The 55,452-nt window shown below is 72.5% G+C and carries 57 protein-coding genes, 1 tRNA gene and 1 riboswitch (1 of these 59 cut by a window edge); of the genes, 30 read left to right on the top strand and 28 right to left on the bottom strand.

Translation table 11 applies throughout. From position 1 onward, the window contains the following. Positions 1-111, top strand: partial view of a small hydrophobic protein gene (locus AB0J57_RS19100; RefSeq protein WP_366129375.1) — the 3' portion only. It extends 198 nt beyond the left edge of the window; 111 of the gene's 309 nt are visible here — the last part of the coding sequence; the start codon falls outside the window, past its left edge; the stop codon is at positions 109-111. 19 nt (positions 112-130) lie between these two features. Here the strand turns inward: AB0J57_RS19100 and AB0J57_RS19095 are convergent, their stop codons facing one another. Beyond that, on the bottom strand, positions 131-946 hold the full coding sequence (locus tag AB0J57_RS19095) for a potassium channel family protein (RefSeq protein WP_366129374.1): 816 nt from the start codon (positions 944-946) through the stop codon (positions 131-133). 91 nt (positions 947-1,037) lie between these two features. Then, positions 1,038-3,785 carry a pyruvate dehydrogenase (acetyl-transferring), homodimeric type gene (gene aceE / locus AB0J57_RS19090; RefSeq protein ID WP_366129373.1) on the bottom strand — a complete coding sequence of 916 codons (2,748 nt, stop codon included), beginning with the start codon at positions 3,783-3,785 and terminating at the stop codon, positions 1,038-1,040. Between the two features lie 440 nt (positions 3,786-4,225). Here aceE and AB0J57_RS19085 point away from each other — a divergent pair, with 440 nt between their 5' ends. The 6 genes from AB0J57_RS19085 (at position 4,226) to AB0J57_RS19060 (ending at position 9,136) form a co-directional block, all read left to right on the top strand. Continuing rightward, a complete protein-coding gene (locus tag AB0J57_RS19085; protein WP_366129372.1) occupies positions 4,226-4,666 on the top strand; it encodes a DUF3052 domain-containing protein in 441 nt (146 codons plus the stop codon). Between the two features lie 147 nt (positions 4,667-4,813). Next, positions 4,814-5,299, top strand: a complete 486-nt coding sequence (locus AB0J57_RS19080; protein ID WP_366129370.1) for a peroxiredoxin — start codon at positions 4,814-4,816, stop codon at positions 5,297-5,299. Positions 5,300-5,412: 113 nt separating this feature from the next. Continuing rightward, complete coding sequence (locus tag AB0J57_RS19075; RefSeq protein WP_366129369.1) at positions 5,413-5,988, top strand: TerD family protein; 576 nt, start codon at positions 5,413-5,415, stop codon at positions 5,986-5,988. 483 nt (positions 5,989-6,471) lie between these two features. Further along, positions 6,472-7,047: a TerD family protein gene (locus AB0J57_RS19070; RefSeq protein WP_366129368.1), complete on the top strand. Its 576-nt coding sequence runs from the start codon at positions 6,472-6,474 to the stop codon at positions 7,045-7,047. 83 nt (positions 7,048-7,130) lie between these two features. Further along, the gene (locus AB0J57_RS19065; RefSeq protein WP_366129367.1) at positions 7,131-8,255 is read left to right on the top strand and encodes a DUF475 domain-containing protein; all 1,125 of its coding nucleotides are present in this window, start codon (positions 7,131-7,133) and stop codon (positions 8,253-8,255) included. Positions 8,256-8,392: 137 nt separating this feature from the next. Further along, positions 8,393-9,136, top strand: coding sequence for a Tellurium resistance (locus AB0J57_RS19060; RefSeq protein WP_366129366.1), 744 nt, complete (start codon positions 8,393-8,395; stop codon positions 9,134-9,136). Positions 9,137-9,148: 12 nt separating this feature from the next. On the opposite strand, the gene AB0J57_RS19055 is transcribed toward AB0J57_RS19060, so the two are convergent. Next, entirely contained in the window at positions 9,149-10,129 is a 981-nt protein-coding gene (locus AB0J57_RS19055) for a TerD family protein (RefSeq protein ID WP_366129365.1), read from the bottom strand. Between the two features lie 166 nt (positions 10,130-10,295). On the opposite strand from AB0J57_RS19055, the gene AB0J57_RS19050 reads away from it, so the two are divergent. From AB0J57_RS19050 to AB0J57_RS19040, 3 genes are read left to right on the top strand one after another with little or no spacing between them, the layout of a single operon-like run. Beyond that, positions 10,296-11,459, top strand: a complete 1,164-nt coding sequence (locus AB0J57_RS19050; RefSeq protein ID WP_366129364.1) for an HpcH/HpaI aldolase/citrate lyase family protein — start codon at positions 10,296-10,298, stop codon at positions 11,457-11,459. Between the two features lie 5 nt (positions 11,460-11,464). Beyond that, positions 11,465-13,978, top strand: a complete 2,514-nt coding sequence (locus AB0J57_RS19045) for a phosphoribosyltransferase (protein WP_366129363.1) — start codon at positions 11,465-11,467, stop codon at positions 13,976-13,978. Continuing rightward, positions 13,975-14,802: an HAD family hydrolase gene (locus AB0J57_RS19040; protein WP_366129362.1), complete on the top strand. Its 828-nt coding sequence runs from the start codon at positions 13,975-13,977 to the stop codon at positions 14,800-14,802. Before AB0J57_RS19045 ends, AB0J57_RS19040 begins: the two co-directional genes overlap by 4 nt. Here the strand turns inward: AB0J57_RS19040 and AB0J57_RS19035 are convergent. From AB0J57_RS19035 to AB0J57_RS19020, 4 genes are all read right to left on the bottom strand, one after another. Beyond that, positions 14,771-15,382 carry a DedA family protein gene (locus AB0J57_RS19035; RefSeq protein ID WP_366129361.1) on the bottom strand — a complete coding sequence of 204 codons (612 nt, stop codon included), beginning with the start codon at positions 15,380-15,382 and terminating at the stop codon, positions 14,771-14,773. The genes AB0J57_RS19040 and AB0J57_RS19035 overlap by 32 nt on opposite strands. Positions 15,383-15,621: 239 nt before the next feature. After that, on the bottom strand, positions 15,622-15,843 hold the full coding sequence (locus AB0J57_RS19030) for a zinc ribbon domain-containing protein (RefSeq protein WP_366129360.1): 222 nt from the start codon (positions 15,841-15,843) through the stop codon (positions 15,622-15,624). A gap of 21 nt (positions 15,844-15,864) precedes the next feature. Beyond that, the gene (locus AB0J57_RS19025) at positions 15,865-17,160 is read right to left on the bottom strand and encodes a hypothetical protein (RefSeq protein ID WP_366129594.1); all 1,296 of its coding nucleotides are present in this window, start codon (positions 17,158-17,160) and stop codon (positions 15,865-15,867) included. 122 nt (positions 17,161-17,282) lie between these two features. Continuing rightward, complete coding sequence (locus AB0J57_RS19020; protein WP_366129359.1) at positions 17,283-18,086, bottom strand: DUF4097 family beta strand repeat-containing protein; 804 nt, start codon at positions 18,084-18,086, stop codon at positions 17,283-17,285. 138 nt (positions 18,087-18,224) lie between these two features. On the opposite strand from AB0J57_RS19020, the gene AB0J57_RS19015 reads away from it, so the two are divergent. Then, positions 18,225-18,299, top strand: a tRNA-Val gene (locus tag AB0J57_RS19015). Between the two features lie 300 nt (positions 18,300-18,599). Here the strand turns inward: AB0J57_RS19015 and AB0J57_RS19010 are convergent. Next, positions 18,600-19,421 carry an SAM-dependent methyltransferase gene (locus AB0J57_RS19010; RefSeq protein WP_366129593.1) on the bottom strand — a complete coding sequence of 274 codons (822 nt, stop codon included), beginning with the start codon at positions 19,419-19,421 and terminating at the stop codon, positions 18,600-18,602. Positions 19,422-19,575: 154 nt separating this feature from the next. Here AB0J57_RS19010 and AB0J57_RS19005 point away from each other — a divergent pair, with 154 nt between their 5' ends. From AB0J57_RS19005 to AB0J57_RS18985, 5 genes are all read left to right on the top strand, one after another. Beyond that, positions 19,576-20,046, top strand: a complete 471-nt coding sequence (locus AB0J57_RS19005; RefSeq protein WP_366129358.1) for an SUKH-4 family immunity protein — start codon at positions 19,576-19,578, stop codon at positions 20,044-20,046. Between the two features lie 48 nt (positions 20,047-20,094). Then, positions 20,095-20,730 carry an SUKH-4 family immunity protein gene (locus AB0J57_RS19000; protein WP_366129357.1) on the top strand — a complete coding sequence of 212 codons (636 nt, stop codon included), beginning with the start codon at positions 20,095-20,097 and terminating at the stop codon, positions 20,728-20,730. Positions 20,731-20,759: 29 nt separating this feature from the next. Continuing rightward, the gene (locus AB0J57_RS18995; protein WP_366129356.1) at positions 20,760-21,455 is read left to right on the top strand and encodes a hypothetical protein; all 696 of its coding nucleotides are present in this window, start codon (positions 20,760-20,762) and stop codon (positions 21,453-21,455) included. 254 nt (positions 21,456-21,709) lie between these two features. Further along, positions 21,710-21,886, top strand: coding sequence for a hypothetical protein (locus AB0J57_RS18990; protein WP_366129355.1), 177 nt, complete (start codon positions 21,710-21,712; stop codon positions 21,884-21,886). A gap of 38 nt (positions 21,887-21,924) precedes the next feature. Beyond that, a complete protein-coding gene (locus AB0J57_RS18985; protein ID WP_366129354.1) occupies positions 21,925-22,218 on the top strand; it encodes a DUF2277 domain-containing protein in 294 nt (97 codons plus the stop codon). Here AB0J57_RS18985 and AB0J57_RS18980 read toward each other — a convergent pair. The 5 genes from AB0J57_RS18980 to AB0J57_RS18960 form a co-directional block, all read right to left on the bottom strand. Beyond that, positions 22,139-22,807: a VTT domain-containing protein gene (locus AB0J57_RS18980; RefSeq protein WP_366129353.1), complete on the bottom strand. Its 669-nt coding sequence runs from the start codon at positions 22,805-22,807 to the stop codon at positions 22,139-22,141. The genes AB0J57_RS18985 and AB0J57_RS18980 overlap by 80 nt on opposite strands. A 202-nt stretch (positions 22,808-23,009) precedes the next feature. Then, the gene (locus tag AB0J57_RS18975) at positions 23,010-23,456 is read right to left on the bottom strand and encodes a DoxX family protein (RefSeq protein WP_366129352.1); all 447 of its coding nucleotides are present in this window, start codon (positions 23,454-23,456) and stop codon (positions 23,010-23,012) included. A 52-nt stretch (positions 23,457-23,508) separates the two neighbouring features. After that, positions 23,509-25,365, bottom strand: coding sequence for an FAD/NAD(P)-binding protein (locus tag AB0J57_RS18970; protein ID WP_366129351.1), 1,857 nt, complete (start codon positions 25,363-25,365; stop codon positions 23,509-23,511). A gap of 236 nt (positions 25,366-25,601) precedes the next feature. Continuing rightward, positions 25,602-27,266, bottom strand: coding sequence for an alkaline phosphatase D family protein (locus tag AB0J57_RS18965; protein WP_366129350.1), 1,665 nt, complete (start codon positions 27,264-27,266; stop codon positions 25,602-25,604). A 122-nt stretch (positions 27,267-27,388) separates the two neighbouring features. Further along, positions 27,389-28,033, bottom strand: a complete 645-nt coding sequence (locus tag AB0J57_RS18960) for an HNH endonuclease family protein (protein ID WP_366129349.1) — start codon at positions 28,031-28,033, stop codon at positions 27,389-27,391. 222 nt (positions 28,034-28,255) lie between these two features. Here AB0J57_RS18960 and AB0J57_RS18955 point away from each other — a divergent pair, with 222 nt between their 5' ends. Together AB0J57_RS18955 and AB0J57_RS18950 are read left to right on the top strand one after the other, a co-directional pair. Beyond that, complete coding sequence (locus AB0J57_RS18955; protein ID WP_366129348.1) at positions 28,256-28,999, top strand: ABC transporter permease; 744 nt, start codon at positions 28,256-28,258, stop codon at positions 28,997-28,999. Positions 29,000-29,414: 415 nt separating this feature from the next. Then, on the top strand, positions 29,415-29,999 hold the full coding sequence (locus tag AB0J57_RS18950) for a TMEM165/GDT1 family protein (protein WP_366129347.1): 585 nt from the start codon (positions 29,415-29,417) through the stop codon (positions 29,997-29,999). Positions 30,000-30,002: 3 nt separating this feature from the next. Here the strand turns inward: AB0J57_RS18950 and AB0J57_RS18945 are convergent, their stop codons facing one another. Together AB0J57_RS18945 and AB0J57_RS18940 are read right to left on the bottom strand one after the other, a co-directional pair. Continuing rightward, positions 30,003-30,689: an HAD-IA family hydrolase gene (locus AB0J57_RS18945; RefSeq protein ID WP_366129346.1), complete on the bottom strand. Its 687-nt coding sequence runs from the start codon at positions 30,687-30,689 to the stop codon at positions 30,003-30,005. A 149-nt stretch (positions 30,690-30,838) separates the two neighbouring features. Further along, complete coding sequence (locus tag AB0J57_RS18940; RefSeq protein WP_366129345.1) at positions 30,839-31,060, bottom strand: peptidoglycan-binding domain-containing protein; 222 nt, start codon at positions 31,058-31,060, stop codon at positions 30,839-30,841. Between AB0J57_RS18940 and AB0J57_RS18935 the strand changes: the two genes are divergently transcribed. Next, positions 31,023-31,820, top strand: coding sequence for a hypothetical protein (locus AB0J57_RS18935; RefSeq protein WP_366129344.1), 798 nt, complete (start codon positions 31,023-31,025; stop codon positions 31,818-31,820). The two genes, AB0J57_RS18940 and AB0J57_RS18935, sit on opposite strands and share 38 nt — an antisense overlap. A 221-nt stretch (positions 31,821-32,041) precedes the next feature. Beyond that, complete coding sequence (locus AB0J57_RS18930; protein ID WP_366129343.1) at positions 32,042-34,090, top strand: MFS transporter; 2,049 nt, start codon at positions 32,042-32,044, stop codon at positions 34,088-34,090. Here AB0J57_RS18930 and AB0J57_RS18925 read toward each other — a convergent pair. Then, on the bottom strand, positions 34,087-34,584 hold the full coding sequence (locus AB0J57_RS18925; RefSeq protein ID WP_366129342.1) for a GNAT family N-acetyltransferase: 498 nt from the start codon (positions 34,582-34,584) through the stop codon (positions 34,087-34,089). The two genes, AB0J57_RS18930 and AB0J57_RS18925, sit on opposite strands and share 4 nt — an antisense overlap. 108 nt (positions 34,585-34,692) lie before the next feature. Here AB0J57_RS18925 and AB0J57_RS18920 point away from each other — a divergent pair, with 108 nt between their 5' ends. Both AB0J57_RS18920 and AB0J57_RS18915 read left to right on the top strand, forming a co-directional pair. Continuing rightward, positions 34,693-35,346 (top strand): hypothetical protein, encoded by a 654-nt coding sequence (locus AB0J57_RS18920; RefSeq protein ID WP_366129341.1) that lies wholly within the window; start codon positions 34,693-34,695, stop codon positions 35,344-35,346. 86 nt (positions 35,347-35,432) lie between these two features. Then, positions 35,433-35,717, top strand: a complete 285-nt coding sequence (locus AB0J57_RS18915) for a hypothetical protein (protein ID WP_366129340.1) — start codon at positions 35,433-35,435, stop codon at positions 35,715-35,717. A gap of 7 nt (positions 35,718-35,724) precedes the next feature. On the opposite strand, the gene AB0J57_RS18910 is transcribed toward AB0J57_RS18915, so the two are convergent. From AB0J57_RS18910 to AB0J57_RS18900, 3 genes are all read right to left on the bottom strand, one after another. After that, the gene (locus AB0J57_RS18910; protein WP_366129339.1) at positions 35,725-36,393 is read right to left on the bottom strand and encodes an O-methyltransferase; all 669 of its coding nucleotides are present in this window, start codon (positions 36,391-36,393) and stop codon (positions 35,725-35,727) included. A gap of 37 nt (positions 36,394-36,430) precedes the next feature. After that, a complete protein-coding gene (locus AB0J57_RS18905; protein ID WP_366129592.1) occupies positions 36,431-37,111 on the bottom strand; it encodes a pyridoxamine 5'-phosphate oxidase family protein in 681 nt (226 codons plus the stop codon). Between the two features lie 64 nt (positions 37,112-37,175). After that, a complete protein-coding gene (locus tag AB0J57_RS18900) occupies positions 37,176-38,441 on the bottom strand; it encodes a cytochrome P450 (RefSeq protein ID WP_366129338.1) in 1,266 nt (421 codons plus the stop codon). Between the two features lie 238 nt (positions 38,442-38,679). Between AB0J57_RS18900 and AB0J57_RS18895 the strand changes: the two genes are divergently transcribed. After that, on the top strand, positions 38,680-39,849 hold the full coding sequence (locus AB0J57_RS18895; protein ID WP_366129337.1) for a steroid 3-ketoacyl-CoA thiolase: 1,170 nt from the start codon (positions 38,680-38,682) through the stop codon (positions 39,847-39,849). A 64-nt stretch (positions 39,850-39,913) separates the two neighbouring features. Here the strand turns inward: AB0J57_RS18895 and AB0J57_RS18890 are convergent, their stop codons facing one another. The 7 genes from AB0J57_RS18890 to AB0J57_RS18860 form a co-directional block, all read right to left on the bottom strand. Then, on the bottom strand, positions 39,914-40,315 hold the full coding sequence (locus tag AB0J57_RS18890) for a transglycosylase SLT domain-containing protein (RefSeq protein WP_366129336.1): 402 nt from the start codon (positions 40,313-40,315) through the stop codon (positions 39,914-39,916). A gap of 323 nt (positions 40,316-40,638) precedes the next feature. Then, entirely contained in the window at positions 40,639-41,475 is an 837-nt protein-coding gene (locus AB0J57_RS18885) for an ECF transporter S component (RefSeq protein WP_366129335.1), read from the bottom strand. Continuing rightward, on the bottom strand, positions 41,472-43,340 hold the full coding sequence (locus tag AB0J57_RS18880) for an ATP-binding cassette domain-containing protein (RefSeq protein WP_366129334.1): 1,869 nt from the start codon (positions 43,338-43,340) through the stop codon (positions 41,472-41,474). The genes AB0J57_RS18885 and AB0J57_RS18880 overlap by 4 nt, the downstream gene beginning before the upstream one ends. After that, entirely contained in the window at positions 43,337-44,434 is a 1,098-nt protein-coding gene (locus AB0J57_RS18875; RefSeq protein WP_366129333.1) for an energy-coupling factor transporter transmembrane component T, read from the bottom strand. Before AB0J57_RS18875 ends, AB0J57_RS18880 begins: the two co-directional genes overlap by 4 nt. Further along, on the bottom strand, positions 44,431-45,099 hold the full coding sequence (locus AB0J57_RS18870) for an SCO2322 family protein (RefSeq protein WP_366129332.1): 669 nt from the start codon (positions 45,097-45,099) through the stop codon (positions 44,431-44,433). Before AB0J57_RS18870 ends, AB0J57_RS18875 begins: the two co-directional genes overlap by 4 nt. Next, a complete protein-coding gene (locus AB0J57_RS18865) occupies positions 45,096-46,385 on the bottom strand; it encodes a prenyltransferase/squalene oxidase repeat-containing protein (RefSeq protein ID WP_366129331.1) in 1,290 nt (429 codons plus the stop codon). Before AB0J57_RS18865 ends, AB0J57_RS18870 begins: the two co-directional genes overlap by 4 nt. A gap of 133 nt (positions 46,386-46,518) precedes the next feature. Further along, positions 46,519-46,592: riboswitch (cobalamin riboswitch) on the bottom strand. A gap of 41 nt (positions 46,593-46,633) precedes the next feature. Then, positions 46,634-47,668, bottom strand: a complete 1,035-nt coding sequence (locus AB0J57_RS18860) for an MBL fold metallo-hydrolase (RefSeq protein ID WP_366129330.1) — start codon at positions 47,666-47,668, stop codon at positions 46,634-46,636. A 99-nt stretch (positions 47,669-47,767) separates the two neighbouring features. Between AB0J57_RS18860 and AB0J57_RS18855 the strand changes: the two genes are divergently transcribed. The 3 genes from AB0J57_RS18855 (at position 47,768) to AB0J57_RS18845 (ending at position 50,121) form a co-directional block, all read left to right on the top strand. Beyond that, positions 47,768-49,228: an aldehyde dehydrogenase gene (locus tag AB0J57_RS18855; protein ID WP_366129329.1), complete on the top strand. Its 1,461-nt coding sequence runs from the start codon at positions 47,768-47,770 to the stop codon at positions 49,226-49,228. Beyond that, positions 49,228-49,464 carry a ferredoxin gene (locus tag AB0J57_RS18850; RefSeq protein WP_366129328.1) on the top strand — a complete coding sequence of 79 codons (237 nt, stop codon included), beginning with the start codon at positions 49,228-49,230 and terminating at the stop codon, positions 49,462-49,464. The genes AB0J57_RS18855 and AB0J57_RS18850 overlap by 1 nt, the downstream gene beginning before the upstream one ends. A 129-nt stretch (positions 49,465-49,593) precedes the next feature. Next, positions 49,594-50,121: a hypothetical protein gene (locus AB0J57_RS18845; RefSeq protein WP_366129327.1), complete on the top strand. Its 528-nt coding sequence runs from the start codon at positions 49,594-49,596 to the stop codon at positions 50,119-50,121. Positions 50,122-50,358: 237 nt separating this feature from the next. Here AB0J57_RS18845 and AB0J57_RS18840 read toward each other — a convergent pair whose 3' ends face one another. Next, entirely contained in the window at positions 50,359-50,976 is a 618-nt protein-coding gene (locus AB0J57_RS18840; protein ID WP_366129326.1) for a TetR family transcriptional regulator, read from the bottom strand. 191 nt (positions 50,977-51,167) lie between these two features. Here AB0J57_RS18840 and AB0J57_RS18835 point away from each other — a divergent pair, with 191 nt between their 5' ends. The 4 genes from AB0J57_RS18835 (at position 51,168) to AB0J57_RS18820 (ending at position 55,108) form a co-directional block, all read left to right on the top strand. Further along, positions 51,168-52,514: a glycosyltransferase family 4 protein gene (locus tag AB0J57_RS18835; protein ID WP_366129325.1), complete on the top strand. Its 1,347-nt coding sequence runs from the start codon at positions 51,168-51,170 to the stop codon at positions 52,512-52,514. Between the two features lie 49 nt (positions 52,515-52,563). Beyond that, on the top strand, positions 52,564-53,298 hold the full coding sequence (locus AB0J57_RS18830) for a class I SAM-dependent methyltransferase (RefSeq protein ID WP_366129324.1): 735 nt from the start codon (positions 52,564-52,566) through the stop codon (positions 53,296-53,298). Continuing rightward, on the top strand, positions 53,295-54,368 hold the full coding sequence (locus AB0J57_RS18825; protein WP_366129323.1) for a prenyltransferase: 1,074 nt from the start codon (positions 53,295-53,297) through the stop codon (positions 54,366-54,368). The genes AB0J57_RS18830 and AB0J57_RS18825 overlap by 4 nt, the downstream gene beginning before the upstream one ends. Before the next feature lie 212 nt (positions 54,369-54,580). Beyond that, a complete protein-coding gene (locus AB0J57_RS18820) occupies positions 54,581-55,108 on the top strand; it encodes a hypothetical protein (protein ID WP_366129591.1) in 528 nt (175 codons plus the stop codon). A gap of 69 nt (positions 55,109-55,177) precedes the next feature. On the opposite strand, the gene AB0J57_RS18815 is transcribed toward AB0J57_RS18820, so the two are convergent. After that, positions 55,178-55,303 carry a hypothetical protein gene (locus AB0J57_RS18815; RefSeq protein ID WP_366129606.1) on the bottom strand — a complete coding sequence of 42 codons (126 nt, stop codon included), beginning with the start codon at positions 55,301-55,303 and terminating at the stop codon, positions 55,178-55,180. Positions 55,304-55,452 lie beyond the last annotated feature (149 nt).

The following is a 55,452-nucleotide window of genomic DNA, read 5'->3' as shown; positions in this document are numbered from 1 at the left end:
GCGAACGATCACATCCCGGCGCTGGTCGCGTTCGTTCTCGGGGCGATCGACACCGTGCTGGCCCTCGTCTGGCTGGCCGGTGCCGGCACCCCGGGCAACGGCACGTTCTAGGGCGGCCCCCGACCGGTGGCTAGCCGGCCCCCTCCTTGGTGGTCTGCGCCGGAACAGCGGGGCCGGCGGGCCCGGCAGGCATGGTGGTCGCGCCAGGCGCGGCGGGCCCGGTGGCTGCCGTCCCGGTGTTGCCCGACAGCCGGGCGACCTCCGCCCGGAGGTCCTGGACCTCTCGCGTGAGGGCCTCCAGGAGCGCCGTCTGGCGCCGCTCCACCGCGTCGTCCCGCTCGAAGCGGGAGATGAACCACGCCGCGATGTTGGCGGTGACGACACCCAGCAGGGCGATGCCGGAGAGCATCAGCCCGACCGCCAGGACCCGCCCGAGCCCCGTCGTCGGCGCGTGGTCGCCGTACCCGACGGTCGTCATCGTGGTGAACGACCACCACACCGCGTCGCCCAGCGTCTTGATGTTCCCGTCCGGCGCGTCGCGCTCCACGTGCAGCACGGCCAGCGAGCCGAACATGAGCAGGCCCAGCACGGACCCGGCGACATAGGTGGTGAGCGTTATCTGCGGTGCCATCCGGGCCCGCCGGCCCATCAGGAGCAGGGTGGAGACGACCCGCAGCAGTCGCAGCGGCTGGATCAGCGGCAGCACCACCGCCGCCAGGTCCAGCGGGTGGCGGCGCACGAAGGCCCAGCGCTCCGGCGCCAGCACCAACCGTACGGCGTAGTCCACGGCGAAGGCGCCCCACACCACCCACTCCACCGCCAGACAGGCGCGGTGGACCCACGGGGCGGCGTCGGGCGCCACTATCGGTATCGCGTAGGCCACGCCGAACGCGATGGCGAGCCCCAGCAGCGGCGCCTGGGTACGCGCCTCCCAACGTTCGTTCATGCCCGGAATGTTATGGGGCGGTGGGAGACCCGAGTCCCCCACCGCCCTATGCGCTACGCGCCCGGCGCTGCACGCCGCGCCGCGTCGTGCGTTACGCGTCGCCGCCCGCCGCGCCCGGGTCGGCCGCCGACACGTCCAGCAACTGGTAACGGTCCACGGCCTGCTTCAGCACCGAGCGGTCCACCTTGCCGTCCTTGGCCAGCTCGGTCAGCACGGCCAGCACGATCGACTGGGCGTCGATGTGGAAGTACCGCCGCGCCGCGCCGCGCGTGTCCGCGAACCCGAAGCCGTCGGCGCCCAGCGAGGTGTACGTCCCCGGCACCCAGCGCGCGATCTGGTCCGGAACGGACCGCATCCAGTCGGAGACGGCCACGAACGGCCCCTCCGCGCCGGACAGCTTCCGGGTGACGTACGGGACCTGCTGCTCCTCCTCCGGGTGGAGCAGGTTGTGCTCCTCCACCGCCACGGCCTCGCGGCGCAGCTCGTTCCAGGACGTCGCCGACCACACGTCGGCGCGCACGTTCCACTCCTCGGCGAGGATCCGCTGCGCCTCCAGTGCCCACGGCACGGCCACGCCGGACGCCATGATCTGCGCGGGGACAGCTCCGGCCTGGGCGGTGCTGAAGCGGTACAGGCCCTTGAGGATGCCGTCCACGTCGACGTCCGCCGGCTCGGCCGGGTGCTGGATCGGCTCGTTGTAGACGGTCAGGTAGTAGAAGACGTCCTCGCCGGGCTTGCCGTCGGCGGTCTCGCCGTACATCCGGCGCAGACCGTCCTTGACGATGTGCGCGATCTCGAAGCCGAACGCCGGGTCGTACGCGACGCACGCCGGGTTCGTGGAGGCGAGGAGCTGCGAGTGGCCGTCCGCGTGCTGAAGGCCCTCACCGGTCAGCGTCGTACGACCGGCGGTCGCACCCAGTACGAAGCCGCGCGACAGTTGGTCGGCCATCTGCCAGAACTGGTCGCCGGTCCGCTGGAAACCGAACATCGAGTAGAAGACGTACACCGGGATCAGCGGCTCGCCGTGCGTCGCGTACGCCGAACCGGCCGCGATCAGCGACGCCGTGCAGCCCGCCTCCGAGATGCCGTCGTGCAGCATCTGACCGGTGGGCGACTCCTTGTAGGCGAGCAGCAGCTCACGGTCCACGGCCTCGTACTGCTGGCCGAGCGGGTTGTAGATCTTGGCGCTCGGGAAGAACGAGTCCATACCGAAGGTGCGGTACTCGTCCGGCGCGATCAGCACGAACCGCTTGCCGATCTCCTTGTCCCGCATCAGGTCCTTCAGCAGCCGCACGAACGCCATCGTCGTGGCGATCGACTGCTGCCCCGAGCCCTTCTTGACCGCCGCGTACGTCTTGTCCTCCGGCAGCGCGAGGGGCTTGGCCCGCACGACCCGGGTCGGGACGTACCCGCCCAGCGCCTTGCGGCGGTCGTGCATGTACTGGATCTCCTCCGAGTCGCGGCCCGGGTGGTAGTACGGCGGCAGGCCGTCCTCGAGCTGCTTGTCGGAGATCGGCAGGTGCAGCCGGTCGCGGAAGCGCTTCAGGTCGTCGACCGTCAGCTTCTTCATCTGGTGCGTCGCGTTGCGGCCCTCGAAGTTCGGGCCGAGCGTCCAGCCCTTGACCGTCTGGGCCAGGATCACGGTCGGCTGGCCCTTGTGCTCGACCGCCGCCTTGTACGCCGCGAAGATCTTCTTGTGGTCGTGACCGCCACGGCCCAGGTGCAGGATCTGGTCGTCGGTCATGTTCTCGACCATGGTGCGCAGCCGGTGGTCGTCGCCGAAGAAGTGCTGCCGGATGTAGGCGCCGGTCTCCGTCGCGTAGGTCTGGAACTGCCCGTCGGGCGTGGTGTTCAGCTTGTTGACCAGGATGCCGTCGCGGTCCTGGGCCAGCAGCGGGTCCCAGGAGCGGTCCCACACCAGCTTGATCACGTTCCAGCCGGCGCCGCGGAACTGCGACTCCAGCTCCTGGATGACCTTGCCGTTGCCGCGCACCGGGCCGTCGAGCCGCTGAAGGTTGCAGTTGACGACGAACGTCAGGTTGTCGAGGCCTTCTCGCGCCGCGATCGAGAGCTGGCCGAGCGACTCCGGCTCGTCCATCTCGCCGTCGCCGAGGAACGCCCACACGTGCGACTTGGAGGTGTCCGCGATGCCGCGTGCCTCCATGTAACGGTTCATGCGCGCCTGGTAGATAGCGCCGATCGGGCCGAGGCCCATCGAGACCGTCGGGAACTCCCAGAAGTCCGGCATCAGCCGCGGGTGCGGGTACGACGACAGACCGTCGGGGAACTTCGACTTCTCCTGGCGGAAGGCGTCGAGCTGCGCCTCGGTCAGCCGGTCGAGGAGGAACGCGCGCGCGTAGACACCGGGCGAGGCGTGGCCCTGGAAGAAGATCTGGTCGCCGCCATCGCCCTCGTCCTTGCCCCGGAAGAAGTGGTTGAAGCCCACGTCGTAGAGAGAAGCGGAGGAGGCGAACGTGGCGATGTGGCCGCCGACACCGATACCGGGACGCTGCGCACGCGACACCATCACGGCCGCGTTCCAGCGCGTGGCGTTGAGGACCTTGCGCTCGATCTCCTCGTTGCCGGGGAAGAACGGCTCGTCCTTGGTGGCGATGGTGTTCACGTAGTCCGTGCTGCGCATCTCGGGCACGGCCACGCGCTTCTCGCGGGCCCGCTCGATCAGGCGGAGCATCAGGTAACGAGCCCGCTCCCGGCCGCGCTCGTCCACGGCGGCGTCGAGGGAGTCGAGCCATTCCTGGGTCTCTTCGGGATCGAAATCCGGGACCTGGCTGGGAAGGCCGCCAATGATGATCGGGTTGCGATCGGATCCGGAAGCCACGCTGTTCCTTCTGGTCGGTGGAGCCTACGGGGAGTGGAGCGTCAGCAGTACGGTCGCGCCGCCACCATCGTGTACCCCGGGCAAGGTAAACGTCATCTTTACCGAGGGGTAACCCCCACGGGTCGTCGTATCGGCGCTGGGAGCCCGCCAAATCGCAACCTTACGCCCAACCCGGCCATGTGTTCCGTTCGGCCGTTCGCCCCCCACGGGCGCACGGAAGGAGTAGAAGCGAATAAAGTGGGTCAAGAGCCGTGGTGCGTATCACGGGCGCGGGCGGGAAGGTGCCTGGAGTTGCGGCGAGACGGCCCCAAAAGTCACCGTTTCGGCGGTCTCGATCGCCGGGTACTTGCGCGATCCGCCCCGCACGTGTGGACTACGCCCAATGCCACGCGTACGCGCGCGGCCGAAGCACTTTCCAAAACACGATCAGGAGGCAAGCCGTGAGCGCGACCGCGGACCACGCGGAGGAGCGGACCAACCCGGCGGCGAAGCTGGGGTTCGAGCCCGGACAGGTGGTCCAGGAGATCGGCTACGACGACGACGTCGAGCAGGAGCTCCGTGAGGCAATCGAGGCCGTCACCGGCCAGGAGCTCTTCGACGAGGACTACGACGACGTCGCCGACGTCGTGCTGCTGTGGTTCCGCGATGACGACGGCGACCTCACGGACGCGCTGGTGGATGCCATCGGTCTGGTCGACGAGGGCGGGGAGATCTTGCTCCTGACGCCCAAGACCGGCCGTGACGGTTACATCGAGCCCAGCGACATCAACGAGGCCGCCCAGACCGCGGGCCTCTCGCAGACCCGGAGCATCAACGCGGGCAAGGACTGGACCGGCAGCCGCCTGGTCACGCCGAAGGCGGCCAAGACCGGCAAGCGCTGAGCCGCGGTTCCCCAGCCGGCCACAGCCGGCCCCCCAGCCCCCAGGGCCCCCACCGACATCTGTCGGCGGGGGCCCTGTGCGTAGGGTGGGATCCCACGACACTCAGTGGACACCCCGGTGGACACCAGCGAAGGGACGCTTTCTGTCATGGCGATCGAGGCGATCGAGACGGCCACGCCTGTCCAGGTCGGCACCAAGGCCCCGGACTTCGAGCTGAAGGACAACCACGGACGCACCGTGTCGCTCGCCGACTTCCGGGGCGAGAAGAACGTCGTGCTCCTCTTCTACCCCTTCGCCTTCACCGGCGTGTGCACCGGCGAGCTGTGCGCGCTCCGCGACGAGCTGCCGAAGTTCGTCAACGACGACACCCAGCTCCTCGCCGTCTCCAACGACTCGATCCACACCCTGCGCGTCTTCGCCGAGCAGGAGGGCCTGGAGTACCCGCTGCTGTCGGACTTCTGGCCGCACGGCGAGGTCTCGCGCGCGTACGGCGTCTTCGACGAGGAGAAGGGCTGCGCGGTGCGCGGCACCTTCATCATCGACAAGGAGGGCGTCGTCCGCTGGACGGTCGTCAACGGCCTGCCGGACGCCCGCGACCTCAACGACTACGTGGCCGCGCTCGACACCCTCTGACATCTTCGGCGCAAGTGCCTGCTCGCGACGGGAACCGGTCACTAGGATCCAGTCGTTGATCCGATGCCAACGCACGACGGGGGCGCTGCCCCTGGAAACCAATGGAGGGACTCGTGGGAGTCAGCCTCAGCAAGGGCGGCAACGTCTCGCTGACCAAGGAGGCCCCGGGCCTGACGGCAGTCACCGTCGGTCTGGGCTGGGACGTCCGCACCACCACCGGTACGGACTTCGACCTCGACGCCAGCGCCATTCTGGTCAACGCCGAGGGCAAGGTCCGCAACGACCAGGACTTCGTGTTCTTCAACAATCTGAAGAGCGCGGACGGCTCGGTCGAGCACACCGGTGACAACCTCACCGGCGAGGGCGAGGGCGACGACGAGCAGGTCAAGGTCGACCTGGCCAACGTCCCGGCCGACGTCGCCAAGATCGTCTTCCCGGTGTCGATCTACGACGCCGAGACCCGTCAGCAGTCCTTCGGCCAGGTCCGCAACGCGTTCATCCGCGTCGTGAACCAGGCCGGCGGCGCCGAGATCGCCCGCTACGACCTGAGCGAGGACGCCTCGACGGAGACCGCCATGGTCTTCGGCGAGCTGTACCGCCACGGCGCGGAGTGGAAGTTCCGCGCGGTGGGCCAGGGCTACGCCTCGGGCCTGCGCGGCATCGCGCAGGACTTCGGCGTCAACGTCTGACCCACCGCCCGACAGCGGTAACGGCCGCGGTGGCGGTAACGGCCCGGGTCGGCCGCGCGTGGGGTACGGCCCGGCACGCGGTGCGTGACGGCGCCGTCCGGGGCGGCTCGGCTCGCACGTTGCGTCGCGGTGCGGTGCCGCGCCCGGCGCGGGGTTTGGCGTCGTGCCGCGATGCGCCCGGCGCGTGGCGTGCCGCGTCGCCGAGCCGGACCGGGCCGGGCCGGGCCGGGGTGGGCCGGGTTGGGCGTACGTACCGCGGGGCGGGCGCACCGGGACGCCGGGGGTACCGCCCCGGGCTTGGGGACGCCGTGCAGTTTCGTCCGGCGCCGCACGTTCTCGTGCGGCGCCGGACGTGCCTTACCGACGTGCCTCACCGCCCGCCCGCGGGCACGCGGGCACACCGACCGGCCCGTGCGCGGGCCGGGGATCCGGGGGTCGTCCCCGGGACAACGCAGCAGCAGATCTCAGGGGAGGATCCACGTCATGGGCGTCACGCTCGCCAAGGGAGGCAACGTCTCCCTCTCCAAGGCCGCACCCAACCTCACCCAGGTGCTCATCGGACTCGGCTGGGACGCGCGCTCCACCACCGGAGCACCCTTCGACCTCGACGCCAGCGCACTGCTGTGCCAGAACGGCAGGGTGCTCGGCGATGAATGGTTCGTCTTCTACAACAACCTCACCAGCCCCGACGGCTCCGTCGAGCACACCGGCGACAACCTCACCGGTGAGGGCGACGGCGACGACGAGTCGCTGATCGTCGACCTCCCCCGGGTCCCGGCCCACTGCGACAAGATCGTCTTCCCGGTCTCCATCCACGAGGCGGACAACCGGGGCCAGACCTTCGGCCAGGTCAGCAACGCGTTCATCCGCGTCGTGAACCAGGCGGACGGCCAGGAACTGGCGCGCTACGACCTCAGCGAGGACGCCTCCACCGAGACGGCGATGATCTTCGGCGAGCTCTACCGGTACGGCGGCGAGTGGAAGTTCCGGGCGGTAGGGCAGGGGTACGCATCGGGCCTGAGGGGCATCGCTCTAGACTTCGGGGTCAATGTTTCCTAAAGCACGTCTCCGGGTTCGTTCAAAGCCCGGCGCGCACGGCGCGGGGGAGACCCGTACCCGTACTTAACACGATTGGGTAGCCAGTGGTTCTGAAAACCTTCGGCTGGTCGTTCGCCGTCACGGCGCTCGGCCTCGCTTTCGCCGCCTGGCAGTGGGGCTGGGAGGCGTTCGGGATCGTACTGATCCTGTCGATCCTCGAGATCTCGCTGTCGTTCGACAACGCGGTCGTCAACGCCGGAATCCTCAAGAAGATGAACGCCTTCTGGCAGAAGATCTTCCTGACGATCGGCATTCTGATCGCGGTCTTCGGCATGCGGCTGGTCTTCCCCGTCGTGATCGTCGCCATCAGCGCCAAGGTCGGCCCCATCGAGGCCGTCCAGCTCGCCCTGGACAACCCCGGGCGGTACGAGGACCTCGTCACCGACGCGCACGCGGCCATCGCCGCCTTCGGCGGCATGTTCCTGCTCATGATCTTCCTGGACTTCATGTTCGAGGAGCGCGAGCATAAGTGGCTGAAGTGGCTGGAGCGCCCGGCGGCCAAGCTCGGCAAGGTCGACATGCTGTCGGTCTGCATCGCCCTGATCGTCCTGATGATCACCGCCATGACCTTCGCCGTCCAGGCACACACCAGCACCGGCCACGCCGACAAGTCGGCCACCGTGCTGCTGTCCGGTGTGGCGGGCCTGATCACGTACCTGGTGGTCGGCGGCCTGTCCGGGTACTTCGAGGACAAGCTGGAGGAAGAAGAGGAACGCGAGCACGAGGAGGAGGAGAAGGCCAAGAAGGAAGGCAAGCCGGTCTCCGCGGTCGGCCTCGCCGGCAAGGCGGCGTTCTTCCTCTTCCTGTACCTCGAGGTCCTCGACGCCTCCTTCTCCTTCGACGGCGTCATCGGCGCCTTCGCCATCACCAACCACATCTTCTGGATGGCGCTGGGCCTCGGCATCGGCGCGATGTACGTCCGGTCGCTCACCGTCTACCTGGTTCGCCAGGGCACGCTGGACGACTACGTCTACCTGGAGCACGGCGCGCACTACGCGATCGGCGCGCTCGCGGTCATCCTGCTCATCACCATCCAGCACGAGATCAGCGAGCTCATCACCGGCACCATCGGTGTCTTCCTGATCGCCGCGTCCTTCCTGTCCTCCGTGCGCCGCAACAAGGCGCTGGCGGCGGCAGGCGAGGAGGACAAGACGCACGTCGCCGTGTGACATTCGCCGGGGCCCGCGGTGGTGTGGCGGCCCCGGCATTGAGGAACGCTTCCGTTGCGGGGCGGCCGGGTGCTCCCGGCCGCCCCGCCGCGTATCCGCGCGTATCCATGGGGAACCGGACGACTGGGGGTGGGTGCATGGCCTTCTGGGACAACCTGTTGCGCAACAACAACGCGGCGCAGTTCGACTCGGGCAGCGCCTCGACGAACGCCATCGACCTGACCAAGCGCCGCCCGTCCGTCTCGCTCACCAAACAGGGCGCGGCGACCGGCAACCTGCGCGTCAACCTCTCCTGGCGGATGCGTACCTCCGACATCGAGGGCCGGTCCAGGCACAGCGGCCGGCTGCTGCGGCACCCCCTCAAGCTCTTCAAGCCCGATGTGGTCCAGGCACACACCCAGGGTGTGGTCAATGTGGACCTGGACATCGGCTGTCTCTACGAGCTGAAGGACGGCACCAAGGGCGTGGTCCAGCCGCTCGGCAGCTTCTTCGGGGACCTCAACTCACCGCCGTACGTGAAGCTCAGCGGCGACGACCGGTTCGGCGCGCCCTCCGGCGAGACGATCTTCGTCAACCTCGACCACCGGGACGCGATCAAGCGCCTGCTGTTCTTCGTCTACATCTACGACCAGACACCGGCGTTCGACCGTACGCACGCCACCATGACCCTCTACCCGAGCAACGGCCCGCGCATCGAGATAGAGCTCGACGAACGCGCGCCACAAGCCCGTTCCTGCGCGGTCTTCATGCTGGAGAACGTCAAGGACGAGCTGGTGGTACGGCGGGAGGTGCGGTTCGTGTACGGCTTCCAGGCCGAGCTGGACCGCCTGTACGGGTGGGGCCTGCAATGGGGGCGGGGCTTCAAGGCCGGCAAGGTCTGACCCCGCCCGCCGTCAGTTCCGTACGAACTGCGGGCCCATCGGCGGCAGCCGGAAGTTCGGGTCCGGAGCGGGCGCGGCCGCCGCGGCGGGCTGCGGATACCCGTACGCGGGCTGGGCCGAGCCGGGCTGCGGGTAACCGTACGCGGGCTGCGGCGAACCGGCCTGCGGGTAGCCGTACGCCGGCGCCGGCGCCGGGGGAGCCGCCGGTACCGGGGGCGCCGGGGGCGCGGACGGAGCCGGGGGCGCGGGCACCGCGGTGGTGGGCGCTTCCGCAGCCGTGGCCGACGTCGCAGCCGTGGGCGACGCCGTGGCGTCCGGCGCCGACTGCCGGTCCGCGGACCCGGCCGTACCGTGCCCAACGGCCTGCTCCGCCCCCTCGGGCCCCTGCGTCTCCTGCGTCCCCTCCGGCCCCTGCGTCTCCTCGGTCCCCTGCGTCTCCTCCGCCTCGTCCACCGAGATGCCGAACGCCGTGGCCAGGCCGATCAGCCCCGTCGGATACCCCTGCCCCACCGCGCGGAACTTCCAGCCCTCCCCGCGCCGGTACAGCTCGCCGCAGATGATGGCCGTCTCCTCGCCCGTCTCGGGCTTCACCTCGAAGACGGCGAGCGGCTCCGTGGCGCCCGAGCCGGCGTCGTACAGCAGGATCCGCAGATCCCGTACGCGATCGAAGGTGTCCCCGTCCGACGACGCCGCCACCACCACCTGGTCCACCGACGCGTCCAGCGCCGCGAGGTCCGCCTCGACCGTGTCGGTCAGCCCCTCCGGCACCCGCTTCTTCGGCAGCCGCCGCACCAGACCCGACGGGTGGCGCGGCTGGTTGTAGAAGACGAAGTCCTCGTCCGAACGCACCCGCCCGTCGCCGCCGAGCAGCAGGGCGGAAGCGTCCACGTCCGGCACCCCGGGGCCGGGGGTCCAGCACAGTACGGCCCGTACGGCCGCGGCGTCGAGCGGGACGTTCGAGCCCTTCAGCATGGCGTGCGTCATGTCCGACATCCTGCCTGGCCGCCCACGCGGCGGACAACGCGGGGGCCGCACGGCAGGGGCGAGAAGCGGACGAGTTACCTGAAGTTCATGCCCGCGGGGAACCCCCGACACCGGTCCCTACGTACTATTACCGGCCACATGTCATCGGGCCATCACGGCAGTACGGGGGATACTCATGCGTCATTTCGGGCACATCCCGGCCACTGCCCGGGCGGGCCTCTTCCACCGGGAGCCGTGCGAGTTCAGCGCCGACTCCCCGGCCCGGGTCCTCGCCGCCGCCCTCGGCGCCACGCTCTACAGCCCCGCCACGCGGCCCCGGCTCGCCGACGACGTCATGAAGCAGGTGGGGCGCGGCGTCGTGTCGATGGTGCTGTGCCTGGAGGACTCCATCGACGACGGCGAGGTCACCGGGGCGGAGGAGAACCTCGTACGGCAGTTCGCCGACCTCCACGAGCGGGACGGCGAGCCGCCCCTGCTCTTCATCCGCGTCCGGGAAGCGGGACAGCTGGCCGACCTGGTCCGGCGCCTCGGCCCGGCCGCACGGCTGCTGTCCGGATTCGTCGTGCCCAAGTTCACCGAGGAGCGCGGCGGGCCCTTCATGGAGGCCCTCACCATGGCCGAGAACATGTGCGGACGGCGGCTGTTCGCCATGCCCGTGCTGGAGTCGCCCGAGCTGCTCCACCTGGAGACCAGGCGCGAGACGCTCGCCGGCATCGGCCGGATCGTCGACAAGTACCGGGACCGGGTCCTGGCCCTGCGGCTGGGCGTCACCGACTTCTGCTCCGCGTACGGGCTGCGCCGCTCGCCCGACATGACGGCGTACGACGTCCAGATCGTCGCCGGTGTCATCGCGGACGTCGTCAACGTACTGGGCAGGTCCGACGGCACCGGCTTCACCATCACCGGCCCGGTGTGGGAGTACTTCCGCCTCCAGGAGCGCATTTTCAAGCCACAGCTACGCCGCAGCCCCTTCATGGAGCAGCGCGCCGACGAGCTGCGCACCGCGCTGATCGAACACGACCTGGACGGGCTGCTGCGCGAGATCGAGCTGGACCGGGCCAACGGTCTGCTCGGCAAGACGTGCATCCACCCCTCCCACGTGCTGCCGGTGCACGCGCTGTCCGTCGTCAGTCACGAGGAGTTCAGCGACGCCCAGGACATCCTGCGGCCGGAACGGGGCGGCGGCGGGGTGCTGCGCAGCGCGTACACGAACAAGATGAATGAAGTGAAGCCCCACCGCGCGTGGGCCGAGCGGACCCTCCAGCGGGCGGAGGTCTTCGGCGTCGCGAAGGAGGACGTCGGTTTCGTGGAGCTGCTGGCCGCGGGGCTGGTCAAGTGAGGCCCATGTCCATGAAGCCAGTGTCCATGAAGCCCATGTCCATGAAGGAGAACGAGAACGTGGCGGTCTGGTCGGGTACGTGGGTGTCGGAGCGGCTCGGAATCGAGCTGACTGGCGACAAGCGGCTGCCTGAGCTGCTGGGCCTGGCGCTGCGGCGCAACCCGAAGCGGGCGCACCTGCTCGTCTCCAACGTGCTCGGCAAGCACGTCCCGCAGAGCCCGGGTGTGGTGTGGCGGTCGGGTTACGAGCTGGGCGTACGGGTACGGGAGCTGCTCGGCCCCGCCGATGCGGGCCGGGCGGTCGTGCTCGGGTACGCGGAGACGGCGACCGGACTCGGCCACTCGGTCGCCGACGGCCTGGGCACGGCCCCCTACCTGCACTCCACGCGCCGCCCGGTGCCCGGCGTCGAGCGGGCGGGCGGCTTCGAGGAGGCCCACTCGCACGCCACCTCGCACCTCCTGCTCCCCGAGGACCCGGCGCTCCTGGCGGGACCGGGGCCGCTGGTACTGGTCGACGACGAGTTCTCCACCGGCAACACGGTGCTCAACACGGTCCGGGCCCTCCACGCCCGCTACCCGCGCGAGCGGTATGTGATCGTCGCGCTCGTCGACATGCGCTCGGCCGCCGACCGCGACCGGCTCGCGGCCTTCGCCACGGAGATCGGCGCCCAGGTGGACCTGGTCACCCTGGCCGCCGGGACGGTCCGTCTCCCGGCGGACGTCCTGGAACGCGGCCAGGGCCTGGTGGCCCAGCACGAGGCGCTTGCCCCGGCCGCCGCGCCCTCCCCGCACGGTGCCGCGTCTGTGCGGCGCGTCGACCTCGGCTGGCCCGACGGCGTACCGGACGGCGGCCGCCACGGCTTCACGCCCGACCACCGGGCCCACCTGGACGCCGCGCTCCCGGCCATGGCCGCCCGCCTCGCCACCGCCCTGGGACTCGCACCCGCGCCCGGGCAGGACGAGGGCGGCGTGGGCGCCCCGGGCCGCGCCGGCACACCGCCCCGGGTGCTCGTGCTCGGGTGCGAGGAGCTGATGTACGCGCCGCTCGCGCTGGGCGTCGCGCTGGAGGAGCGCGGCGGCGCCGAGGTGCGGTTCTCGACCACCACCCGCTCGCCCGTCCTCGCCGTCGACGACCCCGGCTACGCGATCCGCACCCGGCTCGTCTTCCCCGCCCACGACGCGCCCGCCGACGGCCCCGGCGACCGGTACGCCTACAACGTCGCGGGCGCCGGCTTCGACGCGGTCGTCGCCGTCGTCGACTCGGCCGCCGACACCCCCGCCCTGCACGCCCCGGACGGCCTCCTGGCCCAGCTCGCCGCGCACATACCGCACGTGCTGCTCGCCGTCATACCGTCCTACGTCCCCGAAAGGGCCACCATGCTGCCCGAGCCCCTCCGCGGCCCGGCCTTCTCCTCCTACGCCCCCGACGAGGTCGGCTGGCTCCTCCAGGACCTCTCGGACGTCGAGCTGGAGGCCCCGACCGAGGAGCGCGAGGAGGCCATCCAGAGCGGCGGCGCCCACTACGCCGAGTCGCTGCCCGTCGAGTACCAGCCCAGCGACCGCTACCAGGCCCTGTTCCACGCCGCCCTGGACGCCTCCGCCGCCCGCATCGCCCGCGCCGTCGGCACCGTCACCGAGACGGTCCTCGCCGAGCGGTCCCCGCGCCCCGTCCTCGTGTCGCTGGCCCGCGCCGGCACCCCCGTCGGCGTACTCATGCGCCGCTGGGCGCTCCACCGCCACGGCCTCGACCTCCCGCACTACGCCGTGTCCATCGTGCGCGGCCGGGGCATCGACGCCAACGCGCTGCGCTGGCTCGCCGCCCACCACGACCCCGCTGACGTCGTGTTCGTCGATGGCTGGACCGGCAAGGGCGCCATCACCCGTGAACTGGCCGCCGCCCTGGCCGACTTCCCCGGCTTCGACCCCGAGATCGCCGTCCTCGCCGACCCCGGCTCGTGCGTCCGCACCTACGGCACCCGCGAAGACTTCCTCATCCCCTCCGCCTGCCTCAACTCCACCGTCTCCGGCCTCATATCCCGCACCGTGCTGCGCGCCGACCTCGTCGGGCCCAACGACTTCCACGGCGCGAAGTTCTACCGTGAACTCGCCGGCGCCGACGTGTCCAACGCCTTCCTGACCACCATCACCTCCCACTTCGACGAGGTCGCGACCGCCGTCGACGCCGACGTCAAGGAACTCCTCGCCGCCGACCGCACCCCCACCTGGGAGGGCTGGGCCGCCGTCGAGCGGATCAGCGAGGAGTACGGCATCCACGACGTCAACCTGGTCAAGCCCGGCGTCGGCGAGACCACCCGCGTCCTGCTGCGCCGCGTCCCGTGGAAGATCCTCGCCCAGCGCGGCGCGGGCGCCGACCTCGACCACGTACGGCTGCTGGCCGAGCAGCGCGGCGTTCCGGTCGAGGAGGCCGACGACCTGCACTACACCTGCGTCGGGCTGATCCACCCCAAGTACACCCGGGGCGCCACGGGCGCCGACGGCAAGGCGGTGACCGGCCGATGACCGCGACCGTCACCTCACTCGTCGCCAGCGACCTGGACCGCACCCTCATCTACTCCTCCGCCGCCCTCGGCCTGACCATGCCGGACGCCGAAGCGCCGCGCCTGCTGTGCGTCGAGACGTACGACCACAAGCCGCTGTCGTACGTGACCGAGACCGCCGCCGGCCTCCTGACCGAACTGCCGCGCCACTGCGTCTTCGTACCCACCACCACCCGCACCCGCGAGCAGTACCACCGCATCCGGCTCCCCGGACCGCCGCCGAAGTTCGCGATCTGCGCCAACGGCGGACACCTGCTGGTCGACGGCGTCTCCGACCCCGGCTGGCGGCGTGACGTCGCCGCCCGCCTCGCCGACGAGTGCGCCACGCTCGACGAGGTCCGCGCCCACCTGCTCGCCGTCGCCGACCCGGCCTGGCTGCTGAAGGAACGGGTCGCCGAGGACCTCTTCGCGTACCTGGTCGTCGAGCGCGCCCTGCTGCCCGACGGCTGGATGAAGGAGCTCGCCGCGTGGGCCGCGCCGCGCGGCTGGGCGGTGTCCCTCCAGGGGCGCAAGGTGTACGCCGTTCCCCAGCCGCTCACCAAGAGCGCCGCCGTCCGGGAGGTCGCCCGCCGCGCCGGGGCGGACCGTGTCCTGGCCGCCGGAGACTCGCTGCTCGACGCCGATCTGCTGCTCGCCGCCGACCAGGGCTGGCGGCCCGGCCACGGAGAGCTCGCCGAGACCGGCTGGAACGCCGACCACATCGACGCGCTGGAGGAGCGTGGCGTGCTGGCGGGCGAGGAGATCCTGCGCCGGTTCAGCTCCGCCGTACGCCCGTCCCCGGCCTGAGTATCCGGACGCCGACGAACGCCATCACCGCGCCGGCCGCCACCACCAGCACCACCTTCGAGTACAGCGACACGTACTGGGTGACCTGCTCCCAGTTGTCGCCCAGCGCGTAACCGGCGAGGACGAACACGGTGTTCCATATGGCGCTGCCGAGCGTCGTCAGCCCGAGGAACACCGGCAGCGGCATGCGCTCGACACCGGCCGGCACGGATATGAGGCTGCGGAAGACCGGGACCATCCGCCCGAAGAACACGGCCTTGGTGCCGTGCCGCCCGAACCACGCCTCCGTACGCTCGATGTCGGCGACCTTGACCAGCGGCAGCCTGCTCGCGACGGCGATCGTCCGCTCCCGGCCGAGCAGCGCCCCGACCCCGTACAGCGCGAGCGCGCCCATGACGGAGCCGGCAGTCGTCCACAGCAGCGCGGCGATCAGGTCGATCCGGCCGCTCGCCGAGGCGAACCCCGCCAGCGGAAGGATCACCTCGCTCGGCAGCGGGGGGAAGAGGTTCTCAAGGGCTATCGCGAGCCCGGCCCCGGGCGCACCGAGCGTGTCCATGAGGCTGTTGATCCAGCGTTCCATGACTCCACGCTAGGGAAAGCGAGCTGAAGGCACACTGAAGGCCGCCCCCGTCTTTGTACTGCGGTTTTCCCCCGTGTGCGGGGCAGGCGCGTTCGCGGCCGCGCCCCGGCGCCACCGTGACCCCGAGCGCGCCGCCGAACCCCTGCTGAAGGCCCACGAGGAGAGCGGGCGGGCACTGGACGAGCTGCGGGAGGTGGCGTGGCAGCCAGGGCCTGTCCGGCCGGGGACCCGGACGCGGGTCAGCCGCAGCACCCGCCCCCGCAGCATCCGCCGCCCCCGCCCTGGGACGGCGCGGGCGCACCGCCCTTCGCCGCCGTACCGCCCACCGCGACGGCGGACAGCAGCTTGACGGTGTCGTCGTGCCCGTCGGGGCAGGCCGCTGGGGCGGACGACTCGGCCATGGGACGGTTCAGTTCGAAGGTGTCTCCGCAGGTGCGGCAGCGGTACTCGTAGCGAGGCATGGCCCCAGATTAACCGCGCGGTCAGTGCCCGCCGCCTCGCTCTTCCCGAATCATCTCGACCACCCGCGCCACCGCGGCCCGCACGCCCTCCGTCTCGGTCAGGAAGTGCCAGTAGTCGGGGTGGCGGCCCTCCAGCCCCGCGATCGCCCGCTCCAGCCGGGCCACCGAATCGTCCAGCGGCCGGGCGTGACGGGGATCGGGGGTGTGGCGGCCGGCCATGGCGAGCCGCTGGGCGTCACGGATCGCGAAACGGGTGCGCTCGATCTCGGCCTGCGGGTCCTTGGAGACGGCGTTCAACCGGTTGAGCCGGTCACCGGCGGCCGACACCGCCTCGTCCGCGCTGTTCAGCAGCGCCCGCACCGTCGACAGCAACGCCGTCGCGTCCGCCCAGCTCTGCTCCTCGCGGGCCTTGGCCGCCTCGTGGAGCTTCTGCTCGGCCTGGCGGACATTCTTGGCCGCCTGCTCGGGAACGGGCTGGAGGTCCTGCCAGCAGGCGGCACTGAAGCGTCGGCGCAGCTCACTGAGGACCGGCTCGACGGAGGCGGCACGGTTGGCGAGCGCCTGTGCGCGCGTCCGTAGCGACACCAGCCGCTTGTCGATCTCGGCAGCCCGCTCGGGCAGCCGCTCCGCCTCCGTGCGCACGGCCTCCGCGTCCCGGAGGACCCGGTCCGCCCGCTGCAACGTCTCGGTGACGCCGTGCTGCCCCGCGCCCTGGTTGAGCTTGGTCAGCTCGGGGCCGAGGGCGGCCAGCCGCGCCGCGAGATCGTCGGCCCGCAGACCGGAGCCGCGCACCGTATCGAGGGCGTTGCTCGCCGAAAGAAGCGCCGCTCTCGCCCGCTCGACGGCGGGCGCCAGCCGCGCGAGCTGCGTCTCTGCCGTGGCCAGCAGCGGCCCCAACCCCTGCTCGAACCTGTCCAGCTCCCCCTTCACACGGACGAGGTCGTCCTTGGCCCGGTTCAGCTCGCCGCGCGCCCGGGAGGCGACGGAGGCGTCCAGATCGTCCCGGTCCAGGTCGTACGCATCGACCGCCGTGATGTACGCATGGCTCACCTCGTCGATCCGACGCCCCAGCGCGGCGAAGTCGTCCACCGCCCGGCGAGCCCCCGGCGACGCGTCCACCGCCGTGATCGTCTCGATCGAGATCCGCAGATCCCGCTGAGCGGTGTCCAACTCATAGAACGCCGCCGCGGCCGCGTCCCTCGCCGCCTGCGCCTCCGCACGCTGACTCTCCCCGCGCCCCCCGAACCAGCGCCGCGTCCCGCCCCCGGCGAACGCCCCGGGCAGCACAGCGACCACCAACGGCACCGGCAACAACATCAGCGCGAGCACATCTTTCACGTACCGCCGCGCGTGTGTCGCCGTCACATTCGCTCCCGTGCCGTCTGTCCGCCCCTGACCGGTTCATTCTCCCACCAGGTAAGGACGAACACACGAGCCCATCAGTTCGCGCTTCGCACAGCGACTTCGCCGTTCTCGCTCCTTGCCCTCACTCCGTGGCCGCTGCCCGCGTCGGTAGGCACGTCCACCCTCACCTCCCCGTTGGCACTCCCCGCCTCCACCGCGTACCGGGTGTCCCCGCCCGGCAGTTCGACGGCGACGTCGCCGTTGGCGTTCACCGCCTCGACCCGGTCCGGCACCGCCCTGAGTGCCAGCCGTATCTCCCCGTTCTCCGACCGCGCCACCACGTTCTTCGAGGTCGCGCCCTCCACCTGAACGTCCCCGTTCTCACTCCGCAACTCCAGCGGCCCACCCGCGTCCCGCACGGTCACCGTCCCGTTGCCCGAGGTCACCTTGAGCGCCGTCTCGAACCCCTCGGCGGTCACGTCCCCGTTGTCGTCCTCCACCGTCACCGCCACCCCTCGCGGCACCCGCACCTCATGCCGCGCCCGGCAATCACTCACCAGCGCGTCACACTCCACCCGCAACGTGAGCCGGCCGCCCTCCAGCTTCCACACCGGCGCGGGCCCGTCCCCCATCACCACCCACCCGTCGACCTGCCGGGTCACCTCCACGTCCTTCACATCCGCCGGCACCAGGACGAGCTCCGAATCGTCCGCGTCCACGACCAGCGTCTCGCCCCGGAACCCGAACGCCTTCCGCTCCACCGGCGCCCCCTCCACATCGGCACCCCCACACCCGGCGAGCCCCAGCGCTCCCAGCACCACTCCACCAACCACCACCGACGTCCGGATCCGGCGTGCACCCACGATGATTCCCCCTAGGTCTCTATGTCCGCCCCTCACGCTACGTGTCCACCCCACCCCGCCACGATCCGGCAACCCACCCTGCCGCAGGTAGGGCTACCCCCCGCCCCGCCCACCCGGCAGCCCCGGGTTTGCAGGATCCACCGGGGGGCCATGTACGCTGTTCACTCAATCCACGGGTGCGTAGCTCAGGGGTAGAGCGCTGCTCTTACAAAGCAGATGTCGGCGGTTCGAAACCGTCCGCGCCCACCAGTAACGAAGACCCCCAGCCGACCACGGCTGGGGGTCTTCGACGTACGGACCTGACATCAACGGCCGTGGTCACTCACGGCCAGGAAGGCGGCGCCTGGACGGGACGGCCCTAGCGTCCGAAGTCATGAAGGACCCCACCCGCTTCCAGCGCGGTAGAACCTTCCCTACTTCATCAAGGCCCGCGCACGGCGCGCTGCGTGGCGGGCAAGGACGAGAAACGATCTACCGCATGCCCAACGGCGACGTGACGGGCTCCCCATGGACGAGGAGCCCTGGGCCAGCCCGTTTCCCGCCTGATGATTACGGCTTCCGGCCGATGCCGCCGTAGGCGTCGACCGGGGTGGAGGGCTTGGGGGTGGTGGGGTCGGGGCGCCAGTCGGTGACGGGGACGATGCCGGGGGCGACCAGGTCGAGGCCGTCGAAGAAGCCGGTGATGTCGTCGACGCTGCGTACGTAGTAGGGGATGGCGTCGCTCTTGTTGTAGGCCTCGGAGGCGGCGATCATGCCTTCGCTGGTGGACGTGCCGTCGCAGATGGTGAGGTAGCTGCCGGACGGGAGGCCTGCCATGAGGCGGGTGATCAGGGAGCGGGCGGTGTCGTAGTCGGCGACGTGGCCCAGGGTGTTGAGGATCATCAGGGCGACGGGCCGGGACAGGTCCAGGGTGGCCGAGGCGGCTTCGAGGATCGTGTCGGGGTCGTACATGTCGGCGTCCACGTACGCGGTGCGGCCCTCGGGGGTGCTGGTGAGGAGCGCGCGGGCGTGGGCCAGGACCAGGGGGTCGTTGTCGACGTAGACGATCCGGGTGTCGGGGGCGACCTGCTGGGCGACCTCGTGGGTGTTGTCGCCGGTCGGGAGGCCGGTGCCGATGTCGAGGAACTGGCGGACACCCTGCTCGCCGGCCAGGTGCCGGACCGCGCGGCCGAGGAAGCGCCGGCTCGTGCGGGCCACGTCGACCAGGCCGGGGAAGATCGCCTTGATCTGGTCGCCGAGCTCGCGGTCCACCTCGTAGTAGTCCTTGCCGCCCACGAAGTAGTTCCAGAAGCGGGCCGAGTGCGGCTTGCTGGTGTCGATCCTGGAGTGGATCTCCGCGGCAGAGACGGGCGCGGGGTCGCGGTCCGGCACAGGGGCCTCCTGGGGCACAGTGGTCGTCAACGGGCCTCCAAACTAATCGAACGGCGGGGTGGGCGTGCGGGTTTGGGGCCTGCGGGCCGTTGTCAGTGGTCGCTCCTATGGTGGTGTCTGGGAGATCACTCTCAGAGTGCTACGGGGGCACACCATGAACGTCATCCATCCGAATATCACGCACGAGCCGACGCGGCGATGGCTCGCCGGGGGCAGGCTGCCGGAATCGCCCGAGCCGGTGCGGTTCACGCGGCTGGCGGAGGGGAGGGCGGTGACGGCGTCGCATCTCGTCGACGAGGAGTACGACCCTGCCGAACTCGACCCGTACATCGCGGGCTTGGTCGCCGTGGGGCACCTGCCGGTCGACGGGCTCGACGCGCAGGACGTCGTTGTCGACGGTGAGACGGGGCGGGTCTTCAGCCTGGAGATGTACTCGCCGCGATACGCCCGGATCCTTCCGCTCGCCCCGTCGCTGGAGGTGCTCGCCCGCCTCCTGGCGGCCGTTGATGAACTCGCCACGCTGAGCGGGCGGTTCGCCGGATTGGCCGGGCGGAGTGGGGCCGAGGTGGTCGAGGCGGCGACGGAGCGGCTGCTGGCCGTGTTCGTGGACGAGGGGGCGGGCTGAGAGGGGAAGATCCCGGCGTTCTGGCGGATCGCCGCGCTGATACGGCCCATGGCCCTGATCGCCCGCCCCGGCAGGGGACTGCGGCTCGATCTGCCGGTGGGGATCATGGAGGAGGAGTTCGGGGCGGAGGAGATCGTGCGGGTGGATCCGGCGGACATGCCCGCCGGGCTGGAGCACGGGCCGACCCGGCGGTTCCTCGCCGAGGTGGGGCTGCCCAAGGACGGATTGATGTTCTGGCTGGGCGACGAGGACACGTTGCTGGAGACCGTGACCGAGGAGCGTGAACGGCTCCGCCGGGACCCACGGCTGCGCCACTTGCCCGCCGGTGACACGCTGCCCGCCGACATCGGCCGGCTGCTCGTCCTGGGCGGGCTGATGCACGACTTCGACATCGTGATCGACGGCCGTACCGGCGCGGTCCACTACCTCGAATGCGGTGCCGATACGGCGGTGCCGGTGAACGCCGACATCTCGACCCTCGCCTTCACGGTGTGGATGCACAGCCGTGAGCAGAAGCTCGACAAGGAGCACGGCCTGACCGACGACTTCTACCACCAGCTCGCCGACACCATGGTCGCCGTCCTCGCCTCGGTGGACCCGGTCGCCTGCCTCCCCGCGACCGGTCCGGACGACTACCGCTACTGGCCCGAGGTGTTCCACGACCAGGCGGGGGCGGTGTTGTGACCGGCCGACCGGGGAGGACGGTGCGGATCGTGGTGACGGACCGTCGGAACGCAGCCGTCCTGCCCGGTCATCCGGAGACCTACGAGGTCACGGAGGCGGGGCAGGTGGGGGAGGTGATGGGTGCGCTGGGAGACCTGCGGGACGGGCAGGGGGAGGGCTTCGAGTGCATGTGCCTCGGTGAGTTCCGGTCCACGCTGTACGACGCCGCCGGTCAGCGCGTCCGTGAAGCCGACCGGCACGGTCCGCTGCCGCTGCTCGACCCGGCGGACCCGCGCTCCATACCGGGGCAGCACCGTGCCGCCTGGGCCGCGGGTGCGCCGGAGCCGCTGCGGCGGTACGCCGAGGCGTGGGCGCGTGGCGAGCCGCCCGCTCCCGGGACGGTGGCCGCGACGCCGTTGAACCTGGTGTTCGCCTGGCTCGGCAGGCCCCGTGGTGGGGGCGGCGCCGCGCGGCTGATCGCCCGGCAGGCGCCCCTGGCCGTGCTGGGCGCGGCGGCGACGGACGCGTTGGCGTGGGCGGTGCGGGAGAGCGACGCGGCAGGGCTGGACGGGGCCGTGGAGTTCTTCGCGAGCGAGCACTTCACCGCGCGCCACCCGAAGAAGCGCCGCGTCGGCGCCACGGCTCGGGACGTGTTGCTGCGGCACGCCCGCGCGCGCCACCCCGAGCACGTGGCGGTGCTGGAGCGGCGGCTGTTGCGGGCGGCGGAGGACCGGGTCAGGCGTTAGGCCGCTTGCCGTGGTTTGCGCCCTTCTTCTTGCGGGCGCGGCGCTTGTTTCCTCGCTTGGACATGGTGCGTACCTCCGCCGCCAGTTTAGGTTCCGCCCATGCGTCGCGCATCGCGTGCCGAACCGCGCGTGCGACGGAGCGCACCTTCGTGGGACCGCCGTGCGCCCTGCCTCGCCGGGGCGGGCCGGCGGGACTCTGCCTCCGGGGGACCAGCGGGGGACCAGCGGGGAACCGGCCGATACCAGGAGGCGACATGGCCCGTACACAGTCCAAGTGCGGAGCGCGCACCAAGCACGGCGGCTGCTGCCGGCGGCTCGCCATGGTGGGCGCCTCACGGTGCAACCTGCACCGCGGGGACTGGGCGACCTACACGATCGACAGGGAGCGGGAGAGGGAGCGGGAACGGGAACGGAAGCGACGTACGCGGTGACGGTGGGCTCGGGCGGGCGGCAGGCGCACACTGGAGCCATGTGCCGCAGTATCAAGACCCTCCGCCCGCCCGTGCTCCCCACCGAGGCCACCGAGGAGGACATCCGCGCCGCAGCATTGCAGTACGTACGGAAGGTGTCCGGGTTCCGGGCGCCGGCCGCGCACAACCGGGAGGTGTTCGAGCGGGCCGTGGACGAGGTCGCCGAGGCGACCCGGCGGCTGCTCGACGGCCTCGAGGTGCGGGGCGCCGCCGCTAGGAAGCCGGCGACTGAATCGGCGACTGAACCGGTGAGTGGGCCGGTGACTGCGCCGGTACGGGAGCCGGTGCCGTAGCCCGTCCCGTAGCCGGTACGGGACGCCGTGCCGGGGCGGGCGGGCGGCGTATGACGTACGCCGCGAGGGCGCCCGCCAGGAACAGGGCGAGCACCGAGACCGCCACGCCGGTCCAGGTCGCGCCCAGCCACTGGCCGCCGAAGTACCCCAGGCTCACGCTGTACGAGGCCCAGGCCACGCCCGCCAGGGCGGACCAGGGCAGGAACTGGCTGGCCTTGCGCCGCGCCGCGCCCGCGCCCAGCGACACCACCGAGCGGCCCGCCGGGGCGAACCGGGCGATGACGACGAGGACGCCGCCGCCGCGCGCCAGCGCCGCGCCGAGACGTTCCTGCGCCGTGGTCAGCCGTCGCGAACGGGCGATCGCCCGGTGCAGGCGGGACCGCCCGCGCCACGCGAGGCGGTACGCGACGAGGTCACCCAGCAGGGAGGCCGTGGCCGCGCACAGCGTCAGCGCGAGGAGGGAGCCGCTCCCGGTCGCGGCGACCGTCGCGGCCGTGATCACGAGGATGCCGCTGGGCAGTACCGGCAGGAACACGTCCAGGAGGACGGAGACGGCGACAGCCGTGTAGATCCATGGGCCGGCGGCCACGCTTTCGAGCACCTTCACTCCCCGGTCCCGTGAAGCCGGTCCCGTGGAGCGGGCGGCCGGACAGGCGCAAAGCGTACGCCGGAAGGCGGCCCGGGCGATCACCCGGGCGGGGGACTGGCTGTGACTGTGTGAGGTCGCCCGTCCCCGCGCCGGCTGCCGACCCGGGGGGCGAGCCCCGCCGGCGGGGAGCCTCCGTGCGCCGCTACGCGGTGACCGGCTCCTGCTTGCGGTCCTGCTGGGAGGAGGTGAAGAGGCTGTCCAGGGAGAGGGCGCCCGGGCCGGTGAAGACCAGCAGGAGCAGCGACCAGCAGTACATGGCCGCCAGTTCGCCGCCGTTCTTGAGGGGGAACAGGCCCATCGGCTGGTGGACCTTGAAGTAGGCGTAGGCCATGGCGCCCGAGGCGATGAAGGCGGCGGCGCGGGTGCCCAGGCCCACCAGGACCAGGGCGCCAGCCACGAGTTCGATGACCGCGGCGTACCAGCCGGGCCAGGTGCCGGCCGGGACGGTGCCCCCGGTGCCGCCCGCTCCGCCCAGGACGCCGAAGAGCGAGGCGGCGCCGTGGCAGAGGAAGAGGAGCCCGACGACTATCCGGAACAGGCCGAGCACGTAGGGGCGGGCCTGATCGAGGCGCGCGGTGATGTTGGACATGGGGGTCCTTCGGTTTGGGGACGGAACCGACGAGCCCACAGGTTAGGCAGTCCTAATCGATACTTGCAAGTTCAACATTCGGCCGTTCCGCTTCCGCGTCGGAGCACGCCCGGAGGGCGGCTCGAGCCACCGCGTCCGTGTCCGAGAGGGTCACCGAGTCGACACCGGGCCGGGCGCCCGCCGCCGTCACCCAGTGCACCCCCTCGGTGGGGACGCCCAGGCCGAAAACGGCCTGGTGAGCGCGTCCTTGACGGTTTATCAGGCGGTACGGGGACGGTGTGACGTCCAGCCCTCCGGTGTCGTAGCCGTCGACGACATGGGTGCGGCACTGGCCGGAGTGGAGCATTCCGGCGAGGAGCGTGTCTCCGGTGCGCCTCAAGTCGGGCTCCGGCAGTCGGGCCTCGATCAGGGTGGTCGCCGTAACGGCCGAGTCCGGCACATCGGGGGATTCCGCGATGAATACGCCGTTCTCCGGGTGAACCCGCATACGGGGACCGATCACCTCCAGCACCCCAGCCTCGATCAGGGCTGCCATCTCCTCGATGCGGCGGCGCGGCGGGCCGATCGACAGGAAGGCGTTCAGCGGCGTGTACCAGCGGTCCAGGTGGTCACGGCGCGAGGCGCCCGAGAGTCCCGCGTGGTCGACGATCAGCCGCAGCTCGTTGCGGATGTCCCGCAGCACGTCCAGCGCGGCCTTCACCGGCCCGGCCACATTGCCGAGCGCCGCCTCGGCCGCGTCCCGGCGCAGGTGCGCGAGCAGCCAGGCGCGGAAGTCCCCGGGTGACCGGAACGTTTCGCCCGCGTGCGGGCGCGAGACCCGCTCCCACGACCACCGTTCGCGCGGCGGCACCGCGTACGCGTCGAGCGTGGCCTCCGGAGCGGCCAGGAACCGGGTGCGGAAGCCCCTCGGCAGCGCCTTGTGCCGCCTCAGCAGCGCCTCGTAGTACGTCGTCTCGACCTCCCTGGCGACCAGGGGCCATATCTCGGCCAGGAAGTCCGGCGGGTCGCCCGCTTCCGCCCGCTTGCGGAACGTCTCGATGACGTCGGGCGTCAGCAGCAGCGGCTCGTGCCGCGCGGACGCGCCCTTCTCGTTGTCGCCGCGCGCCTGGTACGGGACGCCGCGCCGCGAACCGGCGTACAGCCGGGGTTCCCGGCCCGAGGGGGCGTACCTGAGCGCGCCGCCCTCCCGTACGAAAGCCCCGCCCCGGCCCTCCGTGAGCAACGCCATGTGGTCGAAGAAGTTCAGGCCCAGGCCCCGCAGCAGCACCGGCTCGCCGGGCGCGATCGGCGTGAGGTCGAGGTCCGCGGGGTTGGCCGGCGGGAAGTGCCGCAGCCCGTGGCGCACCGCGTACCCGCCCAGGAGCTCCGAGGACGGATCGGCCGCCGGAAGATGACCCTGGGCGAGGACGACCGCGTCGAGGCCGGCGAGGACCGTGCCGTCGTCGAGCGTGAGCGTGTGGAGGGGGCCGGCGCCCTCCAGGCGCACGGCCCGCGCCCGGTGCACGCGCACGGTCACCTCCGGCGGCGCCTCGGCCACCGCGCGGGCGAACGCCCACTCCAGGTAGGCGCCGTAGCACGCGCGCGTGGGGTAGTCGTCGGGGCCGAGCCGGTACGCGCGGGAGGCGGCCCACTCGTACAGGCTCGGCCCCCGGCGTATCGGGCCCTCGCAGCGCACGCTCTCGTCGGTGAAGACCGTCACCTGGCAGGCCACCGTGTTCATCAGCAGCTCGGCCGGCTGGTCGCTGCGCCAGACCCGGCCCGCCCCCGGAGAGGCCGGGTCGACGACATGGACCGTCAGCGGCGTTCCCGCGGCCAGTTCCGGGACGGAGGCGCAGAGCCGTTCGAGTACGGACGTGCCACGGGGGCCTGCACCGACCAGGGCTATGGCGTGGGGAACTTCGGACGACAAGACTCGGACTCCCGGCGGCAGGGGGTGGTGCGAGAGCTCATCATGCCGGTGCCGCGCCCCTCACCGAACCCCTGGCCGGAGGATCACCATCCGCTATGGGTGGGAATGGGGGAGGCCTGAACCGGACGTTCACCGTACGTTCACAGCCCGGGTCCGTGGGCCGCGGGCTCGGCGTCCGTCCGTCCGTCGGCGTCCGTCCGTCGATCAGCATCCGTCCGTCAGCGTCCGTCCGTCCGTCAGCGTCCGTCCGTCAGGGTCCGCTCGTGTACGGTCGTCAGCTCGGCGTCGCTCCGGCCGCGCCCCCGCGCCGCCGCGTGCTCCAGCCGCAACCGGGCCGACCGCCCGTGCAGGGTCAGCGTCATGAGCTGGTTGCCGAACCACGGCCCGCCCGTGCGGCGCCAGTCGACGACCGGCCGCCGGGTCCGCCCGTGCCGCCGCAGCATGTGCCCCAGCCACCGCCCGGCCGGGCCCCAGCCGATCTGGAACGCCCAGCGCAGTACGCGCGGGATGCGGTTGTGCACCGGCGAGCAGGTGAGCTGCACCACCCGCGCCCGGGGGGCCGCCTCGTGCCAGGCCGGCTCGGCGACGTACGCGTGGTGCACGTCGCCCGACAGCACGCACACCGTCGCCGGGGCGTCCGGCCCGCTGCCCGCCTCCGCCAGCAGCCGCGCCAGCCGGTCGAACGACTCCGGGAACGCCGACCAGTGCTCCAGGTCCGCCGTGCGGCGCACGGCCTCCGAGAGCCGCGCCCAGCGCGTGCCGCGCACGCCCCGGCACAGCGCGGCGTTCCACACCTCGGCGTCGTGCATGAGCGGCGGCAGCAGCCACGGCAGGGAGGAGCCGATCAGCAGGTGGTCGCAGTCCCCCCGGCCGGCCAGTACCTCCTCGTGCAGCCACCGCTCCTCGGCCTCGTCGTGCATGGCCCGCCCGGGCTCGTCCAGCACCCGGCCCGCCCGGGTGTCCATCATCACCAGCCGGGTCCGCCCGAAGTCCCGCCGGTAGCTCCAGCGCACCCGGGCCGGATCCGCGTCCGCCTCCGCCGCGAACCGCCGCAGCAACTCCGTCCCGTCCGGCACCGCGCGCACCGCCGCGTACAGGGGGTCGGCGTCCAGCTCGTCGGGGGAGAGGTTGCCCAGGTGCTGGTGGACCCAGTACGACATCAGCCCGCTGAGGATCCGCTCCTGCCACCACTCCGTACGGCGCATGTCCGCGACCCAGGCGGCGCTGGTGTTCCAGTCGTCGACGACGTCGTGGTCGTCGAAGATCATGCAACTGGGGACGGTGGAGAGCAGCCACCGCACGCTCGGGTCCAGCCAGGACTCGTAGTAGAGGTGGGTGTACTCCTCGTAGTCCGCGACCTGGGCGCCGGGCGGCTCGCGCAGGTCGCGGCGCGCGGAGAGCCAGCGGCGGGTCGCCTCGGAGGTCTCGTCCGCGTACACCTGGTCGCCGAGCAGGAGCAGGACGTCGGGGCGTACGGCCGTGGGGTCGGCGGACAGCCGGGCGGCGAGCTTGTCCAGCGCGTCCGGGCCCACCGGGTCCTTGCCGTCACCGGGCGGCGCGGACCAGCGGCAGGAGCCGAAGGTGATCCGGAGGCCGTCAGCGCCGGGGCTGGGCGTGGTGATCGTGCTCGCCGGGTACCGGGCCTCGGCGGGCGGCCACACCGGGCGGCCGCCGAGCAGCACCTCGTACGGGTTCGTCGACCCGGGCGTCAGGCCGGTGACCGGGACGAGGGCGTAGTGGTGCCCGGCCACCTGGAAGGTGCGCGTCTCCCCGCCGCCGCCGTCGGCGCACCGGACCTCGGCCGTGCAGGGCCGGTCGGCCTCGATCCAAACGGTCGCCCGGTCGCCGCGCTCCCAGTCGACGTACCGCAGGACCGGTCCCAAGCGCAGTCCGGCTGCCATCTCCGGCCTCCTCCGTCGCCCGCCCGTACTCCAACGGTACGGAACGACGGAGGCGGCGGGGAGCACCCGGCGGTAACGGCCGGCGGTAACAACCGGCGGTAGCGCCCGGCGGGGAGGGCGGCTCAGCAGCCGTTGAGCACGGACTGGAGCGCGCTCTTCTCGGCCGAGTCCACGCTCAGGTTCCAGTGGTGCTTCACGTGCACCCACATCCGGGCGTAGGTGCAGCGGTACGCGGTGCGCGGCGGCAGCCACTCGGCGGGGTCGAGGTCGCTCTTGGCCTGGTTGACGTCGTCGGTGACCGCGATGAGCTGCGGGCGGGTCAGGTCGTTGGCGAAGGCCTGGCGCTGTGACGTGGTCCAGGCGTTCGCACCGGAGCGCCAGGCCTCGGCGAGGGCCACGACGTGGTCGATGTCGAGGTCCGAGGCCGCGCGCCAGGTGGCGCCGTCGTACTCGGAGTACCAACTTCCGCTGATCGCGGCGCAACTGGAGTCCTGAACGACGTTCACGCCGTCGCGCTTGAGGACGACCTCGCGGGTGTTGCAGCTTCCCGACTGGGTGATCCAGTGCGGGAACAGGTCGCGGCTGTAACCGCTGGAGGAACCTTCCGCCTTCACCGTGAGCTGGCTCAGGTAGGTGCGGGCGGTGGCGGCGCTGATCGGGGTGGGCGGGGCGGCCTGGGCAGCCGGGGCGGTGGCCAGGACGCCGGTGGCGGTGAGGGCGGCGGACGCGGCGAGCCCGGCTATTCGACGCGCGTAGACACCGGACATGGGTGACTCCCTTGGGATGTGGGGGTGTTGGCCGGATCGCCCGTTCGGGCGGCTCGGTCATCGTGGTGGCGCCAGGTTTCCCCGGGGGATGCGCCGGGTTACAGAGTGGCGACATGTGCACGTCACATCAAGGGGTGTGCCCGGTTTCTGACGTTCCGGCACCTGGCTTGTCCGGCTTTGGGGTTGGTGCTCTTCGGGGTCGGGCCTCTCTAGGGTGGTGCTGTGCTGCTGCCCGTCAACGCCACGTTCGCGGCTGTCCTCGCCGTCCTGCTCGCCGTCGCCGCCACCGTCGCGGCGCTCGCCCACCTGCGGGCGCCGCGCGAGATCGTCACCGCGGGGGTGCGGGCCGCGGTGCAGCTCGCCGCCGTGTCGCTGGTCATCGGGTGGGTCGTCCGCGCCGTACCGCTGCTGCTCGCCTTCCTGCTGCTCATGTACGCCGTCGCCGTCCGCACCGCCGGGCGCCGCATCACGCCCAACGGCACCTGGTGGTGGGCGGCCGTGCCCATCGCCGCCGGGGTCGTTCCGGTCGTCGGCGCGCTGGTGCTGACCGGGCTCGTTCCGGTCAAGGGCATCGCCCTGATCCCCGTGACCGGCATCCTCATCGGCGGGGCGCTCACCGCGACGGTGCTGGGCGGGCGGCGCGCCCTGGACGAGCTGGGGACGCGGCACGGCGAGGTGGAGGCGGGGCTGGCGCTCGGGCTGCTGGACCGGGACGCGCGGCTGGAGGTGGCGCGGGAGGCGGCGGCGGACGCGCTGCTGCCGGGGCTCGACCAGACCAGGACGGTGGGCCTGGTCACCCTGCCGGGCGCGTTCGTCGGGATGCTGCTGGGCGGGGCGTCACCGCTGCTGGCGGGCGCGGTGCAGTTGTTCGTCCTGGTGGGGCTGATGGCCGTGCAGGGCGTGGCGGTGGCGGCGGTTCTGGAGCTGGTGGCGCGCGGGAAACTGCACCGGGACGAAGACGGCTGAGGGTGCGGTCCGCACCCGCCCCCATCCGGTGCACCCGCCCCCATCCGGTGCACCCGCCCCCATCCGGTGCACCCGCCCCCATCCGGTGCACCCGCCCCCATCCGGTGCACCCGCCCCCATCCGGTGCACCCGCCCCCGCCCGCACGTCCAAGCCCCCCAACCCGCCCCTCTGCCGGTATCGCGTACCCTGGACGGAGCAGAAGGGGAGTAGCTCTTCGCCGGACCGTCGACATACTGCTGGGCCTCGTGCCCGGCCGGCGCCCGGAGGCGGCACGCGGTGGTCCGTGTGCCCGCCAGCGAGACCTTCGGCGACAGCAGTGCCATGCCCGCATCCATGGCGCCGCCTTGCCGAAGCGACCCCTGAGACGTCTCTTCTCGGTACGGCGGAGCCCGACCGATTGAGGAACCCCATCCCGTGCTCAGCCTCACGATCATGGCGATCACCTTCGGCGTCGTCTTCCTCGCCGAGCTCCCCGACAAGACCGCCCTCGCCGGCCTCATGCTGGGCACCCGCTACCGCGCGTCGTACGTCTTCGCCGGTGTCGCCGCCGCGTTCGCGGTCCACGTCGTCCTCGCCGTCGCCGCCGGCAGCGTCCTGACCCTGCTCCCGCACCGGCTGGTGCAGGCACTGGTCGGCGTGCTGTTCCTGTGCGGGGCGGCGGTGCTGCTGCTGAAGAAGGGCGACGAGGAGGACGAGCACATCAAGGCCCCGGCCGACCAGTCCTTCTGGAAGGTCTCCGGGGCGGGCTTCATGCTGATCCTGGTCGCGGAGTTCGGCGACCTGACCCAGATCATGACCGCGAACCTCGCCGCCCGCTACGACAACCCGCTCTCCGTCGGCCTCGGCGCCGTACTCGCCCTGTGGGCCGTCGCCGGGATCGGCATCCTGGGCGGGCGGACGCTCATGAAGTACGTACCGCTGCGGCTGATCACCAGGGTCGCCGCCTGCCTGATGCTGGCGCTGGCGGGCTTCAGCCTGTACGAGGCGCTCGCGCCCTGACGCCTACGAGCCGATGTGGAGGCGGATCGTGCCGTCGGCGCCGTCCGCCTCCACGCGCACGTGCGTGAGGTCCGGTACGTGCACGTCCGGGGCGAACGCGCCCGCGCGCGGTCCGACGCCCACCACCCGCATCCCGGCGGCGCGCCCCGCCAGGATGCCTGCCTCGGAGTCCTCGAACACCACGCAGTCGGCCGGGTCGAAGCCCAGCTCGGCCGCGCCCTTCAGGAACCCCTCCGGGTCCGGCTTGCTGGCGCCGACGCACTCGGCGGTCACCCGCGCCTCCGGCATCGGCAGCCCGGCCGCGCCCATACGGGCCCGGGCGAGCGGTTCGTCGGCCGAGGTGACCAGGGCGTGCGGAAGGGCGGCGATGGCGGCCATGAAGGCGGGTGCACCGCCGACCGGCACGACCCCGTCCAGGTCGGCGGTCTCCTCGGCGAGCATCACGCGGTTGTCGGCGTGGTTCTCCTCCGTCGGGCGGTCCGGGAGGAGGACGGCCATGGTGGCGTACCCCTGGCGGCCGTGGACGATCTTGAGGGCCTCCTCCGGGTCGAGCCCGTGCCGTATCGCCCAGCGGCGCCAGCAGCGTTCCACCACGGCGTCCGAGTTGACGAGGGTGCCATCCATGTCGAGGAGAAGGGCCCGGGCGGTCAGGACGCAAGCGGCGGAAGCGGCGGAAGGGGTGGCCGGCATCGGGGTCTCCACGGGAGAGGGGGCGGAGAAAGGGGAGAAATGAGTACGAAGTGGCCCGCCCGCCGGTCAGGGTATACGGGCGGGACCACTTTGTTCCTCCACGATACAAAATGGATCCGTCCGACGCCAGCCCGCCCCCGGGACGCCCCTCAGCGCCCCGTCGTCTCCGACTCCAGCCACCGGCGGGTCTCCGGCCCGTACACGCCCCACCCGTCGCTCTCCAGGTTCCGGGCGTACTGGTAGCGGGCCACGCCCTCCTCCACGTCCTGGTTGTAGCGGCCGTTCATCGGCCCGTCGTACAGCCCCGCCTCCCGCAGCCGGTACTGGAGCTCCGTGACCTCCGGCCCCCGGTCACCGCGCCGCAGCGTCACCGGCTCGTCCTCCGACGGCTCCTGGCTGGGCACCCGGCTGCTGCTGGGCGATGACGGGGGCCCGGCGCCCGGCCGGGTCGGGGCGCCGTCCGAAGGGGCCGTCGACTCCGTACCCGGCACGGCGACGGCCAGGGACGCGGAGGCGGCCGCGGACGCGGTGGCGGACGGGGCCGCCGACCCGGACGCGGACACGGACACGGACGCCGAGGCGGACGAGGAGGCCGACCCGGACGGGGACCCCGACCCCCGCCCCGACGGCGACGCCGGCCCGGACGCCTCCGAGGACGGCCCCTCCGGCGCCCCGCTCGGCCACGCGGGCGTGCTCGGGCCCAGGTCGGGCAGCATCCGGTCGGCCTCGCCGTCCCTGCCGAACAGCCCGCCCGCGAACCCCGCCACGCCCACCACGACGACCACCGCCGCCACCGCACCGAGCACCGCGTACGGGCGGCGGGCGCGGCTGCGGGACCGCGCCTCGGCCCGCGCCCGCGCCCTGCCCCCGGCGCGTGCGCCGTGCGGCGGGCCCATCCCCTCCAGTGGCACGAGCTCCGGCTCCAGCGGCACGTACAGCGGCATCGTGGACGGCGGCACGGGCGACGGCGCCACGGCGGGCGGCGGCACGGGCAGCGCACCGTCCGGCTCCGCCGCCCGAAGGTTCACGTACGGACGTATCCCCAGCGTGTCCTCCACGGACGCGCAGCGGCAGTCGTCGTCACCGCACTCAGGACAGACCTGTCCCGTCAATGTGGGCCCCTCCCCTTGAACTGCGAGCGATTATGCAGCCCGCCGGGCGCACCGGAGGACCACCCTCCGCACCCCCGACCCCGCTCGGCGGGCCGTATCGGGACGAAGCGCCCAGGATGGGAGAGGGAAACAAGGGGTACGCGTCCGGCCCGCCGCACACCCGCGCGATGACGGCCCGTGAGACCGGCCAGGAGAAGACCGGCCAAGAGAAGACCGCCCGCGAGACGACGAGGAGAAGCGATGGCGCAGGAAGTGAGCACCCCGGCCACCAGCCCCGCCCCGGGCCACGGCCACCACCGGCGTACCGTCCTGGTCGCCATCGGCGCCCTGCTGCTCGGCATGCTGCTGGCGGCACTCGACCAGACCATCGTCTCCACCGCCCTGCCGACCATCGTCAGCGAACTCGGCGGCATGGAGCACCTGTCCTGGGTCGTCACCGCCTACATGCTCGCCTCCACCGCCGGCACCCCCCTCTGGGGCAAGCTCGGTGACCAGTACGGCCGCAAGAAGCTCTTCCAGACCGCCATCGTCATCTTCCTCATCGGCTCGGCCCTGTGCGGCATCGCGCAGAACATGCCGCAGCTCATCGCCTTCCGCGCGGTCCAGGGCCTGGGCGGCGGCGGCCTCATGGTGCTGTCCATGGCGATCGTCGGCGACCTCGTGCCGCCGCGTGAGCGCGGCAGGTACCAGGGCCTGTTCGGGGCCGTCTTCGGCGCCACCAGCATCCTCGGCCCCCTCCTGGGCGGCCTGTTCACCGAGCACCTCTCCTGGCGCTGGGTGTTCTACATCAACCTGCCCATCGGTGTCGTCGCGCTCTTCGTCATCGCCGCCGTGCTCCACATCCCGGTGCGCGCCACCCGTCACACCATCGACTACCTCGGCACCTTCCTCATCGCCTCCGTCGCCACCTGCCTCGTCCTCGTGGCCTCCCTCGGCGGCACCACCTGGGAATGGGACTCGCCGCAGATCATCGGCCTCGCCGTGCTCGGCGCCGTGCTCCTCGTGTGGTTCATCTCCGTCGAGCGGCGCGCCGCCGAACCCGTACTGCCGCTGAAGCTGTTCCGCATCCGCACCTTCACGCTCGTCTCCGTCATCAGCTTCGTCGTCGGTTTCGCGATGTTCGGCGCGATGACCTACCTGCCCACGTTCCTCCAGGTCGTACGGGGCGTGACGCCGACCATGTCCGGGGTGCACATGCTGCCGATGGTGCTCGGCATGCTGCTCACCTCCACCGGCTCCGGCCAGATCGTCAGCCGGACCGGCCGCTGGAAGGTGTTCCCCGTCCTCGGCACCGCCATCACCGCCCTCGGGCTGGTCCTGCTGCACCGGATGAAGGAGACCAGCTCCGACGCGGAACTGAGCCTGTACTTCTTCGTCTTCGGCGCAGGCCTCGGCCTCGTCATGCAGGTCCTGGTGCTGGTGGTGCAGAACGCGGTCCCGTACGAGGACCTCGGCGTCGCCACCTCCGGCGCCACCTTCTTCCGCTCCATCGGGGCGTCGTTCGGCGTCGCCATCTTCGGCACCATCTTCACCAACCGGCTCACCGGCAAACTCGCCGACGCCCTCGCCGGCCGAGAGGTGCCCCCCGGCGCCGGAGCCGGCCAACTGGCCGCCGACCCGCGCGCCATCGCCGGACTGCCGCCCGACCTGCGCCCCGGCGTGCTGCACGCCTACGCGACGTCCATCACCGACGTCTTCCTGTACGCGGCGCCCGTCGTCGCCCTCGCCTTCGTCATCGCCCTGCTGCTGCGGGAGGACCGGCTGCGCGGCGCCGTCACCGCGCCCGACCCCAGCCAGACCGTCGCCTCCAACCCCGTCGAACGCTCCTCGTACGAGGAGTGCGCCCGCGCCCTGTCGGTGCTCGGCTCGCGCGAGGGCCGCAAGGAGATCTACGAGAAGATCACCGCGCGCGCCGGGCTCGACCTGCTGCCCGCCGCGAGCTGGCTGCTGCTGCGCGTGCGCCGCCACGGCACGGTGGAGCCCGGTCGCCTCGCCGACACCACGCCCGTACCGATCCGGGTCATCACCGAGGCCGCCCGGCAGTTGGAGGAGCGGCACCTGGTGCGCCGGGAGGGCCTCCAGCTCCTGCTGACCGACCAGGGCGTGGACGTGGCCGCCCGGCTGGCGCACGCCCGCGAGGAGTCCCTCGCGGAGCTGCTCGGCGACTGGTGGGGACCGGACCGGCCGACCGACCTGGTGCAGTTGGTCGAGGAGCTGACGGCCGAGCTGTGCGGCTCCACCCGGGAGCGGCCCCGGGCCCCCGAACCCCGCCGCAACCACGCCCTTTAAACGGGAGTCCGGAGCTCCTTGCCGTACCAGACGTCCATGTACGGGCCCTCGCAGTACGCCGGGATCTCGCGGTAGCCGCAGCGGGTGTACAGGGCGCGCGCCTCGACCAGGTCCAGCCGGGTGTTGAGCACCATGCGCCGGGCGCCCAGCCCGAGCGCGGCCGCTTCCAGGGCGTCCATCAGGAGCGCCGCGCCGCCGTTGCCGCGGAAGGCGTGGCGGATGAACACGCGGGTGAGCTCCGCCCGCTCCTCGTCCAGCATGAGCACCCCGCCGCAGGCGGCGGGCTCGCCGTCCGCCCGGCCGACCAGGAACTGGCCGGTCGGCGGGGTCAGCCGCTCCACGCCGTCGCTGGTGAGCCCTTCGTCGATCTCCGCCGCCGTCGCAGGCCGGCGCCAGTAGCGGCTCGCGACGTCGTCGTAGTAGTCGCGGCGCAACGCGGTGGCGTCGGGGCTGTCGTAACGCTCGGGGCGGATGGTCCAGTTGGTACTCGTCATGGTGCGTCTCTATCCGGGGGGCCGGTCGTTTGGCCAATGCTTTAGCGGCAACACGCCCCTCGAACAGACACGAAGAGACCCCGACCCCTGGATCGAGGGAAGACAGTCATGTCCACTGTCCTGATCGTCGTCGCTCTGGTCGTCGTCTTCGCGGCCGTGGTCGCCGCGGTCCTGTACATGGGCCCCGGCCGGCGCGGGTTGAAGCGACGGTTCGGCCCCGAGTACGAGCGGACGGTCGCCCGGCACGACGGCGACACCAAGGCCGCCGAGCGTGAACTCGCCGAGCGCGTCGAGCGCCACGGCGACCTCCGGGCCCGGCCGCTGTCGCGTGAGGCCCGTGAACAGTACGTGGCCCTGTGGGCGGGCCTCCAGGAGCAGTTCGTCGACGCGCCGCGCCAGGCCGTCGCCGAGGCGGACCGGCTGCTGGCCCGGTTGGCCGAGGACCGCGGCTTCCCGGCGGCCTCCACGTACGAGGAGCAGGTCGCCGCGCTGTCCGTGCACCACGCCCACCACGTCGACGGCTACCGGCGCGTGCACCGCACCGCTCGCGCGGACATCGCCACCGCCACCGGTACCGCCGCCGGTACCGCTACCGGCACCGGCACCGAGGAGCTGCGTGCCGCGATGGTCGAGGCGCGGCGGCTCTTCGAGGAGCTCGTCGCCGATCACCCCGAGGACCACGCCCGTCATGCTCCCCGCAACCGCCCGTCCGGCCGCGCCCACCGGTTCCACGCGCCCTGGCCGAAGGGGAGTGGCGCCTGATGTCCCCCAACGACCCGACGACGTCCGTCCCGGTAACGTCCGTCCCGAAGAGGTCCGTTCCCGCCACGTCCGTTCCGACCACAGGCGTGTCCGAGCCGTTGGTGCCACGGGCCGCGCGGGAGGAGCTCGGTGAGCGGCTGCGGCAGGCACTCGCCGAGTTCGTCGACAGCCCGCGGCGTTCCGTGAAGGAGGCCGCCGACGTCCTGGACGCGGCCGCCGAGCGGCTCACGGCCGCGCTGGACGACCACCGTCATGTGCTCCGCGCCGACTGGGACAGGGCAGGCGGTGACCGTACGCCGCCGGACACCGAGCGGCTGCGGGTGACGCTCCAGGCGTACCGCGAGATGGCCGAGCGCCTGCTGCGCGTATGACGGCCGGTCAGGCCGCCACGCGGGCCAGCAGCATTCCGTCGTAGCCCTTGCCGCCGACCGTCTGGAGCGCCGTGGCGTCCAGCCGCGGGTCGCGCGCGACCAGGTCGAACATCTCGCGCGTCGCGATCACCGACGGGTCCGTCGTGGACTCGTCGGTGATCGCGCCGCCGCGTACGGCGTTGTCGACCACGATCAGGCTGCCCGGCCGGGTCAGCCGCAGCGCCCACTCCACGTACCGGGGGTTGTTGGGCTTGTCGGCGTCGATGAAGACCAGGTCGAACGGGCCCACGCCCTCCTCCGCCAGTCGCGGCAGGGTGTCCAGGGCCGCGCCCGTGCGTACCTCGGCCACCTTGTCCAGCCCCGCCCTGGCGAGGTTGGCGCGGGCGACCCCGGCGTACTCCGGGTTGTACTCCAGCGAGATCAGCCTGCCGTCCTCCGGCAGCGCGCGGGCCAGCCAGATGGTGCTGTAGCCGCCGAGCGTGCCGATCTCCAGGATGGTGCGGGCGCCCTGCACACGGGCCAGCAGGTGCAGGAACTTGCCCTGGGGCGGTGTCACGGCGATCGCCGGCAGGCCCGCCGCGCCGCTGTCGGCGAGCGCGGCGGCCAGTGCCTCGTCGGCGGGCGCCAGCATGTCGGTGAGGTAGTCGTCCACGGCGGTCCATCGCTCTTGGCTCATACCGCCGAACGTACGTCACGCCACCACACCTTGGGGCTCATCCACGCCCGGCGAGAGCCGCGATGTGCGCGGGCACCGGCAGGCCGGCGGGCAGCAGCGGGTCCGGCTCGGGTGCGCCGAAGACGGGCCGGTACGGGACGACGCCGGCCCACAGTCCCAGCGCGGCGTCCGGCCCGTCCCCGTCGTCCGGCGGGCCGGCCGAGATCTTCACCGACGCCTCGTCGAGCGGCAGGGCGAGCAGCGAGGTGGCGGCCAGTTCCTTCCCGCTGGGGGTGCGCGCGTAATCCCACTGCCCCGGTGCGCACTGCTCGGTCAGGGCGCGCAGCCCGTGCAGCAGCTCCTCGCGGTCGGTGACCCGGCGCGGGGTGCCCTGGACCATGGCGCAGCGGTAGTTGACGCCGTGCTCGAAGACGGACCGGGCGAGCACGAGCCCGTCGACGTGGGTGACGGTGACGCACACCGGGGCGCCGGGCGACTGGACCAGGCTGCGGCTGGCGACGGAACCGTGCAGGTAGAGCACCCGGGCCTCGAAGTCCACGCCGTAGACGGTCGGCACGGCCAGGGGCGCTCCGTCGACGACCACCGCGAGGTGGCAGACGAACCCGGCACGCAGGACGTCGTCGAGATCGGAGCGCAGGGTGCTGCCCTTCTCCCGCAGCCGCCGGTGCCGGGTCCGCTCAGTGACACGGAGATACTGATTCGGTCGTTCCTCGCCCATGAAGCCACCGATCCGGTTGTGACGTGCTGGTCGCACTCACCTTTTCAGTGGTGGTGGGGGGCGTTCAAGGGGTACGGGGTCCGACGCTGACCTGGAGCTCCTTGATGCCGTTCAGCCAGGCGGCGCGCAGCCGTCGCGGGTCGCCGGCGAGGCGGAGGCCGGGCAGGCCGTCGGCGATGGCGTTGAAGATCAGGTCGATCTCCAGGACGGCGAGGGACTTGCCGAGGCAGAAGTGCGGGCCTCCGCCGCCGAAGCCGAGGTGGGGGTTGGGGTCACGGGTGATGTCGAAGCGTTCGGGTCGGTCGAAGACCTCGGGGTCGTTGTTGGCGGAGGAGTAGAAGAGGCCGACCCGGTCGCCCGCCTTGATCTTCTGGCCGCCCAGCTCCACGTCACGGGTGGCGGTGCGCTGGAAGGAGACGACGGGGGTGGCCCAGCGGACGATCTCCTCGGCCGCCGTCCGGGGGCGCTCGCGCTTGTAGAGCTCCCACTGCTCGGGGTGGGTGAGGAAGGCGTGCATGCCGTGGCTGATGGCGTTGCGGGTGGTCTCGTTGCCCGCCACCGCGAGCAGGATCACGAAGAAGCCGAACTCGTCGCCCGCCAGGTTGCCCTCGTCCTCCGCCGCGACGAGCTGGGACACGATGTCCTTGGCCGGGCACTCCTTGCGGGCGGCGGCGAGGTTCATCGCGTACGAGACGATCTCCATGGCCGCCTCGGTGCCGACCTCCTCCGTGATGGCGTACTCGGGATCGTCGTACGCCGCCATCTTGTTGGACCAGTCGAAGAGCTTGATCCGGTCCTCCTGCGGTACGCCGATGAGTTCGGCGATGGCCTGGAGCGGCAGTTCGACGGCGATGTTGGTGACGAAGTCGAAGGAGCCGTCGTCCCCCGCGTTCGCGATCGCCGTTTCCACGATGGAACGGGCCCGGTCGCGCAGGGCGCGCTCCAGGGACCGGATGGCGCGGGGCGTGAAACCGCGCTGGACGATCTGGCGGACCCGGGTGTGCTCGGGCGGGTCCATATTGAGCATGATCAGCTTCTGGACGTCGATCTGGTCGCGGCTGATCGTCTCGTTGAACCGGATGATCGCGGTGTTGGTGTTCGACGAGAACAACTCCGGGTGCGTGGAGACGTACTTGACGTCGGCGTGCCGGGTCACCGCCCAGTACCCCTCGTCGTCGAAACCGGAGATGCGGCGCGGCTGGGCACACCACCAGACCGGGGCGGTCCGCCGGAGGGCGGCGAACTCCGGGAGCGGCACCCGGGCCTGGAGCAGGTCGGGGTCGGTGAGGTCGAACCCCTGGGGCAGCGAGGGGAGATGGGGGCAGGTCATCGGCGACCTCCGTATCTGATGGCCCATCAGAAGCTGCCCGCAAGGTAGTAACGGGTTCTACAAGTGGCAAGGGGCGCGGGAGGTTCCGTTGTCCGACCGGGCGCGTGCACGACCCTTGCGTACCGGGGGTAAGCCTCAGCAGACTGGCCGGACAACTAGAACGCGTACCAGTTCGCGTACCAGTTCGTCCGTGGCGGCGCCGGGACGCCTCGCGGGCGTGCGAGGAGAGGACGAGCTCATGGCCGCGGAACCCGTCATCGTCGAAGCCGTACGCACCCCCATCGGAAAGCGCGGAGGCGCACTCGCCAACCTCCACCCCGCCTACCTGCTCGGCGAGACGTACCGCGAACTCCTCGCCCGCACCGGCATCCACGCCGACTGCGTCGAACAGATCGTCAGCGGTACGGTCACCCACGCCGGCGAACAGTCCATGAACCCCGCCCGCACCGCCTGGCTCGCCATGGGCCTGCCCTACGAGACCGCCGCCACCACCGTCGACTGCCAGTGCGGCTCCTCGCAGCAGGCCTCCCACATGGTCGCCAACATGATCGCCTGCGGGGTCATCGACGTCGGCATCAGTTGCGGCGTCGAGGCCATGTCCCGCGTACCGCTCGGCAGCGGCTCCAAGCACGGGCCGGGCAAACCCTTCCCCGACGAGTGGAACGTCGACCTGCCCAACCAGTTCGAGGCCGCCGAGCGCATCGCCCGCCACCGGGGCCTGACGCGCGAGCGCGTCGACTCGCTCGGGCTGCTCTCGCAAGCCCGCGCCGCCACCGCGTGGGCCGAGGAGCGCTTCAAGCGCGAGACGTTCGCCGTCCAGGTACCGACCACGGAGGACGAGCAGCGCGAGGGTCAGGGCATGTGGCGGCTGGTCGACCGCGACGAAGGGCTGCGCGACACCAGCATGGAGGCCCTCGCCCGGCTCAAGCCCATCATGCCGACCGCCGTCCACACCGCCGGCAACTCCTCGCAGATATCCGACGGCGCCGCCGCCCTCATGTGGGCGTCCAAGCGCATGGCCCGCGCCCTGAAGCTCAAGCCCCGCGCCCGGATCGTCGCCCAGGCGCTCGTCGGCGCCGACCCGCACTTCCACCTCGACGGGCCCATCGACGCGACCCGCGCGGTCCTCGGCAAGGCCGGGATGTCGCTGAAGGACATCGACCTCGTCGAGGTCAACGAGGCCTTCGCCTCCGTGGTGCTGAGCTGGGCGCAGGTCTTCGACCAGGACCTGGAGAAGGTCAACGTGAACGGCGGGGCCATCGCGCTCGGTCACCCCGTGGGGGCGACGGGCGCCCGGCTCATCACCACCGCGCTGCACGAACTGGAACGCGCCGACAAGGAGTTCGCGCTCGTCACGATGTGCGCGGGCGGGGGACTGGCGACCGGCACGATCATCCAGCGGCTCTGACGCACGGGAAGGCCCCGGTGAACGCCGTTCACCGGGGCCTGCGTCGTCATCTGCTGGGTGTGGCTCAGTACCAGCCGTTGGCCTGCCAGAAGTTCCACGCACCGCACGGGCTGCCGTAGCGGTCGTTCATGTAGTCCAGGCCCCACTCGATCTGGGTGGCCGGGTTGGTCTTCCAGTCCGAGCCGGCCGACGACATCTTCGAGGCCGGCAGGGCCTGCACCAGGCCGTAGGCGCCGGACGAGGCGTTCGTGGCGGTCGGGTTCCAGCCGGACTCGTGCTCAACGATCTTGCTGAAGCACTGGTACTGACCCGCCGGGACCATCTTCTTCGCGATGTCCTGCGCGGAGGCGGCCGAAGCCGGGGCGGTGGTGCCCAGCACGGCTCCGGTGGCGCCCAGCAGCACGGCGGCGCCGGCGGCGACGGACTTGGGACGGGCGGAGAAGCGGGTGACGAGCGAGCGGAACACGTAAGCGACCTAACGTCGGGGACATGGGGCGTCGCGCGGCATGCCGGAACCACACCAGGGGGTGGGGGAGGAGGCTGCCAGGGGCGCTTCGATGCGGACCGCGCCCGGCGACATCACCAGAGAAACAGGGCGGTTCCGCCGCTGCAAGGACCCCTGTTACTAGGCGGAGCCGGACTCGGGGGCGGGGGTCCTCCGGGCGCCCCGGCCGATCAGTGCACGTCGCCACGGGCGGACGCGGGACCGACGGGTGTCCGTTCCGGCCCACTATCTCCCCTCGTATGTGACCTACGTCCTGTGGGGCGCCTCACCCCCAGGGGCCCCTTTCAGGTCTTTTCGGCGCCTTCGAAAGTGACCTGCGCCTCGAAGGCGGCCCGTCGAGTCGCACGGCGCAGCGCCTTCAGAACCGTCGATCCGATGGTCAGCATCAGCACCACCGTGAGCACCGCCCGCCCCAGGTCCCAGCCGAGCGACGTCGCCGCGCAGTACGCCAGGAACCGGACCAGGTTCTCGTGCACCGGGTCACCCGGCTGGAACGAGATCCCGCTCCCCATGCCCTGGAGGGTCACCCAGCCCTGGAGGTTCATGACCGTCCCGTACGCGAACGCCGCCACCGCCCCGTACAGCGCCAGCATCAGCACCTCGCCCCGCCCCCGCAGCGCGACCGGCCCCGGCAGCAGCCCGGCGCCCATCGTGAACCAGCCCATCGACAGCATCTGGAACGGCATCCACGGACCCACCCCTCCGGTCAGCAGCGCCGACGCGAACATGGTCACCGCGCCCAGTACGAAACCGAACCCGGGCCCGAGCACCCGGCCGCTCAGCACCATCAGGAAGAACATCGGCTCCAGGCCCGCCGTACCCGCGCCCAGCGGGCGCAGCGCCGCGCCCACCGCCGCCAGCACGCCCAGCATCGCCACCGCCTTGGCGTCCATGCCGCAGTCGGCGATGGTCGCCACCACCACGGCCACCAGCAGCGGCAGCAGCACCGCCAGCAGCCAGGGCGCGTCCTGGGAACGGCCCGCCAGCACCGACGTGCCGTCCGCGAGCAGCGGCCACCCGAACGCGACCACCCCGATGGCGCTGATCAGGACCAGGGCGGCGACCGAGCGCGGCCCGAGCCGCACCGGGCGGGCGCTCACAGGCCGGACAGGGGCGCTCACAGGGCCGCCTCCACCTGCGAGACGGTCAGCCACGGCTGCGGCGCGAGGACCTTCGCCACCTGCGGTGCGAAGGCGGGGGAGGAGACGACGACCTCATGGGTCGGCCCGTCCGCGACGACCTCGCCGTCGGCCAGGATCACGACCCGGTGCGCCAGCTCGGCGGCCAGCTCCACGTCATGGGTCGCCATGACGATGGCGTGCCCGTCGGCGGCCAGCCCCGCCAGGACGCCGGCCAGCCGGGCCTTCGCCGCGTAGTCCAGCCCCCGGGTCGGCTCGTCGAGCAGCAGCAGCGCGGGCCGGGCGGTCAGCACGACGGACAGTGCCAGGGCGAGCCGCTGCCCCTCGGACAGGTCCCGGGGATGGGTGCCGTCCGGCACGCCCGGCAACAGCTCCGACACCAGGGCCCGGCAGGCCCCCGGCTCCGCACCCGCGTCGGCGTCGGCGGCCGCGCACTCGGCGGCCACGGTGTCGGCGTACAGCAGGTCGCGCGGCTCCTGCGGGACGAGCCCCACGTGCCGGATCAGCTCCCGGGGCGGCGTACGGTGCGGCACCCGGCCGCCCACGAGGACGCTGCCGCCCGCCGGCTCGACCATCCCCACCAGCGCCCCGAGCAGCGTCGACTTGCCGGCGCCGTTGCGCCCCATGAGCGCCACGGTCTCCCCGGCGCGCACGTCCAGCCCGACGCCCCGCAGCGCCTCGACCCGGCCGCGCCGCACCGCGAGGCCCCGGGCCCGGGCGACGGGGTGCCCCGCCGGGGGGTTCTGCCGGGGCTCCGCCCCGGACCCCGGGACGTCGTGGTCGTCATGGGGGTACTGCGTACCCCCACACCCCCCGGCGGGTGCGGCGGCTTCGCCGCGCACCGGTGGCGCTGCCTCCCCGCCGGCCGCTGCGCTGCCTCGGCGCAGCAGGCGGCTGAGCGCTGCCCGCACGCCGGACGGTGCCTCCGGCGCGTCCCGACCAGGTCGGCGCGGCGCGGAGCGCTCGCGGGCGGGGGTGGCGGGGTGCCCCGTACCCCCATCGGTCCGGGGTGCCGGGGGCGGGCACCCGGCAACCGCCAGCCGGTCGCGCAGCCCGCCCGCCCGGCGGCGGGCGTCGCGGACCGACAGGGGGAGCGGGTCCCAGCCCGCCAGGCGGCCCAGGGCGACGACCGGGGGGTGGACCGGCGAGACGGCCATCACGTCGGCGGGCGGGCCGAGGAGCACGGGGGCGCCGGGGGCGGACAGCAGGGCGACCCGGTCGGCGTACTGGACCACCCGTTCCAGGCGGTGCTCGGCCATCAGGACCGTGGTGCCCAGGTCGTGGACCAGGCGCTGGAGGACCGCGAGGACCTCCTCCGCCGCCGCCGGGTCCAGCGCCGAGGTCGGCTCGTCGAGCACCAGGACCTTCGGGTGCGGGGTCAGCACGGAACCGATCGCGACCCGCTGCTGCTGGCCGCCCGACAGCGTGGCGATCGGACGGTCCCGCAAGGGCGCCAGGCCCAGCAGGTCCAGGGTCTCCTCCACCCGGCGCCGCATCACCGACGGCGCCAGGCCCAGCGACTCCATCCCGTACGCCAGCTCGTCCTCCACCGTGTCGGTGACGAAGTGCGCGAGCGGGTCCTGGCCCACGGTGCCGACGACGTCCGCCAGCTCACGCGGCTTGTGGGTGCGGGTGTCACGGCCGTCGACCGTCACCCGGCCGCGCAGGGTGCCGCCCGTGAAGTGCGGGACCAGGCCCGACACCGCGTTCAGCAGCGTCGACTTGCCCACCCCGGAGGGGCCCACCAGCAGCACCAGCTCGCCCTCCGGGACGGTGAAGTCCACGCCCCGCAGGGTGCTTTCGCCGGTGTCGGCGTACGTCACCGTCACGTTCTCGAACCGGATCACACGGACTCCTTGGGCAACGAGGTCGGCAGCGGGGCCACGAACGCGGGCAGCAGGCCCACCAGGACGGACAGCGCCGGCCACACCGGCAGCTCCGGTGCGGCGAGCGGGACGACACCGGGGTGCAGCGCCGCCGTGTCGGAGGCGACCACCAGGGCCGCGGCCGCCACCCCCGACCCGGCCACCAGCCAGGCCCGCGCGCCCCACAGGTCGGGCCGGTAGCGGGTGCGCACCGAACGGCGGCCGCCCAGCCGCAGCCCCGCCAGCACCATCACCACCCCCGCCCCGGCGAACGGCACGGCGTACGCCTCACCCGAGGCCGCCAGCAGGCCGTACGCGCCGACGCACACCGCGAGCAGCCCGCCCAGCGTCAGGACCGTCGTGGCCTGCCGCACCCCGCGCGGCACCGGCGCCGTCCGCCCGTACCCGCGCGCGTCCATCGACGCGGCGACCGCCACCGACCGCTCCAGCGCACCCTCCAGCACCGGCAGCCCCACCTGGAGCACCGCCTTCACCCCGCCGGCCGGCCGTCCGCGCAACCGCCGCGCAGTGCGCAGCCGCATCACGTCGGCCACCATGTTCGGCGCGAACGTCATCGCGACGACCACGGCGACCCCCACCTCGTACAGCGCGCCCGGCAGCGACTTCAGCAGCCGCGCCGGGTTGGCGAGCGCGTTCGCGGCGCCCACACAGATCAGCAGCGTGGCCAGCTTGGCCCCGTCGTACAGCGCGAACACGAGCTGTTCGGCCGTCACCCGGCCGCCGATCCGTACCCCCTGCGCCCAGTCGGGCAGCGGTACCTCGGGCAGCGTGACCAGCACGTGCGTACCGGGGATGGGCGAGCCCAGGACGACGGAGAAGACCAGCCGCACGACGAGGACCGCCAGCCCCAGCTTCACGAACGCCCCGTACGAGCGGGCCCACGGCGCGTCGGTGCGGCGGGCCGCCACCACGTACCCGGCCACGCCCACCAGCAGGCCCAGCAGCAGCGGGTTGGTCGTGCGGGACGCGGCGACGGCCAGGCCCAGGGCCCACAGCCACCACGCGCCCGCGTGCAGGGCGTTGGAGCGGTTCGCCCCGGGCGCGCGCAGGCTCATCGGCGCCGGCGGTGGACCTGCCACCCGGCGGCGGCGCCCAGGACGGCGACGGCGGCCACACCGGCGACGAGCCCGACGGAGGGGCCGGGTTCGAGATCCATGACGGGGTGGGGCACGGGCGACGGGGACGCCGACCCCGACGGGCTCGGCCCGGGGGTCGAGGACACCTGCTCCCCGCACCCCGTCCCCGGATACCCCTCGATCGCGCACAGCAGCGCCTGGCCGTTGTACCGCAGCGGCTTCGCGACCGCCGCCAGCGCCTCCGCGCTCGTCGCGCCGTCCGGCACCCGCGCGCACGCCACGCGCGGCGCGGGCGGCTGTCCGGAGCCCTCGGGCGCGTCCGCCGCCGTACCGAAGTCGATGACGACACCGACCCGCTTGGTGCCCTCCCGCGCGGGCGTCGTCCCGCAGATCGCGGCGAAGCCGGGCGCACGGCGCGGCCGCTGGGCGTCCGCCGAGTCGGCGCTCACGGCGAACCGGTAGCCGTTGACGTCACCGTCGGCGGGCCGGGCGGTGGCCGGGCCTTGCGTGGCGTACGTCCACTCGCCGCCCCTGCTCTCCCAGAACGACCAGTAGCGGTAACCGGCCGCCTCGGCGGGCGCGGCGAGACCGAGCAGCAGCGCGCAGGCGGCGAGCAGCGGGGGCAGAAGCCGGGTGCGCGTCACCGCTTCCCCTTACGGCCGCGGCCGCTGAGCAGGAACCCGATGCCCATGCCGGCGATCAGGAAGATGGCGACGGCCAGCCAGACGTTGAAGCCCGGCTCCTCTTCGTCGGCCTTCTGCTCCTTCTTCTCCGCCACGGGAACCGACTTCGGCGCGGGACCGGTCGCGTTCAGTTTCCGTACGAGGTCCACGCCGCCGAAGTCGCGGACGTCCGCGCCCACGGTGTGGGCGGCGAGGATCAACTGCGCCCAGGCGGCGGGGCCGCTCTCCTCGGCCCAGGCGGCGGAGTTCTTCTCCAGCCAGGCCACGGCGGGCGCCGCCCCGTCGAGGTGGCCCGCCGCGCCGAGGGCGATCACGGCGTCGGCGGTGTTGCCGAAGTCGGGCTGGGGCGCGGTGGTGGCGGCGCCCGGCATGGGCGGCAGATCGAGGTGGCCGCTCCTGGCGAGGGCGCCGGCCAGGTAGGCGGCGCCATTGCGGGCGGCGCGCTCGGCGGTCGGCGCGGCGGCGGCCTCGCAGGTCGGCTTCTGCTCCGGCTTGGCGCCCCGGGTCTGGAGGTCCTTGCCGAGCGCGGCCAGCACGGCGGCGGCGGTGGCGTCGCCGTTCGCGGCGAGCGCGCCGGTCTTCGGGTCGGGCTGGTAGGCGAACGCGCCCCCGCCCGCCTTGGCGTCGCACGGGATCGCGAGGCCGAGCAGGGCGTCGTACGGCGTCTTCCCGCCGCTCGACCGGATCTCACCGGGCCGGTGGCCGGTCGCGGCGAGCGCGCTGACGACGATCGAGGTCGAGTTGGCGTCGCTGGGCGCACCGGGGTTGTAGCCCCAGCCGCCGTCCTTGTTCTGGACACCCTTCAGCCAGGCCGCGCCCGCGCCCATGGCCTTGCTGACCGGGTCGGTGCCCGGCTCGGCGGCCTCGGGCTTGTCGACACCGGACAGCGCCTGCACGGCGACGGCGGTGGCGTTGGTGTCCAGCAGCGTCGCCGGGGTGCAGGTCTTGGCGGGGTCGGGGCGGTAGGAGGCGAAGCCGCCGCTGTCGCACTGCTGCTTCAGCAGCCAGTCCACGGCCGTCCGGTTCGGCTCCACGCCGGCCACCTGCTGGGCCATGAAGGCGAGCGACTGCCGCCACACCCCGTCGTACGTCGGGTCCTTCGTGCCGTACAGGCCGGCCGGGATCGACGGGGCCGTGGGGGAGGGGGCCGGCGACGGTGCCGCGTGGGCGGCCGGGGAACCGCCGGACAGCAGCACGGCGGTGGCGGCGAGCGCTGCGACGCCGTGGCGGACGCGAACGGTGGTCATGGCTTGGGTGGCCTCTCCTGCGGGAACCGGACACCGGCACGCGGGGGCACCAGGCTCCGGCTCCGTATTCCTCGACGGTGCCGGTCACCGGGCGGTCGGTCCCGGTGACGCGAGCCGAACACGTGCTCGTACGGGGCAATCCGGCTCACCGCCGTGGGACGGCGGTACACGGTTGCGGGTCAGCGCCGGATTCGCACCGGCTTCCCCCCGTACGGGCATGATGACGACCCGCTCACTCTACCGGCGGGTCATACGGCCAGGTATGCCACGGGGTCGCTGCCCGGCACCGGCTCGGCGCGCCCCAGTTTCACCAGGCGCCGCAGATGGGCCTCCGCCTCCGAGAGGGCGATGGTGCGCGAGCCGTACGGGATCCGCGCCCAGGGGCGGTTCCACTCCATGCGCTCGGCGAGCTGCCAGGGGGTGAGCGGGGTGGTGAGGAGCGCGAGCAGGCCGGTGAGCCGCTCCTCGTGGTGGGCGAGCAGCTCCCGCACCCGCTCGGCGGCGCCGGTGAAGGCGTGCTGGTGGGCGGGGAGGACCTCGGCGGCGCCGAGGCGGCCGACCCGCTCCAGGGAGTCGAGGTAGTCCCCGAGGGGATCGGTGACTGCGTCCTCCTCCGGGTCCTCGTACAGCCCGATGTGCGGGCTGATGCCGGGCAGCAGGTGGTCGCCGGAGAAGAGGCGGCCGTGTCCGGCCAGGTTCGCGGGATGGGCCTCCTCCAGGTGCAGGCAGACGTGGCCCGGGGTGTGGCCGGGCGTCCAGACGGCCCGCAGCCGGCGCCCCGGGAGGTCGAGCAGCTCACCGGGCGCGATCTCCCGGTCGGGCAGGACGGGCTGCGGCAGGGGCAGGTCGCCGACGCGGGCCGCCCGCAAGGGCGCCGTGTGCCCGTCGGGAGCGCCCGCGGCCTCCAGCTTCGCCACCAGGTAGGTACGCCAGGCGCCCGGCTCGGCGTCGCGGGTGCGGCGTACGACGGCGATGTCGGCGGCGTGCATGGCGATCCAGGCGCCGGACGCCTCCCGGACGCGGCCGGACAGGCCGTGGTGGTCGGGGTGGTGATGGGTGACGAGCACGCCGTGGATGTCGTGGACGGAGGTACCGAGGGCGGTGAGCCCGCCGCACAGCTCGGCCCACGAGCCCGGGTCGTCCCAGCCGGTGTCGACGAGGACGGGGCCCCGGCCGGTGTCGACGACGTGGACCAGGGTGTGGCCGAGGGGGTTGTCCGGGATGGTGACCGGGATGCTCCATACGCCGCCGCCGTGGTCGTACACCTGCGGTCCTGGTGGCATGAGACCTCATCTCCCCACGGCGGTACGGCCATTGCCCAGTATAACTAGAACTGGTATCAGTTCTGAAACAGTGTCAGATACTTCGGGAGGCGGCGCGCCATGACCGACCCGGTCGAGCACGGAAAGCTGTTCATCGGCGGCGAGTTCGCCGACCCCCTCGGCGATGGCGTCATCGAGGTGATCTCGCCGCACACCGAGCAGGTCATCGGCCGGGTGCCGCACGCCTCCGAGGCGGACGTCGACCGCGCGGTCGCGGCGGCGCGCCGGGCCTTCGACGAGGGGCCCTGGCCGCGGATGTCCCTGGACGAGCGGATCGCCGTCGTCACCCGTATCAAGGACGCGATCGCCGTACGGCACGAGGAGATCGCCCGGACGGTCAGCGCGCAGAACGGCTCCCCGTACTCCTGGAGCGTCCTCGCGCAGGCGCTCGGCGCCATGATGGTGTGGGACGCGGCGATCACGGTCGCGCGCGACCACCCCTACGAGGTGGAGCGCGCCGGGGTCCTCGGGCCCATCATGGTGCGGCGCGAGCCGGTCGGGGTGGTCGCGGCGGTGGTGCCGTGGAACGTCCCGCAGTTCACGGCCGCCGCGAAGCTGGGCCCGGCGCTGCTGGCCGGGTGCACGGTGGTGCTCAAGCCGTCGCCGGAGTCGCCGCTCGACGCCTACATATTGGCGGACATCGCCGCGGAGGCCGGGCTGCCGGAGGGCGTGCTGTCGATCCTGCCCGCCGACCGGGAGGTCAGCGAATACCTGGTCGGCCACCCGGGCGTCGACAAGGTGTCCTTCACCGGCTCGGTGGCGGCCGGCAAGCGCGTCATGGAGGTCGCCTCCCGCAACCTCACGCGCGTCACCCTCGAACTGGGCGGCAAGTCGGCGGCGGTGATCCTGCCGGACGCCGGCCTGGAGGCGGCCGTCGCCGGGATCGTCCCGGCCGCCTGGATGAACAACGGCCAGGCGTGCGTGGCCCAGACCCGCATCCTCGCGCCGCGCTCCCGGTACGACGAGTTCGCCGAGGCGTTCGCGGCGGCGGCCGGGGCGCTGGTGGTCGGCGACCCGCTCGACCCGGCGACCCAGGTCGGCCCGCTGGTCGCCCGCCGCCAGCGGGACCGGTCCCTCGACTACATCCGCATCGGCCAGGAGGAGGGCGCCAAGGTCCTCGCGGGCGGCGGCCGCCCGGCCGGCCTGGAGCGCGGCTGGTACGTGGAGCCCACCCTCTTCGGCGACGTCGACAACCGGATGCGGGTCGCCCGCGAGGAGATCTTCGGCCCCGTCATCTGCCTGCTGCCGTACGAGGACGAGACCGAGGCGCTGACCATCGCGAACGACTCCGACTACGGCCTCAGCGGCAGCGTGTGGACCGCCGATGTCGCCCGGGGCATCGACTTCGCCCGCCGGGTGCGCACGGGCACCTTCAACGTCAACACCTTCAGCCTGGACATGCTGGGCCCGTTCGGCGGCTACAAGAACTCGGGGCTGGGGCGGGAGTTCGGGCCCGAGGGCTACGACGCGTACCTGGAGTACAAGATGATCCACCTCCCGGCCGGCCACCAGGCGTCGTGATGGGCGACCGCTGGCACGTGGAGGTCGACCGGGGCGTGTGCATCGGCTCCGGCATGTGCGTGAACCACGCCCCGGACGGCTTCGCCCTGGACACGGCACGGCAGTCCCGCCCGACGGCCGCCGACACGGACGCCGACGAGCGCATCCTCGCGGCGGCGGAGGGGTGCCCGGTGGAGGCCATCACGATCGCCCTGGCGGACGGCGGCGAGCCGGTTTTCCCGCCCGACGAGGAGTGAGCGGGCGCGGGTCGCTGCACGGCCCGGCACGTACTCGCGTGCGAAACTGCTTCCTTGATCACGGGGGCACGGGGCCCGCGTGCACGCAGGATTGGGAGATTCGTGCGCAAGTCGGGAGCTTGGGGAAGGGTGGCCGCGGCCGCCGGTGTGGTGCTGCTGGTCGCCGGCTGCGGCGGCGGTTCGGACAAGGGGACGGGCGTCGCCGCGCCCTCGTCCGGCTCCTCGGCCCCGGCGGGTTCGGGCGCGGGCGCCGAGGCGGACACGGGCGGCAGCCTGGACGCCGCCGCGGTGACCAAGGAGATCTCGGCGGCGGCCACGGCGGCGGGCTTCACCGAGGAGCCCTCCTCCGACGACATCCCGGCGCCCCTCAAGCCGTGCATGGTCTCCTGGCAGGCCGACGACAAGAAGGTCACCGACTCCAGGAAGTCCTACGACGACACGGTCGCGGCCCTCGCCAAGGGCGGCTGGCGGGAATCCCAGAACGTCGACCAGAAGGGCTCGGTCATCAAGTCCCTGGACAAGGCCGGCTGGACCCTGAAGGCCAGCCACCACGGCCAGGGCGGCTTCCTGATGGTCTCCTTCATCGCCACGGACAACGGCCCGGTGTGCGAGAAGCTCTTCCAGGAGGACCTCCAGAAGAGCAAGACCAAGCAGTAACGGCCCGCACCCGCCCTGCGGCCCAGGTGAGCCCGGAGGGGCCCCGCCCCCACCCCACCGGGGGTGGCCGCCGCCCACCGGCCCGCACCCGGGGTCACCGGGACCAGGCACCGCCTCTTGGGGCGCCAGGGCCGGGCACCGCCCCTGTCCCGTTGTGCCCACCCGTCCCGCCCCAGCGGGACGACTGCCCACAACGGAGCCGGGCGCCGCGCGACCGCCCACAGCGGGGCGGGCGGGTCAGGGCGACCCGGACGAGTCCGGGGCCGTGAGGTCGATGAGGCGGCAGACCGTTTCGATGTCGATCTTGACCTGGGCGATCGAGGCCCGGCCCGAGAGCCAGGTGATCAGCGCCGAGTGCCAGGTGTGCTCGATCACGCGCACCGCGGAGAGCTGCTGGGGCGTCGGGTGTTCCAGGCCCATCGCGTCCAGGATGATCGCCGTCGTCTGCCGGGAGACGGTGTCCACCTCCGGGCTCACGCTGCGGTCCGCGAACGTCAGCGCCCGCACCATCGCGTCCGCGAGGTGCGGCTCGCGCTGGAGCGCCCGGAAGGCGCGCATCAGCGTCTCGGCCACCCGCTCCGAGGCAGACTCCCCGGCCGGCGGCCGCTTGCGCAGCGTCGTGTGCATGTGGTCGAGCTGGTCCTGCATGGTGGCGACCAGCAGGTGGATCTTGGACGGGAAGTACCGGTACAGCGTGCCCAGCGCGACCCCCGCGGCCTCCGCGACCTCGCGCATCTGGACCGCGTCGAAGCCGCCCCGGCCGGCCAACTGCGCGCTGGCGTGGAGGATCCGGCGGCGGCGCGCCTCCTGGCGCTCGGTGAGCGGCGGCGACGCCGGTCTGTCTTCCGCTGTCATGTGTCCCGTTCCGTGCTGGTGGTGCGCGACAGTATGGCGGGCGCCGTGGCGTGAATCACCTGTTCCGGCCCTCACAGCGGCGCTACCTGCCGGTAGATTCGAAGCTCCTTGAACCATCAAGTCTGAAACTTGTTCTAGATTAGCGCGACCGGTTACGCTCCGGCGAAACGCAGGCAAGAAGGGGGCCGCGAGTGACCGCTGAGGCCATAGACGCAGGCCCCCGCGGCGGTGTCACCGGGGGCGACGACGACCTCCCGCTGCGCATCGCGCTCCTCACGTACAAGGGGAACCCGTTCTGCGGCGGCCAGGGCGTCTACGTGCGCCACCTGTCACGCGAACTCGCCCGCCTCGGGCACCGCGTCGAGGTGATCGGCTCCCAGCCCTACCCCGTACTCGACGAGGGCGTGCCGCTGACCGAGCTCGCCAGCCTCGACCTGTACCGGCAGCCCGACCCCTTCCGCACGCCGGGGCGCGACGAGTACCGGGACTGGATCGACGCCCTCGAAGTCGCCACCATGTGGACCGGCGGCTTCCCCGAGCCGCTCACCTTCTCGCTGCGCGCCCGGCGCCACCTGGCCGCCCGGCGCGGCGACTTCGACGTCGTCCACGACAACCAGACGCTCGGTTACGGCCTCCTCGGCGGCCCCCGCGCCATCGGCGCCCCGCTCGTCACCACCATCCACCACCCCATCACCGTGGACCGGCAGCTCGAACTGGACGCCGCCGCCGACTGGAAGCGCCGCGCATCCGTCCGGCGCTGGTACGCCTTCACGCGCATGCAGAAGCGCGTCGCCCGCCGCCTGCCCTCCGTGCTGACCGTCTCCGGCTCGTCGAAGGACGAGATCGTCGAGCACCTCGGCGTGCGCCAGGACCGCATCCGCGTCGTCCACATCGGCGCCGACACCGACCTGTGGTCGCCCGACCCGGCCGTGCCCGAGGTCCCCGGGCGGATCGTCACCACCTCCAGCGCGGACGTCCCGCTCAAGGGCCTCGTCCACCTCGTCGAGGCGCTCGCCAAGCTGCGCACCGAGAACCCGGACGCGCACCTCGTCGTCGTCGGCAAGCGCGCCGAGGACGGACCGGTCGCCCAGGCCATCGAGCGGTACGGGCTCGACGGCGCCGTCCGGTTCGTCAAGGGCATCACCGACGCCGAGCTGGTGGACCTCTACCGGGGCGCCCAAGTGGCGTGCGTGCCCTCGCTGTACGAGGGGTTCTCGCTGCCCGCCGCCGAGGCGATGGCCACCGGGACGCCCCTGGTCGCCACCACGGGCGGTGCCATCCCCGAGGTCGCCGGCCCCGACGGCGAGACCTGCCTGGCCGTCCCGCCCGGCGACGCGGGCGCCCTCGCGGCGGCGCTCGGCAAGCTTCTCGGCGACGCCGGGCTGCGCACCCGGCTCGGCGCGGCGGGCCGCGCCCGGGTGCTGGACCGGTTCACCTGGGCCCGCGCGGCCCAGGGCACGGCGGAGCTGTACCGCGAGGCGATCGCCGCGCACGGCGCGGGCACGCGCGGAGCAGGCACGCGCGGAGCACGCCGATGACCTCCCCCACCGCACACACCACCCCGGACCGTGAAAGCAGGCCGCCCTCGTGCTGACCGTCGACTTCACCCGCTTCCCGCTCGCCCCCGGCGACCGCGTGCTCGACCTGGGCTGCGGTGCCGGGCGGCACGCCTTCGAGTGCTACCGGCGCGGAGCACAGGTCGTCGCCCTCGACCAGAACGGCGAGGAGATCCGCGAGGTCGCCAAGTGGTTCGCCGCCATGAAGGAGGCCGGTGAGGCGCCCGCCGGGGCCAGCGCCACCGCCATGGAGGGCGACGCCCTCAACCTGCCCTTCCCCGACGAGTCGTTCGACGTCGTGATCATCTCCGAGGTGATGGAGCACATCCCCGACGACAAGGGCGTCCTCGCCGAGATGGTCCGGGTGCTCAAGCCCGGCGGCCGGATCGCCGTCACCGTCCCCCGCTACGGCCCCGAGAAGGTCTGCTGGGCGCTCTCCGACGCGTACCACGAGGTCGAGGGCGGCCACATCCGGATCTACAAGGCCGACGAACTCCTCGCCAAGATCCGCGAGGCCGGGCTCAAGCCGTACGGCACCCACCACGCGCACGCGCTGCACTCGCCGTACTGGTGGCTCAAGTGCGCCTTCGGCGTCGACAACGACAAGGCGCTGCCGGTGCGCGCGTACCACAAGCTGCTGGTCTGGGACATCATGAAGAAGCCCCTGGCCACCCGCCTCGCCGAGCAGGCCCTCAACCCGATCATGGGCAAGAGCTTCGTGGCGTACGCGACCAAGCCGCACCTGCCGGTGGACGCCGCCAAGTGACCTCCCCGGAGCGCACCGAACACCTCGTCCTGCCCGGCGTCCTCACCGCCGAGCAGGCCGCCGAGACCGTCGCCGGCATCCTCGCCGCGCAGCGCGAGGACGGCGCCATACCGTGGTTCCGGGGCCACCACCTCGACCCGTGGGACCACACCGAGGCGGCCATGGCCCTGGACACGGCCGGCGAGCACGACGCGGCCGCCCGCGCCTACGAGTGGCTCGCCCGCCACCAGAACGAGGACGGCTCCTGGTACGCCGCCTACCACGACGGCGACCACACCCAGGTCACCGACCGGGGCCGGGAGACGAACTTCTGCGCGTACATCGCCGTCGGCGTCTGGCACCACTACCTCGCCACCGGCGACGACACCTTCCTCGACCGGATGTGGCCCGTCGTCTACGCGGCCGTCGAATTCGTGCTGCGGCTCCAGCAGCCCGGCGGCCAGATCGGCTGGAAGCGCGAGCCCGACGGCACGCCCGTCACCGACGCGCTGCTCACCGGCTCGTCGTCGATCCACCAGGCGCTGCGCTGCGCCCTGGCGATCGCCGAGGAGCGCGAGGAGCCCCAGCCCGACTGGGAGCTGGCCGTCGGCGCGCTGGCCCACGCCATCCGCCACCACCCGGAGCGGTTCCTCGACAAGAACCGGTACTCGATGGACTGGTACTACCCGGTCCTCGGCGGCGCCGTCACCGGCGCGGCGGCCAAGGAGCGCATCGAGAGCGCCTGGGACGACTTCGTGGTCCCCGGCCTCGGCGTGCGCTGCGTGCTGCCGAACCCCTGGGTCACCGGCGGCGAGAGCTGCGAACTGGCCCTGACCCTCTGGGCCATGGGCGAGTCCGACCGCGCGCTGGAGATCCTCCAGTCCATCGGCCACCTGCGCGCGCCGGGCGGCATGTACTGGACGGGGTACGTCTTCGAGGGCAACCGGGCCGTGTGGCCCGAGGAGCTCACCACCTGGACGGCGGGCTCCCTGCTGCTGGCGGTGGCCGCCCTGGGGGGCGACGAGGCGACCACGGCGGTCTTCGGCGGGGACCGGTTGCCGCAGGGCCTGGCGCCGGACTGCTGCCGGTGAGACGCTGAATCCACCGGTGCCCGGATTCGCCAGCCTTGCAGCGGGGTACCCGAGTTCACCGATCGGGACTGCTTCCGGGCGATTCGTCCGCAACCATCCGGCTGTCCCGGTCGTCCCATACAACACAACAAGGAACACAGCGTCAGGGGAAAACGATGAAACGACGCGCCACGGCACTGGTGACGCTCCTGCTCACGGGCGCCGGACTCGGGATGCTGACGGTGCCGGCCGGGGCGGCCCCCGCAGCGCCCACGCAGACGACCACGGTGTGCCCCACCGGCTGGGGCAGCACCCAGAAGACCGGCACCAGCGCCGCGACCGCCTCCCTGGTGAACATCAGGACGGGGCGCCACGACTGCTTCGACCGCATGGTCTTCCACGTTCCCGGCGTCGGCAGCAGCAAGATCGGCTACCGCGTCGCATACGTGTCCCGGCTCTACCAGGACGGCTCCGGGAACTACATACCGGTCGCCGGCGGAGCCGTACTGGAAGTGCGCGTGGCCGCTCCCAGCTACGACCCCAATACGGGTAAGGCCACCTACCAGGGGAAGGCGGGCAAGCCGCTGCCCGGTGTGAACCTCACCGGGTACCGCACCTTCAAGGACGCCCGGTTCGCGGGCAGCTTCGAGGGTGACACCCAGATCGGCCTCGGCGTCCGCGCCCGGCTGCCGTTCCGGGTCCTCCAGCTCCCCGACCGCCTCGTCGTGGACGTGGCCCACACCTGGGGCACCGCCCGCTGACCCACGAAACCGCCGGCCGGCACCCGAGCCCCGGGCTCGGACGCCGGCCGGCGAGCCGTTCCCGGCCTCTCAGTACCGGCGCAGGCGGCCGGCGAGGGCGTGGCCGAGGAAGAGGTAGACGATCGCGGCCAGGCCGTACCCGGCCACGACGCGGAGCCACGCCGCGTCGAAGGTGCTGTGTCTTTCGGGGGACACCCCCGAACCCCCGGGGTCGTGCGACCGGCCGGTGGGGCGCGGGGTGTCCGTCAGTACCGGCGCAGGCGGCCGGCGAGGGCGTGGCCGAGGAAGAGGTAGACGATCGCGGCCAGGCCGTACCCGGCCACGACGCGGAGCCACGCCGCGTC

Source organism: Streptomyces sp. NPDC049837, from assembly GCF_040674455.1.
Lineage (GTDB): Bacteria > Actinomycetota > Actinomycetes > Streptomycetales > Streptomycetaceae > Streptomyces.
Note: the sequence above shows the minus strand (reverse complement) of the source record. Positions and strands in the feature narration are given on the sequence as shown.

Excerpts from the sequence above, each read along its gene's own strand:
- AB0J57_RS18855 (WP_366129329.1), top strand. The coding sequence starts at position 47,768 with ATGACCGACCCGGTCGAGCACGGAAAGCTGTTCATCGGCGGCGAGTTC.
- AB0J57_RS18875 (WP_366129333.1), bottom strand. The coding sequence starts at position 44,434 with ATGAGCCTGCGCGCGCCCGGGGCGAACCGCTCCAACGCCCTGCACGCG.
- AB0J57_RS18900 (WP_366129338.1), bottom strand. The coding sequence starts at position 38,441 with ATGACCTGCCCCCATCTCCCCTCGCTGCCCCAGGGGTTCGACCTCACC.
- AB0J57_RS18820 (WP_366129591.1), top strand. The coding sequence starts at position 54,581 with ATGCTGACGGTGCCGGCCGGGGCGGCCCCCGCAGCGCCCACGCAGACG.
- AB0J57_RS19050 (WP_366129364.1), top strand. The coding sequence starts at position 10,296 with ATGCGTCATTTCGGGCACATCCCGGCCACTGCCCGGGCGGGCCTCTTC.
- AB0J57_RS19080 (WP_366129370.1), top strand. The coding sequence starts at position 4,814 with ATGGCGATCGAGGCGATCGAGACGGCCACGCCTGTCCAGGTCGGCACC.
- AB0J57_RS18895 (WP_366129337.1), top strand. The coding sequence starts at position 38,680 with ATGGCCGCGGAACCCGTCATCGTCGAAGCCGTACGCACCCCCATCGGA.
- AB0J57_RS18850 (WP_366129328.1), top strand. The coding sequence starts at position 49,228 with ATGGGCGACCGCTGGCACGTGGAGGTCGACCGGGGCGTGTGCATCGGC.
- AB0J57_RS19095 (WP_366129374.1), bottom strand. The coding sequence starts at position 946 with ATGAACGAACGTTGGGAGGCGCGTACCCAGGCGCCGCTGCTGGGGCTC.
- AB0J57_RS18910 (WP_366129339.1), bottom strand. The coding sequence starts at position 36,393 with ATGAGCCAAGAGCGATGGACCGCCGTGGACGACTACCTCACCGACATG.
- AB0J57_RS19045 (WP_366129363.1), top strand. The coding sequence starts at position 11,465 with ATGTCCATGAAGCCAGTGTCCATGAAGCCCATGTCCATGAAGGAGAAC.
- AB0J57_RS18960 (WP_366129349.1), bottom strand. The coding sequence starts at position 28,033 with ATGTCCGGTGTCTACGCGCGTCGAATAGCCGGGCTCGCCGCGTCCGCC.
- AB0J57_RS19030 (WP_366129360.1), bottom strand. The coding sequence starts at position 15,843 with ATGCCTCGCTACGAGTACCGCTGCCGCACCTGCGGAGACACCTTCGAA.
- AB0J57_RS19070 (WP_366129368.1), top strand. The coding sequence starts at position 6,472 with ATGGGCGTCACGCTCGCCAAGGGAGGCAACGTCTCCCTCTCCAAGGCC.
- AB0J57_RS18860 (WP_366129330.1), bottom strand. The coding sequence starts at position 47,668 with ATGCCACCAGGACCGCAGGTGTACGACCACGGCGGCGGCGTATGGAGC.
- AB0J57_RS18975 (WP_366129352.1), bottom strand. The coding sequence starts at position 23,456 with ATGTCCAACATCACCGCGCGCCTCGATCAGGCCCGCCCCTACGTGCTC.
- AB0J57_RS18925 (WP_366129342.1), bottom strand. The coding sequence starts at position 34,584 with ATGACGAGTACCAACTGGACCATCCGCCCCGAGCGTTACGACAGCCCC.
- AB0J57_RS19055 (WP_366129365.1), bottom strand. The coding sequence starts at position 10,129 with ATGTCGGACATGACGCACGCCATGCTGAAGGGCTCGAACGTCCCGCTC.
- AB0J57_RS18990 (WP_366129355.1), top strand. The coding sequence starts at position 21,710 with ATGGCCCGTACACAGTCCAAGTGCGGAGCGCGCACCAAGCACGGCGGC.
- AB0J57_RS18965 (WP_366129350.1), bottom strand. The coding sequence starts at position 27,266 with ATGGCAGCCGGACTGCGCTTGGGACCGGTCCTGCGGTACGTCGACTGG.
- AB0J57_RS18905 (WP_366129592.1), bottom strand. The coding sequence starts at position 37,111 with ATGGGCGAGGAACGACCGAATCAGTATCTCCGTGTCACTGAGCGGACC.
- AB0J57_RS19005 (WP_366129358.1), top strand. The coding sequence starts at position 19,576 with ATGAACGTCATCCATCCGAATATCACGCACGAGCCGACGCGGCGATGG.
- AB0J57_RS19040 (WP_366129362.1), top strand. The coding sequence starts at position 13,975 with ATGACCGCGACCGTCACCTCACTCGTCGCCAGCGACCTGGACCGCACC.
- AB0J57_RS18985 (WP_366129354.1), top strand. The coding sequence starts at position 21,925 with ATGTGCCGCAGTATCAAGACCCTCCGCCCGCCCGTGCTCCCCACCGAG.
- AB0J57_RS18920 (WP_366129341.1), top strand. The coding sequence starts at position 34,693 with ATGTCCACTGTCCTGATCGTCGTCGCTCTGGTCGTCGTCTTCGCGGCC.
- AB0J57_RS18945 (WP_366129346.1), bottom strand. The coding sequence starts at position 30,689 with ATGCCGGCCACCCCTTCCGCCGCTTCCGCCGCTTGCGTCCTGACCGCC.
- AB0J57_RS18865 (WP_366129331.1), bottom strand. The coding sequence starts at position 46,385 with ATGACCACCGTTCGCGTCCGCCACGGCGTCGCAGCGCTCGCCGCCACC.
- AB0J57_RS19000 (WP_366129357.1), top strand. The coding sequence starts at position 20,095 with ATGGCCCTGATCGCCCGCCCCGGCAGGGGACTGCGGCTCGATCTGCCG.
- AB0J57_RS19060 (WP_366129366.1), top strand. The coding sequence starts at position 8,393 with ATGGCCTTCTGGGACAACCTGTTGCGCAACAACAACGCGGCGCAGTTC.
- AB0J57_RS18930 (WP_366129343.1), top strand. The coding sequence starts at position 32,042 with ATGGCGCAGGAAGTGAGCACCCCGGCCACCAGCCCCGCCCCGGGCCAC.
- AB0J57_RS19035 (WP_366129361.1), bottom strand. The coding sequence starts at position 15,382 with ATGGAACGCTGGATCAACAGCCTCATGGACACGCTCGGTGCGCCCGGG.
- AB0J57_RS19025 (WP_366129594.1), bottom strand. The coding sequence starts at position 17,160 with ATGTTGTTGCCGGTGCCGTTGGTGGTCGCTGTGCTGCCCGGGGCGTTC.
- AB0J57_RS18840 (WP_366129326.1), bottom strand. The coding sequence starts at position 50,976 with ATGACAGCGGAAGACAGACCGGCGTCGCCGCCGCTCACCGAGCGCCAG.